62 protein-coding genes (1 of these 62 cut by a window edge) are annotated in these 54,791 nt (G+C 59.6%); 43 read left to right on the top strand and 19 right to left on the bottom strand.

The features are described 5' to 3' along the window. The 33 genes from rpsG to bfr form a co-directional block, all read left to right on the top strand. A protein-coding gene (gene rpsG / locus M5G18_RS20650) for a 30S ribosomal protein S7 (protein ID WP_007957592.1) crosses the window boundary here: on the top strand, positions 1-321 show its 3' portion. 153 nt of this gene lie to the left of the window's left edge; 321 of the gene's 474 nt are visible here — the last part of the coding sequence; its start codon lies off the left edge, out of view; its stop codon occupies positions 319-321. A gap of 30 nt (positions 322-351) precedes the next feature. Next, entirely contained in the window at positions 352-2,457 is a 2,106-nt protein-coding gene (gene fusA, locus M5G18_RS20645; protein WP_273897627.1) for an elongation factor G, read from the top strand. A gap of 31 nt (positions 2,458-2,488) precedes the next feature. Next, positions 2,489-3,682, top strand: a complete 1,194-nt coding sequence (gene tuf / locus M5G18_RS20640) for an elongation factor Tu (RefSeq protein WP_262161732.1) — start codon at positions 2,489-2,491, stop codon at positions 3,680-3,682. A 157-nt stretch (positions 3,683-3,839) separates the two neighbouring features. After that, the gene (gene rpsJ / locus M5G18_RS20635) at positions 3,840-4,151 is read left to right on the top strand and encodes a 30S ribosomal protein S10 (protein ID WP_003186070.1); all 312 of its coding nucleotides are present in this window, start codon (positions 3,840-3,842) and stop codon (positions 4,149-4,151) included. Positions 4,152-4,231: 80 nt separating this feature from the next. After that, positions 4,232-4,867 carry a 50S ribosomal protein L3 gene (gene rplC / locus M5G18_RS20630; protein ID WP_007955641.1) on the top strand — a complete coding sequence of 212 codons (636 nt, stop codon included), beginning with the start codon at positions 4,232-4,234 and terminating at the stop codon, positions 4,865-4,867. Between the two features lie 12 nt (positions 4,868-4,879). Next, entirely contained in the window at positions 4,880-5,482 is a 603-nt protein-coding gene (rplD, locus tag M5G18_RS20625) for a 50S ribosomal protein L4 (RefSeq protein ID WP_003228735.1), read from the top strand. Continuing rightward, entirely contained in the window at positions 5,479-5,778 is a 300-nt protein-coding gene (rplW, locus tag M5G18_RS20620) for a 50S ribosomal protein L23 (RefSeq protein ID WP_002555488.1), read from the top strand. Before rplD ends, rplW begins: the two co-directional genes overlap by 4 nt. A 14-nt stretch (positions 5,779-5,792) precedes the next feature. After that, positions 5,793-6,617 carry a 50S ribosomal protein L2 gene (gene rplB, locus M5G18_RS20615; protein ID WP_007955640.1) on the top strand — a complete coding sequence of 275 codons (825 nt, stop codon included), beginning with the start codon at positions 5,793-5,795 and terminating at the stop codon, positions 6,615-6,617. 16 nt (positions 6,618-6,633) lie between these two features. Continuing rightward, positions 6,634-6,909 carry a 30S ribosomal protein S19 gene (gene rpsS, locus M5G18_RS20610; protein ID WP_003228731.1) on the top strand — a complete coding sequence of 92 codons (276 nt, stop codon included), beginning with the start codon at positions 6,634-6,636 and terminating at the stop codon, positions 6,907-6,909. A gap of 11 nt (positions 6,910-6,920) precedes the next feature. Next, positions 6,921-7,253, top strand: coding sequence for a 50S ribosomal protein L22 (rplV, locus tag M5G18_RS20605; RefSeq protein ID WP_003103908.1), 333 nt, complete (start codon positions 6,921-6,923; stop codon positions 7,251-7,253). Between the two features lie 13 nt (positions 7,254-7,266). After that, the gene (gene rpsC, locus M5G18_RS20600) at positions 7,267-7,953 is read left to right on the top strand and encodes a 30S ribosomal protein S3 (RefSeq protein WP_003176422.1); all 687 of its coding nucleotides are present in this window, start codon (positions 7,267-7,269) and stop codon (positions 7,951-7,953) included. A gap of 12 nt (positions 7,954-7,965) precedes the next feature. Further along, the gene (gene rplP / locus M5G18_RS20595; protein ID WP_003228729.1) at positions 7,966-8,379 is read left to right on the top strand and encodes a 50S ribosomal protein L16; all 414 of its coding nucleotides are present in this window, start codon (positions 7,966-7,968) and stop codon (positions 8,377-8,379) included. Continuing rightward, entirely contained in the window at positions 8,379-8,570 is a 192-nt protein-coding gene (rpmC, locus tag M5G18_RS20590) for a 50S ribosomal protein L29 (protein ID WP_002555481.1), read from the top strand. The genes rplP and rpmC overlap by 1 nt, the downstream gene beginning before the upstream one ends. A 2-nt stretch (positions 8,571-8,572) precedes the next feature. Continuing rightward, a complete protein-coding gene (rpsQ, locus tag M5G18_RS20585) occupies positions 8,573-8,839 on the top strand; it encodes a 30S ribosomal protein S17 (protein WP_003194644.1) in 267 nt (88 codons plus the stop codon). Between the two features lie 23 nt (positions 8,840-8,862). Next, a complete protein-coding gene (gene rplN, locus M5G18_RS20580; RefSeq protein ID WP_002555479.1) occupies positions 8,863-9,231 on the top strand; it encodes a 50S ribosomal protein L14 in 369 nt (122 codons plus the stop codon). 11 nt (positions 9,232-9,242) lie between these two features. Then, complete coding sequence (gene rplX / locus M5G18_RS20575) at positions 9,243-9,557, top strand: 50S ribosomal protein L24 (RefSeq protein ID WP_003186046.1); 315 nt, start codon at positions 9,243-9,245, stop codon at positions 9,555-9,557. 20 nt (positions 9,558-9,577) lie between these two features. Further along, positions 9,578-10,117: a 50S ribosomal protein L5 gene (rplE, locus tag M5G18_RS20570; RefSeq protein WP_003210069.1), complete on the top strand. Its 540-nt coding sequence runs from the start codon at positions 9,578-9,580 to the stop codon at positions 10,115-10,117. 13 nt (positions 10,118-10,130) lie between these two features. Next, complete coding sequence (gene rpsN, locus M5G18_RS20565) at positions 10,131-10,436, top strand: 30S ribosomal protein S14 (protein ID WP_007955639.1); 306 nt, start codon at positions 10,131-10,133, stop codon at positions 10,434-10,436. A gap of 209 nt (positions 10,437-10,645) precedes the next feature. Further along, on the top strand, positions 10,646-11,038 hold the full coding sequence (gene rpsH, locus M5G18_RS20560; RefSeq protein ID WP_007918458.1) for a 30S ribosomal protein S8: 393 nt from the start codon (positions 10,646-10,648) through the stop codon (positions 11,036-11,038). Positions 11,039-11,050: 12 nt separating this feature from the next. Beyond that, complete coding sequence (gene rplF / locus M5G18_RS20555) at positions 11,051-11,584, top strand: 50S ribosomal protein L6 (protein WP_003176412.1); 534 nt, start codon at positions 11,051-11,053, stop codon at positions 11,582-11,584. A 10-nt stretch (positions 11,585-11,594) separates the two neighbouring features. Beyond that, complete coding sequence (rplR, locus tag M5G18_RS20550; protein ID WP_003186037.1) at positions 11,595-11,945, top strand: 50S ribosomal protein L18; 351 nt, start codon at positions 11,595-11,597, stop codon at positions 11,943-11,945. 3 nt (positions 11,946-11,948) lie between these two features. Next, the gene (rpsE, locus tag M5G18_RS20545; RefSeq protein WP_007955637.1) at positions 11,949-12,449 is read left to right on the top strand and encodes a 30S ribosomal protein S5; all 501 of its coding nucleotides are present in this window, start codon (positions 11,949-11,951) and stop codon (positions 12,447-12,449) included. 2 nt (positions 12,450-12,451) lie between these two features. Next, a complete protein-coding gene (gene rpmD / locus M5G18_RS20540; RefSeq protein WP_003176408.1) occupies positions 12,452-12,628 on the top strand; it encodes a 50S ribosomal protein L30 in 177 nt (58 codons plus the stop codon). A gap of 3 nt (positions 12,629-12,631) precedes the next feature. Then, entirely contained in the window at positions 12,632-13,069 is a 438-nt protein-coding gene (gene rplO, locus M5G18_RS20535; protein ID WP_003228720.1) for a 50S ribosomal protein L15, read from the top strand. Beyond that, a complete protein-coding gene (gene secY / locus M5G18_RS20530; protein WP_003228718.1) occupies positions 13,070-14,398 on the top strand; it encodes a preprotein translocase subunit SecY in 1,329 nt (442 codons plus the stop codon). A 27-nt stretch (positions 14,399-14,425) separates the two neighbouring features. Next, positions 14,426-14,542, top strand: coding sequence for a 50S ribosomal protein L36 (gene rpmJ, locus M5G18_RS20525; RefSeq protein ID WP_002555468.1), 117 nt, complete (start codon positions 14,426-14,428; stop codon positions 14,540-14,542). Positions 14,543-14,672: 130 nt separating this feature from the next. After that, a complete protein-coding gene (gene rpsM / locus M5G18_RS20520; protein ID WP_009045849.1) occupies positions 14,673-15,029 on the top strand; it encodes a 30S ribosomal protein S13 in 357 nt (118 codons plus the stop codon). 30 nt (positions 15,030-15,059) lie between these two features. Continuing rightward, positions 15,060-15,449, top strand: a complete 390-nt coding sequence (gene rpsK, locus M5G18_RS20515; RefSeq protein ID WP_002555466.1) for a 30S ribosomal protein S11 — start codon at positions 15,060-15,062, stop codon at positions 15,447-15,449. An 18-nt stretch (positions 15,450-15,467) separates the two neighbouring features. Further along, on the top strand, positions 15,468-16,088 hold the full coding sequence (gene rpsD / locus M5G18_RS20510; protein ID WP_003176404.1) for a 30S ribosomal protein S4: 621 nt from the start codon (positions 15,468-15,470) through the stop codon (positions 16,086-16,088). Positions 16,089-16,110: 22 nt separating this feature from the next. Then, the gene (locus M5G18_RS20505) at positions 16,111-17,112 is read left to right on the top strand and encodes a DNA-directed RNA polymerase subunit alpha (RefSeq protein ID WP_003186012.1); all 1,002 of its coding nucleotides are present in this window, start codon (positions 16,111-16,113) and stop codon (positions 17,110-17,112) included. A 42-nt stretch (positions 17,113-17,154) separates the two neighbouring features. Beyond that, positions 17,155-17,541, top strand: a complete 387-nt coding sequence (gene rplQ / locus M5G18_RS20500) for a 50S ribosomal protein L17 (protein WP_007955635.1) — start codon at positions 17,155-17,157, stop codon at positions 17,539-17,541. Between the two features lie 238 nt (positions 17,542-17,779). Then, on the top strand, positions 17,780-19,234 hold the full coding sequence (locus M5G18_RS20495; protein ID WP_273897637.1) for a catalase: 1,455 nt from the start codon (positions 17,780-17,782) through the stop codon (positions 19,232-19,234). A gap of 149 nt (positions 19,235-19,383) precedes the next feature. Then, on the top strand, positions 19,384-19,851 hold the full coding sequence (bfr, locus tag M5G18_RS20490; protein ID WP_007955633.1) for a bacterioferritin: 468 nt from the start codon (positions 19,384-19,386) through the stop codon (positions 19,849-19,851). 65 nt (positions 19,852-19,916) lie between these two features. Here the strand turns inward: bfr and uvrA are convergent, their stop codons facing one another. Further along, positions 19,917-22,751, bottom strand: a complete 2,835-nt coding sequence (gene uvrA, locus M5G18_RS20485; RefSeq protein WP_273897638.1) for an excinuclease ABC subunit UvrA — start codon at positions 22,749-22,751, stop codon at positions 19,917-19,919. Positions 22,752-22,942: 191 nt separating this feature from the next. Here uvrA and M5G18_RS20480 point away from each other — a divergent pair, with 191 nt between their 5' ends. The 3 genes from M5G18_RS20480 to M5G18_RS20470 all read left to right on the top strand — a co-directional run bounded on the left by M5G18_RS20480 (position 22,943) and on the right by M5G18_RS20470 (position 26,339). Further along, positions 22,943-24,340 (top strand): MFS transporter, encoded by a 1,398-nt coding sequence (locus M5G18_RS20480; protein WP_007955631.1) that lies wholly within the window; start codon positions 22,943-22,945, stop codon positions 24,338-24,340. 9 nt (positions 24,341-24,349) lie between these two features. After that, a complete protein-coding gene (locus tag M5G18_RS20475; protein WP_007966163.1) occupies positions 24,350-24,868 on the top strand; it encodes a single-stranded DNA-binding protein in 519 nt (172 codons plus the stop codon). Positions 24,869-25,133: 265 nt separating this feature from the next. Continuing rightward, on the top strand, positions 25,134-26,339 hold the full coding sequence (locus M5G18_RS20470; RefSeq protein WP_273897640.1) for an acyltransferase family protein: 1,206 nt from the start codon (positions 25,134-25,136) through the stop codon (positions 26,337-26,339). 69 nt (positions 26,340-26,408) lie between these two features. Here the strand turns inward: M5G18_RS20470 and M5G18_RS20465 are convergent, their stop codons facing one another. The 7 genes from M5G18_RS20465 to M5G18_RS20435 all read right to left on the bottom strand — a co-directional run bounded on the left by M5G18_RS20465 (position 26,409) and on the right by M5G18_RS20435 (position 31,583). Further along, entirely contained in the window at positions 26,409-27,566 is a 1,158-nt protein-coding gene (locus tag M5G18_RS20465) for a glutathionylspermidine synthase family protein (RefSeq protein WP_273897641.1), read from the bottom strand. A gap of 2 nt (positions 27,567-27,568) precedes the next feature. Then, positions 27,569-28,261: a DUF1190 domain-containing protein gene (locus M5G18_RS20460; RefSeq protein ID WP_273897642.1), complete on the bottom strand. Its 693-nt coding sequence runs from the start codon at positions 28,259-28,261 to the stop codon at positions 27,569-27,571. A 17-nt stretch (positions 28,262-28,278) separates the two neighbouring features. Then, complete coding sequence (locus M5G18_RS20455) at positions 28,279-28,704, bottom strand: DUF350 domain-containing protein (RefSeq protein WP_007955627.1); 426 nt, start codon at positions 28,702-28,704, stop codon at positions 28,279-28,281. A 13-nt stretch (positions 28,705-28,717) separates the two neighbouring features. Then, positions 28,718-29,368 carry a DUF2491 family protein gene (locus M5G18_RS20450; protein ID WP_011336162.1) on the bottom strand — a complete coding sequence of 217 codons (651 nt, stop codon included), beginning with the start codon at positions 29,366-29,368 and terminating at the stop codon, positions 28,718-28,720. Positions 29,369-29,491: 123 nt separating this feature from the next. Further along, complete coding sequence (locus M5G18_RS20445) at positions 29,492-30,190, bottom strand: PspA/IM30 family protein (protein ID WP_103385518.1); 699 nt, start codon at positions 30,188-30,190, stop codon at positions 29,492-29,494. Between the two features lie 17 nt (positions 30,191-30,207). After that, on the bottom strand, positions 30,208-30,876 hold the full coding sequence (locus M5G18_RS20440; RefSeq protein ID WP_273897644.1) for a YjfI family protein: 669 nt from the start codon (positions 30,874-30,876) through the stop codon (positions 30,208-30,210). A 152-nt stretch (positions 30,877-31,028) separates the two neighbouring features. Beyond that, positions 31,029-31,583 carry a cysteine hydrolase family protein gene (locus M5G18_RS20435; RefSeq protein WP_273897645.1) on the bottom strand — a complete coding sequence of 185 codons (555 nt, stop codon included), beginning with the start codon at positions 31,581-31,583 and terminating at the stop codon, positions 31,029-31,031. Between the two features lie 101 nt (positions 31,584-31,684). Between M5G18_RS20435 and M5G18_RS20430 the strand changes: the two genes are divergently transcribed. The 4 genes from M5G18_RS20430 (at position 31,685) to M5G18_RS20415 (ending at position 36,377) form a co-directional block, all read left to right on the top strand. Beyond that, positions 31,685-32,680 (top strand): GlxA family transcriptional regulator, encoded by a 996-nt coding sequence (locus M5G18_RS20430; RefSeq protein ID WP_273897646.1) that lies wholly within the window; start codon positions 31,685-31,687, stop codon positions 32,678-32,680. A gap of 114 nt (positions 32,681-32,794) precedes the next feature. Next, positions 32,795-34,348, top strand: a complete 1,554-nt coding sequence (locus tag M5G18_RS20425; protein WP_273897649.1) for a hypothetical protein — start codon at positions 32,795-32,797, stop codon at positions 34,346-34,348. Between the two features lie 174 nt (positions 34,349-34,522). Then, positions 34,523-35,629 carry a DUF3182 family protein gene (locus M5G18_RS20420; protein WP_273897651.1) on the top strand — a complete coding sequence of 369 codons (1,107 nt, stop codon included), beginning with the start codon at positions 34,523-34,525 and terminating at the stop codon, positions 35,627-35,629. Then, positions 35,619-36,377 (top strand): alpha/beta hydrolase family protein, encoded by a 759-nt coding sequence (locus M5G18_RS20415; RefSeq protein WP_007955615.1) that lies wholly within the window; start codon positions 35,619-35,621, stop codon positions 36,375-36,377. Before M5G18_RS20420 ends, M5G18_RS20415 begins: the two co-directional genes overlap by 11 nt. Here M5G18_RS20415 and M5G18_RS20410 read toward each other — a convergent pair whose 3' ends face one another. From M5G18_RS20410 to M5G18_RS20390, 5 genes are all read right to left on the bottom strand, one after another. Then, positions 36,378-37,367: a lysylphosphatidylglycerol synthase domain-containing protein gene (locus tag M5G18_RS20410; protein WP_273897652.1), complete on the bottom strand. Its 990-nt coding sequence runs from the start codon at positions 37,365-37,367 to the stop codon at positions 36,378-36,380. After that, positions 37,364-38,650 carry a cardiolipin synthase ClsB gene (gene clsB / locus M5G18_RS20405; RefSeq protein WP_273926175.1) on the bottom strand — a complete coding sequence of 429 codons (1,287 nt, stop codon included), beginning with the start codon at positions 38,648-38,650 and terminating at the stop codon, positions 37,364-37,366. The genes M5G18_RS20410 and clsB overlap by 4 nt, the downstream gene beginning before the upstream one ends. Continuing rightward, positions 38,647-39,444, bottom strand: coding sequence for an endonuclease/exonuclease/phosphatase family protein (locus M5G18_RS20400; protein WP_127800171.1), 798 nt, complete (start codon positions 39,442-39,444; stop codon positions 38,647-38,649). The genes clsB and M5G18_RS20400 overlap by 4 nt, the downstream gene beginning before the upstream one ends. After that, complete coding sequence (locus tag M5G18_RS20395; protein ID WP_273897654.1) at positions 39,441-40,367, bottom strand: DUF72 domain-containing protein; 927 nt, start codon at positions 40,365-40,367, stop codon at positions 39,441-39,443. Before M5G18_RS20395 ends, M5G18_RS20400 begins: the two co-directional genes overlap by 4 nt. A gap of 103 nt (positions 40,368-40,470) precedes the next feature. After that, complete coding sequence (locus tag M5G18_RS20390; protein WP_273897655.1) at positions 40,471-41,682, bottom strand: MFS transporter; 1,212 nt, start codon at positions 41,680-41,682, stop codon at positions 40,471-40,473. Positions 41,683-42,040: 358 nt separating this feature from the next. Between M5G18_RS20390 and M5G18_RS20385 the strand changes: the two genes are divergently transcribed. Continuing rightward, positions 42,041-44,146, top strand: a complete 2,106-nt coding sequence (locus M5G18_RS20385) for a mechanosensitive ion channel family protein (RefSeq protein WP_273897656.1) — start codon at positions 42,041-42,043, stop codon at positions 44,144-44,146. Here M5G18_RS20385 and M5G18_RS20380 read toward each other — a convergent pair. Further along, on the bottom strand, positions 44,140-48,435 hold the full coding sequence (locus M5G18_RS20380; protein WP_273897657.1) for a DEAD/DEAH box helicase: 4,296 nt from the start codon (positions 48,433-48,435) through the stop codon (positions 44,140-44,142). The genes M5G18_RS20385 and M5G18_RS20380 overlap by 7 nt on opposite strands. Before the next feature lie 178 nt (positions 48,436-48,613). On the opposite strand from M5G18_RS20380, the gene M5G18_RS20375 reads away from it, so the two are divergent. After that, positions 48,614-49,498: a sugar nucleotide-binding protein gene (locus M5G18_RS20375; protein WP_045121788.1), complete on the top strand. Its 885-nt coding sequence runs from the start codon at positions 48,614-48,616 to the stop codon at positions 49,496-49,498. Further along, positions 49,491-50,420 (top strand): NAD-dependent epimerase/dehydratase family protein, encoded by a 930-nt coding sequence (locus tag M5G18_RS20370; RefSeq protein WP_273897658.1) that lies wholly within the window; start codon positions 49,491-49,493, stop codon positions 50,418-50,420. Before M5G18_RS20375 ends, M5G18_RS20370 begins: the two co-directional genes overlap by 8 nt. Positions 50,421-50,609: 189 nt before the next feature. Here the strand turns inward: M5G18_RS20370 and M5G18_RS20365 are convergent, their stop codons facing one another. The 5 genes from M5G18_RS20365 to M5G18_RS20345 all read right to left on the bottom strand — a co-directional run bounded on the left by M5G18_RS20365 (position 50,610) and on the right by M5G18_RS20345 (position 54,674). Continuing rightward, entirely contained in the window at positions 50,610-51,308 is a 699-nt protein-coding gene (locus M5G18_RS20365; RefSeq protein WP_007955593.1) for an OmpW/AlkL family protein, read from the bottom strand. Positions 51,309-51,555: 247 nt separating this feature from the next. Further along, positions 51,556-52,074, bottom strand: a complete 519-nt coding sequence (locus M5G18_RS20360) for a DUF3299 domain-containing protein (protein ID WP_085688098.1) — start codon at positions 52,072-52,074, stop codon at positions 51,556-51,558. Positions 52,075-52,085: 11 nt separating this feature from the next. Next, positions 52,086-53,351 carry an ABC transporter permease gene (locus tag M5G18_RS20355; protein WP_074691637.1) on the bottom strand — a complete coding sequence of 422 codons (1,266 nt, stop codon included), beginning with the start codon at positions 53,349-53,351 and terminating at the stop codon, positions 52,086-52,088. Between the two features lies 1 nt (position 53,352). Next, a complete protein-coding gene (locus M5G18_RS20350; protein WP_273897662.1) occupies positions 53,353-54,063 on the bottom strand; it encodes an ABC transporter ATP-binding protein in 711 nt (236 codons plus the stop codon). Positions 54,064-54,077: 14 nt separating this feature from the next. Then, positions 54,078-54,674: a DUF2796 domain-containing protein gene (locus tag M5G18_RS20345; RefSeq protein ID WP_273897663.1), complete on the bottom strand. Its 597-nt coding sequence runs from the start codon at positions 54,672-54,674 to the stop codon at positions 54,078-54,080. Positions 54,675-54,791: the final 117 nt, after the last annotated feature.

The following is a 54,791-nucleotide window of genomic DNA, read 5'->3' as shown; positions in this document are numbered from 1 at the left end:
GCTCGCAAGACCGGCACCGATCCCCTGGAACTCTTCGAAAAAGCACTCGACGCCATCGCTCCGCTGGTCGAAGTGAAGTCGCGCCGCGTTGGTGGTGCTACTTACCAGGTTCCGGTCGAGGTTCGTCCGTCCCGTCGTAACGCTCTGGCAATGCGCTGGTTGGTAGACTTCGCCCGCAAGCGCGGCGAGAAGTCTATGGCTCTGCGCTTGGCTGGCGAGCTGCTGGATGCTGCTGAAGGTAAAGGTGCTGCTGTTAAGAAGCGTGAAGACGTGCACCGTATGGCCGAAGCTAACAAAGCTTTCTCGCACTACCGCTTCTAATTTTAGCTTCACTAATTTTGCGAGGGCTTTATGGCTCGTACTACTCCGATTAGTCGCTACCGTAACATCGGTATCGTCGCTCACGTGGATGCTGGCAAAACCACCACCACCGAGCGCGTCCTTTTTTACACTGGCAAAAGTCACAAAATGGGCGAGGTGCATGACGGCGCCGCGACCACAGACTGGATGGTTCAGGAGCAGGAGCGTGGTATTACCATTACTTCTGCTGCCATTACCGCCTTCTGGAAAGGTTCCGAGAAGCAGTACCCGCACGAGCATCGCTTCAACGTAATCGATACCCCGGGCCACGTAGACTTCACCATTGAAGTAGAACGTTCCCTGCGCGTACTCGACGGCGCTGTCGTTGTGTTCTGCGGTACTTCGGGTGTTGAGCCTCAGTCGGAAACCGTATGGCGTCAGGCCAACAAATACGGCGTTCCACGTCTTGTTTACGTAAACAAGATGGACCGTGCTGGTGCCAACTTCCTGCGCGTGATCGGTCAGATCAAGCAGCGTCTGGGTCACACTCCGGTGCCGATCCAGCTGGCTATCGGTTCGGAAGACAACTTCCAGGGCCAGATCGACCTGATCAACATGCAAGCTGTCTACTGGAATGACTCTGACAAGGGTATGGTTCCAGTTCGCAAGGAAATCCCTGCGGACATGCTCGAGCTGGCTGAAGAGTGGCGCAACAACATGGTTGAAGCCGCCGCCGAAGCCAACGAAGATCTGATGAACAAGTACCTGGAAGGCGAAGAGCTGTCGATCGAAGAGATCAAGGCTGCTCTGCGTGCACGTACTATCGCCGGCGAAATCGTTCTGGCTGTTTGCGGTTCTTCGTTCAAGAACAAGGGCGTTCCCCTGGTTCTCGACGCCGTTATCGACTTCCTGCCTGCTCCGACCGACATTCCTGCTATCAAGGGTTCCAACCCTGATAACGAGGAAGAAGAGATGGAGCGTCATGCAAGCGACGACGAGCCGTTCGCCGCTCTGGCGTTCAAGATCGCTACCGACCCATTCGTGGGTACCTTGACCTTCGTCCGCGTTTACTCGGGCGTGTTGAACTCCGGCGACGGCGTGATCAACTCGGTTAAAGGCAAGAAAGAGCGCGTGGGTCGTATGGTGCAAATGCACGCAAACGCCCGTGAAGAGATCAAGGAAGTGCGCGCTGGCGACATCGCGGCCCTGATCGGCATGAAGGACGTCACCACTGGTGAAACCCTCTGCAACGCTGACAAGCCAATCATCCTGGTTCGCATGGACTTCCCGGAGCCGGTTATTTCGGTTGCCGTAGAGCCTAAGACCAAGGATGACCAGGAAAAAATGGGTATCGCTCTGGGCAAACTTGCTCAGGAAGACCCGTCTTTCCGCGTTAAAACTGATGAAGAGACTGGTCAAACGATCATCTCCGGCATGGGCGAGCTGCACCTGGACATCCTGGTTGACCGGATGCGCCGTGAGTTCAACGTCGAAGCCAACATCGGCAAGCCACAGGTTTCGTACCGTGAGCGCATCACGAAGAACTGCGAAATCGAAGGCAAGTTCGTTCGTCAGTCCGGCGGTCGTGGCCAGTTCGGTCACTGCTGGATTCGCTTTGCTCCTGCTGACGAAGGTCAGGAAGGTCTGCAATTCGTGAACGAAGTAGTGGGTGGTGTGGTTCCTAAGGAATACATCCCGGCTATCCAGAAGGGTATCGAAGAGCAGATGAAGAACGGCGTTGTTGCCGGCTATCCGCTGATCGGCCTGAAGGCTACCGTGTTCGATGGTTCTTACCACGACGTCGACTCCAACGAGATGGCGTTTAAAGTGGCTGCTTCCATGGCGACCAAGCAACTGGCCCAGAAGGGCGGTGGTGAGTTGCTCGAGCCGATCATGGCGGTAGAGGTTGTTACGCCTGAAGACTATATGGGTGATGTGATGGGCGACCTTAACCGTCGTCGCGGCATGATCCAGGGTATGGAAGACACAGTGTCCGGCAAGGTTATCCGTGCCGAAGTTCCACTGGGTGAGATGTTCGGTTATGCGACCGACGTTCGTTCCATGTCCCAGGGTCGCGCAAGCTACTCTATGGAATTCAAAAAATACGATACGGCTCCGTCGCACATCGTCGAATCCGTTACCAAAAAACAAGGCTGATTCAGCCCCTTTAGGCTAGGAGTTAATTGTCGTGGCTAAAGAAAAATTTGATCGTTCCCTACCGCACGTCAACGTTGGCACCATCGGTCACGTTGACCACGGTAAAACCACTCTGACTGCTGCTCTGACTCGCGTTTGCTCCGAAGTTTTCGGTTCGGCAATCGTTGACTTCGACAAGATCGACAGCGCACCAGAAGAAAAAGCTCGTGGTATCACCATCAACACCGCGCACGTTGAGTACAACTCGACTATTCGTCACTACGCTCACGTTGACTGCCCAGGTCACGCTGACTACGTGAAGAACATGATCACCGGTGCTGCCCAGATGGACGGCGCGATCCTGGTTTGCTCGGCCGCTGATGGTCCGATGCCACAAACCCGTGAGCACATCCTGCTGTCCCGTCAGGTAGGCGTTCCGTACATCGTGGTTTTCCTGAACAAGGCTGACCTGGTAGACGACGCTGAGCTGTTGGAACTGGTTGAGATGGAAGTTCGCGACCTGCTGTCCACCTACGACTTCCCAGGCGACGACACTCCGATCATCATCGGTTCGGCTCGTATGGCGCTGGAAGGCAAAGACGACAACGAAATGGGCACCACTGCCGTTCGTAAACTGGTTGAAACTCTGGACAGCTACATCCCAGAGCCAGTTCGTATGATCGACAAGCCATTCCTGATGCCAATCGAAGACGTATTCTCGATCTCGGGTCGCGGTACTGTTGTGACCGGTCGTATCGAGCGCGGTATCGTTCGCGTTCAAGACGCCCTGGAAATCGTTGGTCTGCGTGACACCACCACCACCACCTGCACCGGTGTTGAGATGTTCCGCAAGCTGCTGGACGAAGGTCGTGCTGGCGAGAACTGCGGCGTTCTGCTGCGTGGCACCAAGCGTGACGACGTTGAGCGTGGTCAGGTTCTGGTTAAGCCGGGTTCGGTTAAGCCGCACACCAAGTTCACCGCAGAAGTTTACGTTCTGAGCAAGGAAGAAGGCGGTCGTCACACTCCGTTCTTCAAAGGCTATCGTCCACAGTTCTACTTCCGTACTACTGACGTGACTGGTAACTGCGAGCTGCCAGAAGGCGTTGAAATGGTAATGCCAGGTGACAACATTCAGATGACTGTTACCCTGATCAAAACCATCGCGATGGAAGACGGTCTGCGTTTCGCAATCCGTGAAGGCGGCCGTACCGTTGGTGCTGGCGTCGTAGCTAAAATCATCGAGTGATCTCTTTATTGAGTCAGCTTCGATGAGTTGAAAAAGCCCCCGCTTAGCGGGGGCTTTTTTATTGGGTTGACACCTATCTGGGGCGTCTATAGAATTGCGCCTCCTTTTAACGGGCGTATTGCGCCCGGTGGGAATAGCAGCCGGAGTCTGAAATCCAATGCAAAATCAGCAAATCCGTATCAGGTTGAAGGCTTTTGACCATCGCCTGATCGACCAATCAACCCAGGAAATCGTGGAAACCGCGAAACGTACTGGTGCTCAAGTGCGTGGTCCAATTCCACTGCCTACCCGTAAAGAGCGGTTCACCGTTCTGGTTTCCCCGCACGTCAACAAAGACGCGCGCGACCAGTACGAGATCCGCACTCATAAGCGCGTTCTGGACATCGTCCAGCCAACGGATAAAACCGTTGATGCACTTATGAAGCTTGATCTTGCGGCCGGTGTGGAAGTGCAGATCAGCCTCGGCTAAGACTCGGTCTTGGTCGTGTAACGCTCTGAAATGGGCGGCCATAGCGGGTGAAAGCCCCGTACACTCATGAGGTTTACAACATGACTATTGGTGTAGTCGGTCGTAAAGCGGGTATGACCCGTATTTTCACCGAAGAAGGTGTCTCCATTCCGGTCACGGTCATTGAGATCGAGCCGAATCGCGTCACCCAGTTCAAAACTGAAGAAACCGATGGCTATCGTGCAGTGCAAGTCACTGTCGGCGAGCGTCGTGCTTCCCGTGTAACAGCTGCTCAGGCTGGCCACTTCGCCAAGGCGAACGTTGCCGCTGGTCGTACCGTAATGGAATTCCGCCTTGAAGAAGGCGAGTACCAGGCCGGCGATCTGATCAACGCTGAAATCTTCGCTGCTGGTCAACTGGTTGATGTAACCGGTCAGTCCAAAGGTAAAGGCTTCCAGGGTACGATCAAGCGTTGGAATTTCCGCGGGCAAGATAACACCCACGGTAACTCCGTATCCCACCGCGTCCCAGGCTCTATCGGCCAGTGCCAGACTCCTGGTCGTGTATTCAAGGGCAAAAAAATGTCCGGTCATATGGGCGCTGAGCGCGTGACCGTGCAGTCCCTGGAAGTAGTGCGCGTGGACGCTGAACGCAATCTGTTGCTGGTCAAGGGTGCTGTTCCTGGCGCTACTGGCGGCAACCTGGTTGTACGTCCAGCAGCCAAGGCTCGCGGTTAAGGGGAAGCTGACATGCAATTAAATGTAAATGACGCTCAAGCGATCGAAGTTTCCGAACTGACATTTGGCGGCGAATTCAACGAGACGCTGGTTCACCAAGCAGTCGTGGCCTACATGGCCGGCGGCCGTCAAGGTAGCAAGCAGCAAAAGACCCGTTCCGACGTTCGTGGTGGCGGTAAGCGCCCATGGCGTCAGAAAGGTACTGGCCGTGCTCGTGCTGGTACCATCCGTAGCCCAATCTGGCGCGGCGGCGGCACCACTTTCGCAGCTCGTCCACAGGATCACTCCCAGAAGCTGAACAAGAAGATGTATCGCGCAGCAATGCGTTCCATCCTTGCTGAGCTGGTGCGTACTGATCGTCTGGTCGTGGTTCAGGATTTCGCAGTTGAAACTCCGAAAACCAAAGACCTGCTGGGCAAACTGAACAACATGAGCCTGACCGACGTTCTGATCGTGTCGGACGCTGTTGATCAGAACCTGTACCTGGCTGCTCGCAACCTGCCACACGTAGATGTACGTGACGTGCAAGGTTCCGATCCAGTTAGTCTGATCGCATACGACAAGGTGTTGATCACCGTGTCGGCCGTGAAGAAATTCGAGGAGCTGCTGGGATGAACCAGGAACGCGTATTTAAAGTTCTGCTTGGCCCGCACGTTTCCGAGAAGGCTACGGTTCTGGCAGACAAGAAAGGCCAGTTCGTTTTCAAGGTTGCTACTGACGCAACCAAGCTGGAAATCAAGAAGGCCGTCGAAAGCCTGTTCAGCGTGAAAGTTGAGCGTGTTACTACCCTGAACGTTCTGGGTAAGAGCAAGCGCACCGCTCGCGGTCTGGGCAAGCGTAATGACTGGAAGAAGGCAGTTATCTCCCTTCAGCCAGGCCAAGATCTCGATTTCAGCAGCAGTGCTGAGTAAGGAAGGGGTGCATCATGGCAATCGTTAAATGCAAACCGACTTCCCCTGGCCGCCGTTTTGTGGTCAAGGTGGTCAACCAGGAGCTGCATAAAGGCGCTCCTCACGCACCGCTGCTCGAGAAAAAATCGAAGTCTGGTGGTCGTAACAACAATGGCCGTATTACCACTCGTCACATCGGTGGTGGTCATAAGCAGCATTACCGTATGGTCGATTTCCGTCGCAACGACAAAGATGGCATCGTCGCCACTGTCGAGCGTATCGAATACGATCCAAACCGTACTGCTCACATCGCACTGCTCTGCTACGCAGACGGCGAACGCCGCTACATCATCGCCCCTAAAGGCGTGAGTGCTGGCGACACGCTGATCGCAGGTGCCCTGGCTCCAATCAAGCCAGGTAACGCTCTGCAACTGCGCAACATTCCAGTCGGTTCTACCGTGCACGGCATCGAACTGAAGCCAGGTAAAGGCGCACAGATCGCTCGTTCCGCTGGTGCTTCGGCTCAGCTGATCGCTCGTGAAGGCGTTTACGTGACCCTGCGTCTGCGTTCCGGTGAAATGCGTAAAGTACTGGCTGAGTGCCGTGCGACCCTGGGCGAAGTCTCGAACTCCGAGCACAGCCTGCGTTCGCTGGGTAAAGCTGGTGCCAAGCGCTGGCGTGGCGTTCGCCCAACCGTTCGTGGTGTTGCCATGAACCCGGTTGACCACCCACATGGTGGTGGTGAAGGTCGTACCTCTGGTGGTCGTCATCCGGTATCGCCATGGGGCTTCCCGACTAAGGGCGCGAAGACTCGTGGTAATAAGCGTACCGACAAAATGATCGTCCGTCGTCGCAAGTAAATAGAGGGATACGACAGTGCCACGTTCTCTGAAAAAAGGTCCTTTTATTGATCTTCACCTACTGAAGAAGATCGAAGTGGCGGCGGAAAAGAACGATCGCAAACCAATTAAGACTTGGTCGCGTCGTTCGATGATCCTGCCACAAATGGTCGGTCTGACCATCGCTGTACACAACGGTCGTCAGCACGTCCCAGTTCTCGTAAACGAAGACATGGTCGGCCACAAACTGGGCGAGTTCGCCGGTACCCGCACTTATCGCGGGCACGTGGCAGACAAGAAAGCCAAGCGTTAAGGGGTAAGGAAATGGAAGTAGCCGCTAAGTTGTCGGGCGCTCGAATCTCCGCCCAGAAAGCCCGCTTGGTCGCCGACCAGATCCGCGGGAAGAAGGTGGGCGAAGCGCTCAACCTGTTGGCTTTCAGCAGTAAGAAAGCCGCCGAGATCATGAAAAAAGTGCTGGAGTCGGCCGTAGCCAACGCCGAGCATAACGAAGGCGCAGACGTTGATGACCTGAAGGTCAGCACCGTTTTCGTCAACGAAGGGCGTTCGCTGAAGCGCATCATGCCACGTGCCAAAGGCCGTGCTGATCGCATCGTCAAGCGGTCTTGCCATATCACTGTCAAGGTTGCTGACAAGTAACGGAGTCGAAGAGATGGGTCAGAAAGTACATCCCATTGGCATTCGCCTGGGAATCGTCAAGGAGCACACCTCCGTCTGGTACGCAGACGGTCGGACTTATGCGGACTACTTGTTCGCTGATCTGAAGGTGCGTGAATACCTCCAAGACAAACTAAAAAGCGCGTCCGTAAGCCGTATCGATATCCATCGTCCGGCCCAAACTGCACGCATCACCATCCACACCGCTCGTCCAGGTATTGTTATCGGGAAGAAAGGTGAAGATGTTGAAAAACTGCGTCAGGACCTGACCAAGCAAATGGGTGTGCCTGTGCACATCAATATCGAAGAGATCCGCAAGCCGGAACTCGACGGTATGCTGGTTGCGCAGAGCGTAGCTCAGCAGCTGGAGCGTCGTGTAATGTTCCGTCGCGCCATGAAGCGCGCTGTACAGAACGCCATGCGCATTGGTGCCAAAGGCATCAAAATCCAAGTGAGCGGTCGTCTCGGCGGTGCTGAAATCGCACGTACTGAATGGTATCGCGAAGGTCGTGTGCCACTGCACACCCTGCGTGCCGACATCGACTATGCCAACTACGAAGCTCACACCACTTACGGTGTGATCGGTGTAAAGGTTTGGATCTTCAAAGGCGAAGTAATTGGTGGTCGCCAAGAAGAGCTGAAGCCACAAGCACCAGCGCCTCGTAAAAAAGCTGCTAAGTAAGGGGTACGCCAAATGTTGCAACCTAAGCGTACGAAGTTCCGCAAGCAGATGACCGGCCACAACCGTGGTCTGGCACTGCGCGGTAGCAAAGTCAGCTTCGGCGAGTTCGCGCTGAAGTCTGTAGCTCGTGGTCGTCTCACCGCTCGTCAGATCGAGTCAGCGCGTCGTGCTCTGACCCGTCACGTAAAACGTGGCGGCAAGATCTGGATCCGTGTATTCCCGGACAAGCCGATCTCCAAAAAACCTCTCGAGGTTCGTATGGGTAAAGGTAAGGGTAACGTGGAGTACTGGGTTGCCCAGATTCAGCCAGGCAAAGTCCTGTATGAAATCGAGGGTGTTTCTGAAGAGCTGGCGCGTGAGGCTTTCGCCCTGGCTGCTGCAAAGCTGCCGCTCGCCACCTCCTTTGTTAAACGGACGGTGATGTGATGAAAGCGAATGAACTTCGTGAAAAATCCGCACAGCAGCTGAACGAGCAACTGCTCGGCTTGCTGCGCGACCAGTTCAATCTGCGCATGCAGAAAGCAACTGGCCAGTTGGGGCAGTCTCATCTGCTCTCGCAAGTTAAGCGTGACATCGCTCGCGTGAAGACTGTGCTCAACCAGCAGGCAGGTAAGTGATCATGGCTGAAGCCGAAAAAACTGTCCGTACGCTGACTGGCCGTGTTGTCAGCGACAAGATGGACAAAACCATCACCGTTCTGATCGAGCGTCGCGTTAAGCACCCGATCTACGGTAAATACGTTAAGCGTTCGACTAAGCTGCACGCGCACGACGAAACCAATCAGTGCCACATCGGCGACAAAGTCACTATTCGTGAAACTCGTCCGATGGCCAAGACCAAGTCTTGGGCGCTGGTTGATGTTCTCGAACGCGCTGTGGAAGTCTAAGGGCTAGGGGTCGGAGAAATTATATGATTCAGACTCAATCCATGCTCGATGTGGCCGATAACAGCGGCGCTCGCCGCGTTATGTGCATCAAGGTGCTGGGTGGCTCCCATCGTCGTTACGCTGGTATCGGTGACATCATCAAAGTTACCGTGAAGGAAGCAATTCCTCGCGGTAAGGTGAAAAAAGGCCAAGTGATGACTGCTGTTGTAGTCCGCACTCGTCACGGCGTACGTCGTGCTGATGGCTCCATTATCCGCTTTGATGGCAACGCTGCTGTTCTTCTGAACAACAAGCAAGAGCCGATCGGCACCCGTATCTTTGGGCCAGTGACCCGTGAACTTCGTACTGAGAAGTTCATGAAGATCGTCTCGCTCGCCCCAGAAGTGCTGTAAGGAGATCCGACATGCAAAAGATTCGTCGTGACGACGAGATCATCGTGATCGCCGGCAAAGACAAAGGTAAGCGCGGTAAGGTGCTGAAGGTTCTTGCTGACAACCGTCTGGTTGTTGGTGGTCTGAACCTGGTCAAGCGTCATACCAAGCCTAACCCGATGTCGGGCGTACAGGGCGGTATCGTCGAGAAAGAAGCGCCACTGCACGCTTCCAACGTCGCCATCTTCAACGGCGAAACCAACAAGGCTGACCGCGTTGGTTTCAAAGTAGAAGACGGTAAGAAAATTCGTGTCTTCAAGTCGACCCAAAAAGCGGTTGATGCTTGAACACTGCTAGGTAGAAGACCATGGCACGACTAAAAGAGATTTACCGGAAGGAAATCGCTCCGAAACTTAAGGAAGAACTTAAGCTTTCGAACGTGATGGAAGTTCCGCGCGTTACCAAAATCACCCTGAACATGGGTCTGGGCGAAGCGATCGGCGACAAAAAAGTCATCGAGCACGCTGTTGCTGACCTGGAAAAGATCACCGGCCAGAAAGTCGTTGTGACCTACGCTCGCAAATCCATCGCTGGCTTTAAAGTCCGTGAAGGTTGGCCGATCGGCGTCAAAGTGACCCTGCGCCGTGAGCGTATGTACGAGTTCCTGGATCGTCTGCTGTCGATCTCCCTGCCTCGGGTTCGCGACTTCCGCGGCCTGAATGCCAAGTCCTTCGATGGTCGTGGCAACTACAGCATGGGCGTGAAAGAGCAGATCATTTTCCCGGAAATCGACTACGACAAGATCGATGCTCTCCGCGGTCTGGACATTACCCTGACCACCACTGCCAAGAACGATGATGAAGGCCGCGCTCTGCTGCGTGCTTTCAAATTCCCGTTCCGCAACTGATTGGAGTAGGAAAATGGCCAAGAAGAGCATGAAAAACCGTGAGCTGAAGCGTCAGCTCACCGTTGCCAAGTACGCCGTCAAGCGTGCAGCGCTGAAAGCTATCATCGTTGATCTGAACGCAAGTCCAGAAGCGCGTTGGGAAGCTACCGTAGCTCTGCAGAAGCAACCACGTGACGCAAGCGCTTCGCGCATGCGTAACCGTTGCCGCCTGACTGGTCGTCCGCACGGCGTTTACCGCAAGTTCGGCCTTGGCCGTAACAAACTGCGTGAAGCGGCAATGCGTGGTGACGTACCAGGTCTGGTTAAAGCCAGCTGGTAATTGCTGTCAAAGCCTTGATGGTCGGTTTCGCAAGAACCTGACCATCGGTGGCCTTGAACTTGAATCAAGCCCCTTTTGGGGCTTGATTCATTTCTGGGGTATGTCTAGAATGACCGGCTCGCCTGAGCCCGTGTTTTTTATGCCCGGAATTTCTCGGCGACAAGTAGTAGCCGCAAGGCTAATTTTTCTGTATTAGGAGCGTCTAGCCCATGAGTATGCAGGACCCGTTAGCGGACATGCTAACTCGAATCCGTAATGCCCAGATGGCTGAAAAGTCTGTCGTAAGCATGCCGTCTTCCACGTTGAAGGTGGCTGTAGCTAAAGTCCTGAAGGACGAAGGTTACATCGCGGATTTTCAGATCACCACCGACGCTAAGCCGTCGCTGTCCATCGAGCTGAAGTACTTCGAAGGCCGTCCGGTCATCGAGGAAGTGAAGCGCGTTAGTCGTCCAGGCCTGCGTCAGTACAAGTCCGTTGAAGATCTGCCGAAAGTTCGTGGCGGTCTTGGCGTGTCTATCGTCTCCACCAACAAAGGTGTGATGACGGATCGTGCTGCGCGCGCTGCCGGTGTCGGCGGCGAAGTTCTTTGCACTGTGTTCTAAGGGGGGATAAGCATGTCTCGCGTCGCTAAGAACCCCGTTAAGCTGCCAGCCGGTGTCGAAGTAAAATTCGCAGGCCAACAGCTTTCGGTGAAGGGTGCCAAGGGTACTCTTGAACTGAACATCCATTCGTCCGTTGAGATCGTTGAAGAAGCTGGTGAGCTGCGTTTCGCTGCTCGCAATGGCGATCAACAAACTCGCGCAATGGCCGGTACCACGCGTGCGTTGGTAAACAACATGGTCCAAGGCGTAAGCCAAGGCTTCGAGCGTAAGCTCCAGCTGGTCGGTGTTGGTTACAAGGCGCAAGCAAAAGGCACGGTTTTGAACCTGGCCCTTGGCTTCTCGCACCCAGTGGATTACGAACTGCCGGAAGGCATCACCGCTGAGACCCCTAGCCAGACCGATATCCTGATCAAGGGCATCGACAAGCAGCTGGTAGGTCAAGTGGCCGCTGAGATCCGCGACTTCCGTCCACCAGAGCCGTACAAAGGCAAAGGTGTGCGCTACGCGGACGAAGTCGTCCGTCGTAAAGAAGCCAAGAAGAAGTAGGGCATAGCAAATGACCGACAAAAAAGTTACTCGACTGCGTCGCGCTCGCAAAGCACGCCTGAAAATGCACGAACTCGAAGTCGTGCGTCTCTGCGTGTTCCGCTCGTCGCAGCACATCTACGCCCAGGTCATCTCGGCCGACGGCAACAAAGTCCTGGCAAGCGCCTCGACTTTGGATAAAGAACTGCGTGATGGTGCCACTGGCAACATTGACGCGGCCACTAAGGTTGGCCAGCTGGTCGCTACGCGTGCTAAGGCCGCTGGCGTCTCGCAAGTGGCTTTCGACCGCTCTGGCTTCAAGTACCACGGCCGCGTGAAAGCGCTGGCTGATGCTGCTCGTGAAGCTGGGCTGGAGTTCTAAGTTATGTCAAATAACGACCAAAAGCGCGACGAAGGCTACATTGAGAAGCTGGTTCAAGTTAACCGCGTAGCCAAAACCGTTAAAGGCGGCCGTATCTTCACTTTCACCGCGTTGACCGTGGTTGGTGATGGTAAAGGGCGTGTTGGCTTCGGCCGTGGCAAGTCGCGTGAAGTGCCTGCTGCGATCCAGAAGGCAATGGAAGCTGCTCGCCGCAACATGATCCAGGTTGATCTGAACGGCACCACTCTGCAGTACGCAATGAAGTCCGCCCATGGCGCTTCGAAGGTGTACATGCAGCCTGCTTCTGAAGGTACCGGTATCATCGCTGGCGGCGCTATGCGTGCTGTCCTCGAAGTTGCTGGCGTTCAGAACGTTCTGGCCAAGTGCTACGGCTCGACTAACCCTGTAAACGTGGTTCACGCCACTTTCAAGGGTCTGAAGGCTATGCAGTCTCCTGAATCCATTGCAGCCAAACGTGGCCTGCGTGTTGAGGAGATCAAGTAATCATGGCTACCGTTAAAGTTACGCTGATCAAAAGCATGACCGGCCGCATCCCTAACCACAAACTGTGCGTTAAGGGTCTGGGTCTGCGTCGCATCGGTCACACTGTAGAAGTCCAGGATACTCCCGAGAATCGCGGGATGATCAACAAGGCTTACTACATGCTGCGTGTCGAGGGTTAATCGATGAAACTCAATGATCTGAGTCCAGCGCCGGGTTCCCGTCGCGAAAAGCATCGTCCGGGCCGTGGTATCGGTAGTGGTTTGGGTAAGACTGGTGGCCGTGGTCACAAAGGTCAGACTTCCCGCTCCGGTGGCACCATTGCTCCAGGCTTTGAAGGCGGTCAACAGCCGCTGCATCGTCGCCTGCCGAAGTTCGGTTTCGTTTCCCTGAAAGCCATGGACCGCGCAGAAGTGCGTCTGTCCGAGCTGGCTAAAGTGGAAGGCGACATCGTCACCGTGCAGTCCCTGAAAGATGCCAACGTGATCAACGTCAACGTACAGCGTGTGAAAATCATGCTGTCCGGTGAAGTGACTCGCGCTGTCACTATCGGCAAGGGAATCGGCGCCACCAAAGGTGCGCGTGCGGCTATCGAAGCAGCTGGCGGCAAGTTCGAGGAATAAATGGCTAAGCAAGGTGCTCTCTCTGCGCTCGGCAAAGGCGGTATGTCTGAACTTTGGGCTCGTCTGCGTTTTCTGTTCCTGGCGATTATCGTCTACCGAATAGGCGCACACATCCCGGTTCCAGGTATCAACCCGGACCGACTCGCAGACCTGTTTCGACAGAATGAGGGGACCATTCTTAGCTTGTTCAACATGTTTTCCGGCGGCGCGCTGGAGCGGATGAGCATCTTTGCGTTGGGGATCATGCCGTACATTTCGGCATCGATCATCATGCAGCTGATGACCGCCGTCAGCCCGCAGCTGGAGCAGTTGAAGAAGGAAGGTGAAGCTGGCCGTCGCAAGATCAGCCAGTACACCCGCTACGGCACCGTCGTTCTCGCTCTCGTTCAGGCCATTGGCATGTCCATTGGTCTGGCGGGGCAGGGCGTTGCGTTCACTGGTGACTTTGGCTTCCATTTCGTCGCGGTCTCCACGTTTGTGGCTGGCGCGATGTTCATGATGTGGCTGGGTGAGCAGATTACTGAGCGTGGTGTAGGCAACGGTATCTCGATGTTGATTTTTTCGGGTATCGTCGCCGGTCTTCCGAGAGCAATCGGGCAGTCTTTCGAGTCTGCGCGTCAGGGCGATATCAACATCTTCGCTTTGGTTGCCATCGGTTTGCTGGCAGTAGCGATTATCGGTTTCGTGGTGTTCATTGAGCGTGGTCAGCGTCGTATCGCTGTTCACTACGCCAAGCGTCAGCAGGGCCGCAAGGTTTTTGCTGCGCAGACAAGCCACTTGCCGCTGAAGGTGAACATGGCCGGTGTTATTCCGGCTATTTTCGCGAGCAGCATTTTGCTGTTCCCGGCTTCGTTGGGTGCCTGGTTCGGTCAGTCTGAAGGTATGGGCTGGTTGCAGGACATCTCGCAGTCGATCGCTCCTGGTCAGCCGTTGAATATTCTGCTGTTTAGTGCAGGGATTATTTTCTTCTGCTTCTTCTATACGGCGTTGATGTTCAATCCGAAAGACGTAGCGGAAAACCTGAAGAAGTCCGGTGCCTTTATTCCGGGCATCCGTCCAGGTGAGCAGTCCGCACGCTATATTGATGGCGTTTTGACTCGCTTGACCATGTTCGGTGCTCTTTACATGACGGCCGTGTGCTTGTTGCCCCAGTTCCTGGTGGTTGCAGCAAACGTTCCGTTCTACCTTGGCGGGACCTCGTTGCTGATCGTGGTCGTGGTTGTGATGGACTTCATGTCCCAAGTACAATCGCACCTCGTTTCGCACCAGTACGAATCCCTGATGAAGAAAGCCAACCTGAAGGGTTACGGCAGCGGCATGTTGCGCTGAGTACCCATAAGGTTCGAGGAGTTGGTGATGAAAGTTCGTGCATCGGTGAAAAAGCTGTGCCGTAACTGCAAGATTATTCGCCGCGAAGGTGTTGTTCGAGTAATTTGCAGCGCGGAACCGCGTCACAAACAGCGCCAAGGCTGAGTGTGATTGTGCTTCAAGCCCGGTAGCTAGTGCGCTACCGGGTTGATTATTTGTTATTACAGCGATATTATCTCGCGCCCTATTTCTTGGCTTCCGGGGCGTAGGTAGCTGTCAATTGGAGTCCCACTGAATGGCCCGTATTGCAGGCGTTAACATTCCAGATAACAAGCATACTGTTATCTCGCTGACCTACATCTATGGTGTTGGTCGCACTACTGCACAGAAGATCTGTGCAGAGACTGGGGTAAACCCAGCCGCAAAGATCAAGGATCTGAGCGACGAGCAGATTGAACAGCTGCGTGGCGAAGTGGCGAAGTTCACCACTGAAGGTGACCTGCGTCGCGAAATCAACATGAAAATCAAGCGCTTGATGGACCTCGGTTGCTATCGCGGTCTGCGTCATCGTCGTGGTCTGCCAGTACGCGGTCAGCGTACCAAGACCAACGCGCGTACCCGTAAAGGTCCGCGTAAGCCGATCCGCAAGTAATCGCCCCAGCGAATCGACAGGAATTTAATCATGGCAAAACCTGCTGCTCGTCCTCGTAAAAAAGTTAAAAAGACAGTGGTTGATGGCATCGCCCACATCCATGCTTCTTTTAACAACACCATCGTGACCATCACCGACCGTCAAGGTAACGCTCTTTCCTGGGCTACCTCCGGTGGTTCGGGTTTCCGCGGTTCCCGCAAGTCCACCCCGTTCGCTGCTCAAGTAGCTGCTGAGCGTGCTGGTCAAGCTGCGCTGGAATACGGCCTGAAAAACCTCGACGTGAACGTCAAGGGTCCAGGTCCAGGTCGTGAATCCGCAGTCCGCGCTTTGAACGGCTGTGGCTACAAGATCGCCAGCATCACCGACGTGACGCCAATCCCGCACAACGGGTGCCGTCCGCCGAAGAAGCGCCGCGTGTAATCCAGGAGATTGTAAAGAATGGCTCGTTACATTGGTCCAAAATGCAAACTCGCTCGTCGCGAAGGCACCGATCTCTTCCTGAAGAGCGGCGTGCGCGCGATCGAATCGAAGTGCAACATTGAAGCAGCACCTGGTATCCACGGCCAACGCCGCGGTCGCCAGTCCGACTACGGCACCCAACTGCGTGAAAAGCAGAAGGTCCGTCGTATCTACGGCGTTCTCGAGCGTCAGTTCAGCGGCTACTACAAAGAAGCTGCTGGCAAGAAAGGTGCAACCGGTGAAAACCTGCTGCAACTGCTCGAATGCCGTCTGGACAACGTTGTATACCGTATGGGCTTTGGTTCGACTCGTGCCGAATCCCGCCAGCTGGTATCGCACAAGTCGATCAGCGTTAACGGTCAGACCGTAAACGTTCCGTCCTACCAGGTTCGTGCTGGTGACGTGGTTGCTGTTCGCGAGAAAGCAAAAAACCAACTTCGCATTGTCCAAGCTCTCGATCTGTGTGCCCAACGTGGCCGCGTAGAATGGGTAGAAGTAGACACTGAGAAGAAGTCGGGCGTTTTCAAGAACGTTCCTGCTCGCAGTGATCTGTCCGCCGACATCAACGAAAGCCTGATTGTCGAGCTCTACTCCAAGTAAGGGCTAGAAAATAGGTGCATCCATGCAGATTTCGGTAAATGAGTTCCTGACACCCCGCCACATTGATGTGCAGGTTGTCAGTCCAACCCGCGCCAAGATCACTCTCGAGCCTCTCGAGCGTGGTTTTGGCCACACCCTGGGCAACGCGCTGCGCCGCATCCTGTTGTCCTCAATGCCCGGCTGCGCAGTAGTCGAGGCCGAGATTGACGGTGTGCTCCACGAGTACAGCGCCATCGAAGGTGTACAGGAAGACGTAATTGAAATCCTGTTGAACCTTAAAGGTCTGGCCATCAAGCTGCACGGTCGTGACGAAGTTACGCTGACCTTGTCGAAGAAGGGTTCGGGGGTGGTTACCGCTGCCGATATTCAGCTGGATCATGATGTCGAGATCGTTAATCCCGATCACGTAATCGCTAACCTGGCGTCTAACGGCGCCCTGAACATGAAGCTCACCGTAGCTCGTGGTCGTGGTTATGAACCAGCAGACTCGCGTCAGAGCGATGAAGACGAAAGCCGCAGCATCGGTCGCTTGCAGCTTGACTCTTCGTTCAGCCCGGTTCGCCGTATCGCATACGTGGTGGAAAACGCCCGTGTCGAGCAGCGTACCAACCTGGACAAGCTGGTTATTGATCTGGAAACCAACGGTACTCTGGATCCTGAAGAGGCTATCCGCCGCGCTGCAACCATTCTGCAACAGCAGTTGGCTGCGTTCGTCGACCTCAAAGGTGACAGTGAGCCAGTGGTTGTCGAGCAGGAAGACGAGATCGATCCGATCCTGCTTCGCCCGGTTGACGATCTGGAACTGACTGTACGTTCGGCTAACTGCCTTAAGGCGGAAAACATCTACTACATCGGCGACCTGATTCAGCGTACCGAAGTAGAGCTGTTGAAGACTCCGAACCTGGGCAAGAAATCCTTGACTGAAATCAAGGACGTTCTGGCCTCCCGCGGTCTGTCCCTCGGCATGCGCCTCGACAACTGGCCGCCTGCAAGTCTTAAGAAGGACGACAAGGCGACTGCCTGATCGTCGTAATCACCGAACGTAGTGTTTGGTAAGGAATGAACCATGCGTCATCGTAAAAGTGGGCGTCACCTGAGCCGCACCAGCTCGCACCGCAAGGCCATGTTCCAGAACATGGCGGTGTCGCTGTTCGAGCACGAGCTGATCAAAACTACTCTGCCAAAAGCCAAAGAACTGCGCCGCGTTGCCGAGCCGCTGATCACTCTGGCCAAGACAGACAGCGTTGCTAACCGTCGTCTGGCTTTCGACCGTACTCGTTCGAAAGCTATCGTTGGTAAGCTCTTCAACGACCTGGGCAAGCGTTACGCTACCCGTGAGGGTGGCTACCTGCGCATCCTCAAGTGCGGTTTCCGCGCTGGCGACAACGCGCCTATGGCGTACGTCGAACTGGTTGATCGTGCTGTCGGCGGTGAAGCTGTATCCGCTGAGTAAGACATCAGTCTGAAACAAGGAACCGGGCCTAGTGCCCGGTTTTTTGTGCCTGTAGGAAATGCGCGGTTCGTACAAGCTTCTACCCTGTTTGGGTCTGCACTATGTGCGGGGATTCAATGTTAGTTTTTCTCTATTGATGACCACAAGTTAATGAATTTGTGGCTGTCATATTGATGATCGATACTCCCCAACAAGCCGATTAGCCGGCAGTTCAAGACCGATAGAGGATGAAGATCGCATGAGCCAGAACAAGACGCTTACGACCGCCAGTGGCGCACCTGTCGCTGATAACCAGAACTCTCGCTCCGCCGGCCCTCGTGGCCCGTTGCTGCTCGATGATTTCCACCTGATCGAGAAGCTTGCTCACTTCAACCGGGAAAACATTCCTGAGCGTCGTGTACACGCCAAAGGTTCGGGCGCATACGGCACTTTCACGGTCACTCGCGACATCACGCAGTACACCAGCGCCAAGCTGTTCTCTGCTGTCGGCAAACAGACGCCGACCTTCCTGCGTTTCTCCACGGTCGGTGGCGAGCGGGGCTCGGCCGACACCGAGCGCGATCCGCGTGGCTTCGCCCTCAAGTTCTACACCGAAGAAGGCAACTGGGACATCGTCGGCAACAACACGCCGGTGTTCTTCATTCGCGATCCGCTGAAGTTTCCTGACTTTATCCACACCCAGAAACGCCTGCCGCAAAGCAACCTGAAAAGCGCGCAGATGATGTGGGACTTCTGGTCGCATTCGCCTGAAGCGGCGCACCAGGTGACGATCCTGTTCTCCGATCGCGGCATTCCGGACGGCTATCGCCACATGCACGGCTTCGGCAGCCACACCTACAGCCTGATCAGCGCTCAAGGCGAGCGTCACTGGGTGAAGTGGCACTACAAGACCAAGCAAGGGATCAAGAACCTTGCGCCGGCAGACGCGGCACGTCTGGCGGGCACAGATCCCGATTACGCCCAGCGCGATCTGTTCGAAGCCATCGAGCGTGGTGACTTCCCGAAATGGAGTGTGTGCATCCAGATCATGACCGAGGGCCAGGCTGCTGCTCACTACGAGAACCCGTTCGACGTGACCAAAACCTGGTCGCAGAAGGAGTTTCCACTGATCGAAGTGGGTGAACTGGAACTGAATCGTAATCCGCTCAACTATTTTGCCGAAGTCGAGCAAGCTGCGTTCGGTCCAAGCAACATGGTGCCTGGCGTAGGTCTGTCACCGGATCGCATGCTGCAAGGTCGTGTCTTCGCATACGCTGATGCCCACCGCTACCGTGTAGGCACCAACCACCAGCAACTGCCAGTGAACGCCCCGCGCAGCCAGGTGAATACTTACCAGCGTGATGGTTCGATGGCTTTTGGCAGCAATGGTGGTGCAGCGCCTAACTATGAGCCGAACAGCTATGTAGAGTCGCCGAAACAAGCGCCGCACTATGCCGAGCCTGCGCTGGCGTTGAGTGGCGCGGCTGATCGCTACGATCACCGCGAAGACACCGACTACTACAGTCACGCTGGTGCGCTGTTCCGCTTGATGAGCGACGAACAGAAAGCGTTGCTGGTCAGCAACATCGCCGGCGCGATGGCGGGTGTGTCGAGTGATGTCGTCGACCGTCAGTTGCAGCATTTCCACAAGGCCGACCCGGCGTACGGAGAAGCAATCGCAAAGCTGCTCAACGTACAGCTTAACGAAGTCTAAACGAGAAGCAGAACCGCCCTCATTCGGGCGGTTTTTGCGTTATTTAGGCTGCTTTTCTCAGAATATCTTCGCTTTTATTGCGCGAAGTGAGTGACCTTCCAGTCAGGTTGGTTCAAACTACAGACTTTCAAGCAGGGAGATGTAGGGCGATGCAAGGCCACCCAGACGTTATCGATTACCTCAACACGTTGCTGACCGGCGAACTGGCCGCGCGTGACCAATATTTCGTTCACTCGCGGATGTATGAGGACTGGGGATTCACCAAGCTCTACGAACGAATCAACCACGAGATGGAAGAAGAGGCCGGTCACGCCGATGCGTTGATGCGCCGGATTCTGATGCTCGAAGGCACTCCGCGCATGCGCCCGGATGACCTGGATGTCGGTACCACGGTTGAGACCATGCTCGAAGCGGATCTGCGCCTTGAGTACAAGGTTCGTGCTGCACTGTGCAAAGGCATCGAGCTGTGTGAAAAGAATGGCGACTATGTAAGCCGCGATATCCTCAAGCTTCAACTGCACGACACCGAAGAAGATCACACCTACTGGCTCGAAAAGCAGTTGGGCCTGATCAAGCTGATCGGTATCCAGAACTACCTGCAGTCCCACGCGTCCTGATTGCAGCCGATACAAAAAAGCCCCTGTCACTGACGAAGTGACAGGGGCTTTTTCATGCCCGGCGATCAGGCCCGATCGCGGATCAGCAGCGGCTTGAGGTAATGACCGGTGTGAGATTGCTTCATCTCGGCCACCTCCTCCGGCGTACCGGTGGCGATGATCTGGCCACCTTTCGAACCACCCTCGGGGCCGAGATCCACCAGCCAGTCGGCGGTCTTGATCACGTCGAGGTTGTGCTCGATCACCACCACGGTGTTGCCGTGGTCGCGCAGGCGATGCAGTACGTCGAGCAGTTGCTGAATGTCCGCGAAGTGCAGACCGGTGGTCGGCTCGTCGAGGATGTAAAGGGTCTTGCCGGTATCACGCTTGGACAGCTCGCGGGACAGTTTGACCCGCTGTGCTTCACCACCGGACAGCGTGGTCGCCGATTGCCCGAGCTTGATGTAGGACAGGCCCACATCCATCAGCGTTTGCAGCTTGCGCGCCAGCGCCGGCACCGCGTCGAAGAACACTCGCGCTTCCTCGATGGTCATTTCGAGGGTTTCGTGGATGCTCTTGCCCTTGTATTTGATCTCCAGGGTTTCGCGGTTGTAGCGCTTGCTCTTGCACACGTCGCACGGGACGTAGATGTCCGGCAGGAAGTGCATTTCCACCTTGATCAGACCGTCGCCCTGGCAGGCTTCGCAACGACCGCCCTTGACGTTGAACGAGAAACGCCCCGGGCCGTAACCACGGGAGCGGGACTCGGGCACGCCGGCGAACAGTTCGCGGATCGGCGTGAACAGCCCGGTATAGGTCGCCGGGTTGGAGCGCGGCGTACGGCCGATCGGGCTCTGGTCGATGTCGACGACCTTGTCCAGATGCTCCAGGCCCTTGATGCTGTCGTGGGCTGCCGCTTCCAGGGTGGTCGCGCCATTGAGTGCCGTGGCGCTCAGCGGGAACAGCGTGTTGTTGATCAGCGTCGATTTGCCGGAGCCGGAAACGCCGGTCACGCAGGTCAGCAGGCCGATCGGGATTTCCAGGTCGACGTTGCGCAGGTTGTTGCCCCGCGCGCCCTTGAGCGACAGCACCTGCTTCTTGTTGCGCGGTGTGCGTTTGGCCGGCACTTCGATCTTCACCCGGCCCGACAGGTATTTACCGGTCAGCGAGTCCGGGTGCGCCATGACTTCGTCCGGCGTTCCTTCGGCGACGATCTGCCCGCCGTGAACCCCGGCGCCCGGGCCGATATCCACTACGTAGTCGGCCAGGCGGATCGCGTCTTCGTCATGCTCTACCACGATGACCGTGTTGCCGATGTCGCGCAGGTGCTTGAGGGTGCCAAGCAGGCGATCGTTGTCGCGCTGGTGCAGACCAATGGACGGTTCATCAAGGATATAGAGAACACCCACAAGGCCCGCGCCGATCTGGCTGGCCAGACGAATCCGCTGTGCCTCGCCGCCAGATAGCGTGTCGGCACTGCGATCCAGCGACAGATAGTCGAGACCGACATTGACCAGGAATTGCAGGCGCTCGCGGATTTCCTTGAGAATCTTGTCGGCGATTTCGCCACGGCGGCCGGTCATCTTCAGCGCGCCGAAGTAATCGCAGGCGTCGCCGATCGGCAGGTTGGTCACCGCCGGCAGGGTTTTCTCGCCAACCCACACGTGCCGCGCTTCGCGACGCAGGCGGGTACCACGGCAATCCGGGCACGACTGAGTGCTGAGGAACTTCGCCAGTTCTTCGCGCACGCTCGCCGATTCGGTTTCGCGGTAGCGACGCTCGAGGTTCGGTACGATGCCTTCGAACGGGTGCGAGCGCTTGACGATGTCGCCCCGGTCGTTGAGGTATTTGAAGTCGACGTTCTGCGAGCCGCTGCCGTGCAGGATGTACTTCTGTTGATCGGACGGCAATTCGTTGAACGGCTGCTCCAGACTGAAACCGTAATGCGCGGCCAGTGAGCCGAGCATCTGGAAGTAATAGACGTTGCGCCGGTCCCAGCCGCGTATCGCACCTTCGGCCAGCGTGAGTTCACCGTTGACCAGTCGCTTGATGTCGAAGAACTGCTTCACGCCCAGACCGTCGCAGGTCGGGCAGGCGCCGGCCGGGTTGTTGAAGGAAAACAGCTTGGGTTCCAGCTCGCTGATCGCGTGGCCGCAGATCGGGCAGGCGAAGCGCGCGGAGAAGATCATCTCGTCGCCCGGCTCGTCGTCCATCGGCGCCACCAGCGCGATGCCGTCGGCCAGCTTCAGCGCGGTTTCGAAGGATTCGGCCAGACGCTGCTGCAGGTCCGCACGAACCTTGAAGCGGTCGACCACGACTTCAATCGTGTGCTTCTTCTGTTTATCCAGTTTCGGCAACTCGTCCAGCTCGCAGAGTCGGCCGTTGACCCGGGCCCGGACGAAGCCTTGGGCGCGCAGTTCTTCGAACACCGACAGGTGCTCTCCCTTGCGCTCGCGAATCACTGGCGCCAGCAGCATCAGCTTGCTGCCTTCCGGCTGGGCCAGCACCAGGTCGACCATCTGGCTGACGGTCTGCGCTTCCAGCGGGATGTCGTGATCCGGGCAACGCGGCGTACCGACGCGTGCATACAGCAGACGCAGGTAGTCGTAGATTTCGGTGATGGTGCCGACCGTGGAGCGCGGGTTGTGCGAGGTCGACTTCTGTTCGATGGAGATCGCCGGCGACAGGCCTTCGATGGTGTCGACGTCGGGTTTTTCCATCATCGACAGGAACTGCCGGGCATAGGCCGACAGGGATTCGACATAGCGGCGCTGACCTTCGGCGTACAGCGTGTCGAAGGCCAGGGACGACTTGCCGGATCCGGACAGGCCGGTGATGACGATCAGTTTGTCCCGTGGCAGGGTCAGGTCGATGTTCTTCAGGTTGTGGGTGCGGGCCCCACGAATCAGGATCTTGTCCAAAATGGCCTCGCTCGGCGGGCGTCGAAAACACAGGAGTATACGGCCAAATACTGGATGGATGCACACTATCAAGTGAAGGGTTTTTTGCCTTACATGAAGAGAGTTTCATCTGTACGCGTCAAAGCGTCGCGATATACCCCGTCTCTCGATGGGACTGGTAGAATCGCCGCCGGTTCACACGAGGTTTTTCCATGCACGATCCCCACAGCGAACGCATGAGTGGCAGCGAGACCCGCGCGGCGAGCGGTCTGGCCCTGGTGTTCGCCTTCCGTATGCTTGGCATGTTCATGGTGTTGCCGGTACTGGCGACCTACGGCATGGATCTGGCGGGAGCGACCCCGGCCCTGATCGGGCTGGCGATCGGCGCTTACGGCCTGACCCAAGCGATTTTCCAGATTCCGTTCGGGATCATTTCCGACCGCATCGGCCGGCGCCCGGTGATTTACCTGGGGCTGATCGTCTTCGCCCTCGGCAGCGTGCTGGCGGCCCAGGCCGATTCGATCTGGGGCGTGATTGCCGGGCGGATCCTGCAGGGCGCCGGCGCTATTTCTGCGGCGGTCATGGCCTTGCTCTCCGACCTGACCCGCGAACAGCACCGCACCAAGGCAATGGCCATGATCGGCATGACCATCGGCCTGTCGTTCGCCGTGGCCATGGTGGTCGGCCCGCTGCTGACCCGTGCATTCGGCTTGTCCGGCCTGTTCCTCGCCACCGGTGGCATGGCACTGGTCGGGATCGTGATCGTGATGTTCATGGTGCCGAAATCCACCGGGCCGCTGAGTCATCGCGAGTCCGGCGTTGCGCGTCAGGCGTTGATGCCGACGCTCAAGCACCCGGACCTGTTGCGGCTGGACCTGGGCATTTTTGTGTTACATGCGATGTTGATGTCGAGCTTCGTTGCACTGCCCTTGGCGCTGGTCGAAAAAGCCGGTCTGCCCAAGGAGCAGCACTGGTGGGTCTACCTCACCGCGCTGCTGATTTCTTTCTTCGCCATGATCCCGTTCATTATCTACGGCGAGAAGAAACGCAAAATGAAACGAGTTTTGCTCGGCGCCGTGATGACGCTGATGCTCACTGAGCTATTCTTCTGGCAGTTCGGCGACAGCCTGCGGGCTCTGGTGATCGGGACAGTGGTGTTCTTCACCGCGTTCAATCTGCTGGAAGCATCGCTGCCGTCGCTGATCAGCAAGGTTTCACCGGCAGGTGGCAAGGGCACGGCCATGGGCGTGTACTCCACCAGTCAGTTCCTCGGTTCGGCACTCGGCGGGATTCTCGGCGGCTGGATGTTCCAGCATGGCGGTCTGTCGGTTGTGTTCCTCGGATGTGCCGGGCTGGCTGCACTTTGGCTGGCCTTTGCTGTTACCATGCGCGAACCTCCCTACGTGACGAGCCTGCGCCTGCCGCTGTCGCCCGAAGCGATCCGCGAAGCGGGTCTGGTCGAGCGTCTCAAGGCCCTCGTAGGGGTAACTGATGCAGTGATAGTCGCTGATGAAGCGGCGATCTACATCAAACTGGACACCGAATTAATGGATCGCACCACTCTCGAACGCCTGGTGAACAACCCGGCGCAGACTGCGTGCGAAGCCTAGGAGAACGTTATGGCCCGTGGGGTTAACAAAGTCATTCTGGTCGGTACTTGCGGCCAGGATCCCGAAGTACGCTACCTGCCCAACGGTAACGCCGTGACCAACCTGAGTCTGGCGACCAGCGAGCAGTGGACCGACAAGCAGACCGGTCAAAAGGTCGAGAAGACCGAGTGGCACCGTGTATCGATGTTCGGCAAGGTTGCCGAAATCGCCGGCGAATACCTGCGCAAGGGTTCGCAGGTTTACATCGAAGGCAAGCTGCAGACCCGTGAGTGGGAAAAAGACGGTATCAAGCGTTACACCACCGAAATCGTGGTCGACATGCAAGGCACCATGCAACTGCTCGGCGGCCGTCCACAACAGGGCGACCAACAAGGCGGTGGCAACAACTATCAGCAGCAGGCGCCACGCCAGCAGGCTCCGCGTCCGCAGCAGTCGGCACCTCAGCAGCGTCCGGCCCCGGCTCCACAGCAGGCCGCACCGCAACCGGCTCCGGATTTCGACAGCTTCGATGACGATATCCCGTTCTGATTGTTGCGCTGAACCGCGACCGGTTTAGATCCGAAGCCTCCGCATTGCGGGGGCTTCGTCGTTTCTGAGGGGTAGTACTTGTCTTTGCTGCTCATCAACTGACTGCTCGGTCTCCATCATCAGGGCCGTAAAGTTTCGTCCCAAGGCTTGAAGGCCGCGCCCGGTCACTCCATGATCGGCGTCGGCGCCTGACGTTGCGCCGCTCTTTTGCAAGCAGGCTTCCCGGCGTTGGCAGCCTGTTCACCCACAAGAACAAGAGAAACCGATGAGCAGTAGCAAGAACAAGGAAATCGAGTATCTGCGCGGTGTGGCCATCCTGATGACGGTCCTTGCCCATAGCGCGCTGTTATTGCCGTTCCACGGCGCCTTCATGGAGAAACTGTTCAACGTCTATTCCCCCTGGTCGGGTGTGGATCTGTTCTTCTGCATTTCGGGCTATGTCGTCAGCAAGGCCTATCTCGATTACTTCGACAAAAACCGCGAGCAGAACCGTTACGGCCTCGCCGCCACTTCATTCTGGATCCGTCGGGCGTACCGCCTGCTGCCCACCGCGTGGCTGTGGGTGCTGATTCCGCTGGCGTTCTCGATCTTTTTCAACCAGTCGAATGCCTTCCAGTCGTGGTACGACAATCTGCGCAGTTTCACCGCCGTTGCGACGTTCACCGGTAACCTGGCGAACCAGTACGGGGTGATTCTGGGGCCGAATTCGGTGTACTGGAGCCTGGCGCTGGAGGAGCAGTTCTACTTCATCTTCCCGCTGTTCCTGCTGCTGATCACCTCGACCCGCTGGCGGGTGATTACGCTGCTCGCGCTGATCGCCGTGCAGTTTCCGCTCGATCGCAATGCCTTTGGCGCGCCGCCGGCGAGCATGCTCTTCTCTTTCCGCCTCGACGCCATGATGTGGGGCATTCTGCTCTGCCTGTTCACCCGCACGTCCTTGTACAAGGAGATTGAACCGGTCGCACTCGGTGGCAGTTTGCTCAAGCGACTGGGCATCACGTTGTTCCTGCTTTACCTGCTGGGGGCGATTGCCGGCCAGATGATCGCAACGCCCATCGCTGTCGGATTGCTGGCGCTGAATGCGCTGATTCTGGTCTGGCTCTCCAGCTACCAGAAGGGCTACATCTACTGCCCGGCGATCTTGAGTGGGCTCGCTCAATGGCTGGGGTCGCGTTCCTATGCGCTGTACGTGATCCACATGTTCGCCTACCACCTGAGCACCGAGATCTGGAGCCGGGTCGCCCACGAGCGCGGCGTCGAGCTGGGCGCAGCGTTCACCGTGGAGCTGTTGCTCACCTCGTTTGCGATCATGATCGTGTGCAGTGAGTTGAACTACCGGTTCGTCGAAACGCCATTGCGGCGCCGGGGTGCTGAAATCTCCCGTCGGCGAATGGCCGGAATTGTCACCGCCGAGCCCGCCAAGGAAACACCTGCGAAAGACGTACCGGTGCGCTCGACCGAACTGTCCTGATCAGCACCCGCCCATAAAAAAACCGTAGTGCCACAACGCTACGGTTTTTTTGCCGCCGGTTCTGGTGGCTCAGTCAAGAATCAGATGCGGCAAAAACCGGCTCGAATCCTTGGTGATAAGACTGTTGTCCTCCCGCACACCAATCCCCGCTGCCTGATCGGCAATTACCCACGAGCCGATCAACGTGTAGCTGTCGTCAAACTTCGGCAACGGGGCAAATTCCTGCAGGATGAAGGGCGCATCGGTGTAGGGCCCATCCTCTTTGACGATCAGACCTTCGGCGGTCTGCAACTCGATGTTGGCGCCTTCCCGGGAGAAGTACGGTTTGCGTACCCAGCCCTTGGGCACCGCACTGCCCGGGTTCGGGTCGAGGTGCGCGGCCAGCAGATTCGGGTGGCCCTTGTGCAACTCCCATAGCAGGGGCAGGGCGCCCTTGTTGGAGAGAATGGATTTCCACGCCGGTTCGAAAAACTGCGTGTCGCACTCGGCAATCGCCGCGCCGAACGGCTCGTGGAAGATGAATTCCCAGGCGTGCAGTTTGAAGAGGTGCGGGATCCAGCGATCTTCGAGATCCACGAAACGACCGTCAGCGCTCAGGCCGATGTCTTCGATGTCGATGTGCCGCGATTCGATGCCGACCTTCTCCGCGATCAACCGCAGGTAATCCGTGGTGCCCTTGTCTTCGACCGAGTCTTTCATCGAAGCGAAGTAAAACGGCCGCTTCAGTTTCAGTTGGGCAAAGGCTTCGTGCAGCCGGGTGTCGATGCTGTTGAACTGGTCGGCATGGCGCGGCAGCATCCCGCGCTCGATGCATTGCTCCAGCCAGCCCCACTGAAACGCCGCCGCTTCATAAAGACTGGTGGGCGTGTCGTAGTTGAGTTCGAGCAGCTTCGCCGGGCCGTTGCCGCTGTAGGAGAAGTCCATGCGTCCGTACAGATGCGGATGACCTTCCAGCCAGGACGTTCGGATCATGTCGTAGTACGGCGCCGGAATGCTCAGACGATCCAGCAGTTCTTCACTGTGCACGACGCGGTCGACCAGGTCCATGCACATCTCGTGCAGCTCGGTGGTCGGATCCTCCAGATCGTTTTCGATCTGCGCGAGCGTGAACTGGTAATAGGCGTGCTCGTCCCAGTACGGCTCGTCGTCGATGGTGTGAAACAGAAAACCGAGGCTTTCGGCGGTCTGTTTCCAGTCGTGGCGTTCGGCGCAGTGGATCTTCTTCATGGTCAGCTGCTCGAACGGCCCCAGCCGCCCCAACCGCTGCGTGCGCTGGACTGGCTGCCGAAACCGCCACGGGAAGTGGACGACGCCACGTTGACCGGTTTGCGGTAATCGCTGTCGTAGTCCCGCTGGCTGCGGCTTGGTGCAGACTCGATCCGCCGGTTCAGCGTCGAGGTGTCGTAGGTCTGGCGGGTATTGCGCTCGCGATAAACCGACCGCGAGTCGTTCGCGCGGTTGTTGCTCATGGCATTGCCGATCAGCCATCCGGTGAGCCAGCCGTTGCCTGCACCGCTGGACGAGTGCGAAGTGCTGGTCTGATTGCTTTGCACGGCAGCCGCATCACCGGCCGGCATCTGCGCATTGGCGATCGCATCGAGGTTCTGCGCCGGCTCACCGTCCTGCGGCACCTTGAAGCCACCGAGTTTCGGCACGAAACGGCCGGCGGAATTTTTCTGACACCAGTCAGCGGCAAAGTCCGCGTCGCAGGCAGCCTTGTCGTCGTAGGCCGGGGAGATCCGTCGGTGTTCGGCCAGGGCGGCGACGTAGGCGTTCGAGCAGACATCCGGCGCCACTTCGGCGTCGACGCATTGTTCGACGCTCTGGAAGTTACGTTGCTGTTCCTGGGCGGCCACTTCACCGGAAATCGCCAGGGCCACCGAGGCGGCCAGCGACAGTTGAACGTACTTGCTTCGTTTCATCTCAGGCTTCCTGCCGATCAGTAGGACGGGGTCATGCACGCGGCGTTGAGCATGCCGACGCTGATCGCCACCGCCGCCACATAGATGCCCGCGGCGATTTCACCGTTGGCGATGCGCTGGGACGTGCCCTTGAGCACCAGCCCGGTCGCCAGGAAGGCCAGCAATTGCACCACGGCCGCGATCACCGCCCAGAGGACGAAGTCGAGAACGTTGATTGAGTGAGCGATCACGTTGCTGGCTGGAATCGCGAAGCCGATGATCGCGCCAGACAGGGCAATGGCGGCAGCGACGTTGCCGGAACGGATCAGCTCGAATTCCTTGTGCGGCGTGACGCGGGTGTAGACGAACTGAAACAGCATGAACAGCAGCACGGCGCCGATCAGGTAGGCAACGAAACCGACCAGCGCGGCTTTGTTCAGGGAAATGGACAACGCTTCCAGCATGGAAAACTTCCTTTTAAATGGTGCTCAAATCGGTGGTGTACAGCGAGATGCCCAGCGAGGTGCTCAGGCTGACGGTGCCTTCTTCGTCCTGTTCGACGGAGAACAGCAAGAGCTCGCGGCGATCGGTCAGGCCGGTCTCCCGGGCGTAAAGCATCGAGTGATGATTGATGGTGTAGGACTCGTCCGGGTTGATCACCTGTTCGGTGAGCGGCACCAGTTCGGTCTGGCCGCGTTCGGTGCCCCATTCACGGGTGTATTCGACACCTTCGTGGCGATAGGTCGGCAGGCCGATCTGACTGTTCGGGCCGGCCAGGCGCTGCAGTTCGGCGTCACTGTTGACCGTCACATAGCTCACGTAATTGAACAGCGTCACCGACTCGATCTGGTCGTCGCCCGTGACATGGATCTGTACCCAGAACTCTTCGTCGTTCAGATAGTAGCGATGCAGTTTGTTCGACTGACCGAGGTCGATCCAGCCGGCGCTCCAGATGGCCTGGGCATCGGGAACCCGCACCGAAGTGCTGCCGTCGAGCAACAGGCCGAGGGTCGTATCGAAGCGGATCGCCTTGCCCTGCGCCAGTCCGAGCGGGCCGCCGGCAGACTCTGACGCCGGCGCGGCCGACTGCCAGTTGCTGGTGCCGAGCAAATCTTTGAACCATCCCATGGGTACATTCCTTGAAGCGGGTGGAGATATTCGTTGGCAAAACGCCGCTAGTGTACCGGCCTCGTGGCGAACGAGCAGGCAAAAAAGAAGGGCACCCGGTGCCCTTCTTTTTTCTCGCCGCCGTTACTGGGCGGACTTCTGCTTCAGGCGCTCGAGGATGGCGTTGGCGCTGCCTTCGTTCGGCGTGATGCCGGCTTCGCGCAGCTTGCGATCCAGGTCGTTGCCGGTCGACGCATCGGCCAGCTCGTCGGCAGCGCTCAGCTCGGCAGCGCGTTGCTGTTGCTTGGCTTGCAGACGGTTCAGAGTACCGACAGCGGTTTCCAGCTTGCCGTTGGCGCCGCCGCTGGCGATCGAAGCACTGACCTGAGCCTTCTGCACGCTTTCACGGGCCTTGGCCATGTCCACTTGCTGGCGCAGGCTCTTGATCCGCGCTTCGGCCTTGTTGATGTCCTTGCGCATGTTGTCGGCGTAGGTGCCGAACTCGTCGCTCTGCTTCTTCTCGACGCCCAGGTCGTTGGTCAGGGTCGAGATCGCTTCGGCCACTTCCAGCGCCAGGTCTTCACGGCCGGCGTTCAGGGCGGAAACGGCCTTGGCTTCCAGGTCCCTGATCTTGGCTTCGTACTCGCTCACGCGGTCGGCGGAGAGTTTGTGCTTGGCCATGATGGTGACCAGTTCGCGACGGGCGTTGGACAGCGCGCTGTCGGCGTCACGGATTTCCTGATCGAGGATGCGCAGGGCCTGTTGGTCGGCGATCGCTTCGCCGACTTCGTTGGCGCCGCCGCGCAGCGCGGTGAACAACTTGCTCCAGATGGACTGAGTCATTGGATATTCCCTGTTGATTACTTGAAGAAGTGTTCGAAGGCTTCGCTGGCGCGCTGCACGTTATCGACCAGGGTTTTCACCTCGGTGACCACGTTGGTCAGGCTCGAATCGGCACTCAGTGCACCGAACATGTTGTAGACGGTCTGGCCATTGGGCATGGTCTCGATGCCGATCGACGACAGCGGGAACATTTCCCGGCTACGCAGTACGGCGTCGTTGAAGGCGCGCACGTCGGTGATCGAATCGATGTCCACCAGCACGGTGTCGACGATGATCTGCTGACCGGCGAGGGCGATGTGAATCGGCAGACCACCGAATTCGTTCATCTCCAGCTTGAGGCTGGGTTCGGAGCTCTGGATCAGAGACAGCGTGATCTCTTGCGAAGCCACCTCGTCCAGCGCCTTGATGGCGTTGTAGAGGCTATCGATGTTCCAGTTGTTGCCTGCGCTCATGTAATTCTCCGACATGAAAGAGCCAGCCAGAATCGGTTGGCGTAGCTGTTGCTCCATTTGCTTGAGCAAGCTTCGGTTTTCCGGAAGTACCCAAGTTTCGTGTTTCACATAACCGGCGGCAGCCAGGCCCGCGCGCATCTGCTTCATATAAAAGCTCGACGGTTTTTTCGCGGACGGTGTCGAGCGCACTCCCTTTGGGCTCTCTGACTTTGTGGCGGGGGAGCGGCTTTTCATGGCGATGACTCCGTTATGAACATCTCACGCGTGAGCCACACTACAACCAATTCAAAGTGCCATCAATGGCTCACGCGTGAGATTTTCATGACACGCGAAAAAACGCCCGCAACGAGGCGGGCGCAGGTTTTCCAGGTGTGCCCGAGCAGGGCTCAGTGGCTGGCGGCGAGGAACTCGTCGGTGGACACCACGCTGGCGTAGGCAAACCCCAGCGCCGACATGAACGCCGCATGCACGTGGGCGGCCGGCACGGTCAGGCCGTTGAATTCCAGATCGCGGCTGGCGCAGGCATCGTGAATCACCGTGACTGTGTAGCCCAGATCTGCCGCCGCACGGGTGATGCCGTCGACGCACATGTGGCTCATGCTGCCGACCACCACCAGCTCCTTGATGCCCTGTTCGTCGAGGATCGATTGCAGCTCGGTTTCGCGGAACGAGTTGACGAAGTGCTTGAGCACCACCGGCTCGTCGGCGCGGTTGAGCACTTTCGGATGCAGCTTCGCGCCCTCGGAGCCCGGAGTGAAAAACGGTGCCTCGGGCGAGGTGAATTCGTGGCGGATGTGTACCACCGAATCACCGGTCTCGCGGAACGCCGCGATCAGCCGGGCGGCGTTGTCGGCGGCAGCGTCGGCACCGGCCAGCGGCCACTTGCCTTGGGGGAAGTAGTCGTTCTGGATATCGACTACGATGAGCGCTTGCTTGGCCATGGGTGTGTCCTCGAAGTGAACGTTGGGTGTGGGCTCAGTATTGGCGCTGGCCACGTTTTCGAGGATTGGCCGCACCGACAATACACAGGGGAAAACTGACAATGGACGCGAAACCTGCAGTCGTCGAACTGGGTGTGCTGATCTATCCCGGCGCGCAGCTGGCGGCGGTGCATGGGTTGACCGACCTGTTCGCGGTGGCCAACCGGGTCGCTGCCGAGCACCAGAGTGCGCAGCTGCCGCGCTTGCGCGTCAGCCATTGGCAGGTCGAGGGTGATCAGCCACCGGTGCGGGACCACGACAGCGATCCCGGCACCGACGCCGGTCTGGTCGCGGTCGTGATTCCGCCGTCCATTGGTGGTTTTTCGGCAGCCCAGGTGCCCGCCGGGCTGATTCACTGGCTGCGCGAGCAACACGCCCGTGGCGCCACCCTCGGCGGTGTATGCGTGGGTTCTATGCTGCTGGCTGAAAGCGGTCTGCTCGACGGTCGCAGCGCCACCACGCACTGGACGTCGGCCAAGGCGTTCGCCGAACGGTATCCCCACATCAAACTCAAGGCCGACACGCCGATTGTCGATGACGGCGACCTGATCACCACGGCCGGTTTGATGGCCTGGTCGGAGCTGGGATTGCGGCTGGTCGATCGTCTGCTCGGGCCGAGTATTGCCAGCGCAACCGCGCGGTTCCTGGTGGTGGAACACAGCGACAGCGCCAGTGCCTGCGGAAGCAATTTCGCCCCGATCCTCAATCACGGCGACGCGGCAATTCTCAAGGTTCAGCACTGGCTGCAAGGCAATGGCGCGACCGATGTCTCGCTGACGGCGATGGCCGAACGCGCGGGCCTCGAAGAACGTACTTTCCTGCGTCGTTTCCGTGCAGCGACCGGTCTGAAACCCACCGAATACTGCCAGCACCTGCGGGTCGGCAAGGCCCGGGAAATGCTCGAGTTCACCAACGGCACCATCGACCATATTGCGTGGACGGTGGGCTATCAGGACCCCGGGGCCTTTCGCGCGACGTTCAGGAAAATCACCGGGCTGGCGCCGAGTGAATACCGGACGCGATTCGGCAATCTGACCCCGCCCCACATCTCCCGTTGATTCCTGTGGAAGCTGTTCCTGGCTTTGTTGACGGCTGGCGACCATGAACTAGGCTGATACTGGCCAATTGATCTTACGGTCAATGCCCCCCAGTCGCACTCAAGGACGAAAATCATGCCGGTCTTCAAATATGCCAAGGCGTACAGGTCGGCAGCGCTGTTTGCTGCATGCATTGCAACTATCGCCGGATGCGCGGTGCCGACCGGTACGGCTCACCTTTATAGAGCGCAGACGGTAACGGGTGCCGACCGCTCGGCGGCCCGGCAACTGGTCAATGTCTACGACCCCAATTCGCAAGAGACGGCAATCAAAAAAGCGGCCAAGGGCAGTCTTGCGTCCCAGGATGTGTTTTCCATTTATCTCACCGACGGCTATTTCAAATACCTGCGCGATTTCGACGGTGTCAATGAAGTGGTGATCGTCGCCGAGTTCACGGAAGTGAGCTCCGGAACCAAGACCGATACGGTCAGCAAGGTCCTCGGACCTTACCTGGGCGTGGCGGACCGGTCAGGTACGCCATTTCTCAACAAGCTCCTGTACGGGCCTAAGAAGCTCGAGTCCGACCACATCAATGTACGCCTGACTGTTCTGGAATATGACCAGGGTGAAAACGAGAACTCGGCGGCGTTTCTCGATTTCATCACCTCGGCCAGCCAGACCCTTTCATTGGCTGATCCCGTGACCGCGGCGGAAATCAAGTTCGCCAAGGAGGTAGCCAAGAGCTTGTTGAGCCTGAACAAGGATGATGTGGTCATGCAGATCGAATTCGATCTGGTCGGTGATACAGGTCAGGTCGGTCAGCAAGGCAGTTTCATCCCGCTGTCGCCTGGCAATTACGTGCTGATCAATCGCGAACGTTGTTCTCTGGGCAACTGCTTCGGCTATCTGACTCATGATGGCAGGTCGTTCAATCCTGTCGCCTGGCTTGGGGATGCCGCGTTGCTCGTGCCAGTGGCCTTGCGTCGGGGCCTGACCGACACTCCGGATCAAAAAGCCTTGAGCCCTATTGAGCTGGACAAGATCAAGCAACGCAATCAACAAGTGGTCGATGCTTCGGGCAACGTCTTTACCGATAAGACCTGGCTGAGCTTCTCCGTGGTCAAGGGGGGCGATGCGTCCCTATGGGAGACACGTCGTCTGCTGGCCACTGCCGAAGATGCCATCCAGAGCCTGAGTAAGAAAGGTGCGATAAGCGGACTGGAAAGCCCTGATTTCAAATTGGCCCAGGATGCGCTCAATGCTGCACGTGCCAAAGAGTTGCAAAGTCAGGCGACATTGTCATTTGTATCACCCGTCAATGCCGAAGGCGAATTCGCGCCCACCATCACAACCACCGAGTATTGCCTGAGCCATCCGGCCACGGTGAAAACCATCGACGCCAAGTTTTATCAACTCGCCAATAAAGGCGTTCCGCAGGCACTCGCAGTTGCGGATATCGACCGGAACAAGGCGAAGTCCACGCCGAACAATACCTGCTACACCGTCGGTGGCAAGGCACTGGTTGCGGGCAATTACGAGATGGTTGCAGTGTACGGATCCGACCTTGGCAATCAGGTTCAGCGCATCCGCTATAAGGTGGAGGATCCGGCGGCCACCAAGGCGGCCGCCGATGCCGCTGCCGCCGCGAAGGCCGCTGCGGCCAAGGCAGCAGCGAAACCGACACCGTGAGCAATCATGCAAAATGCCGTGCGCGATGAACACGTCGTGCAGAATGAGACAGGCGAGATGCCACTACTGCAAAGGTAACGAGCTGATTTGGCGCGAATTTGTCTGAGGCACTGGCTGGCCTGATCTCTGCAATCTTTCTCCCTACATCCATCAGGCCGTTGGAAGGGGGAACGCATGACCCCGACATCCCGCAGGAAAGTGGTCGTCGCCCATTCGGTTCGACCCGGCGCGCCACAGCATGAAGTGCAGACCAATAAAGCCCTCGCGCGATGGCTGGCGCAGATCCTCGGCCTCAAGTTCGGCGGCAGTTACGACGCTGAGAAACATCGCGGTCGGGATATTTATCTGCTGCCGACCCAGACCCTTGTCGGCGCGGCGGCCCGCGAGCTGGGCGTGAGCGGCCCGGACGATCTGTGGGGCGGGTTCGTCGAGCACGACTTCATCTGCACCAAAGCCATCAGCCACGGTCTGCGCAGCCATCAGGCCCACGCGCCGCAAGGCTGGTCGCCGCTGTTTTCCGAGCGGGTGCGCACTGTGGTGCTGGACGGGCTCAGCGTCTTTGCGCTGGAGGATGCGCGGCCCGCCGCCGAACATCTGTTGTACAGCGGACCGATCCGGATCAAGCCGATCCACGCCTGTGCCGGGCGTGGGCAGGAAGTGATCAAGAGCCTGGATGCGTTCGACGAAATCCTCGCCCGACCCGAGGCTGAAGCATTGTTTAGCGATGGCGTGGTGCTGGAGCAGGACTTGAGTCAGGTGATCACCCACAGCGTCGGGCAGTCGTTCATCGGCGACCGGGTGCTGAGTTACTGCGGTGATCAATACTTGACCAAGGACGCCCACGGCGAAGAGGTGTACGGCGGCTCGAACCTGTTGGTGGTGCAGGGCGGTTACGAGGATCTGCTGGCGCTGGATCTGCCCGACGACGTGCGTCTGGCCATTCAGCAGGCGCAGGTGTTCGACCGGGCGGCGGACGAAGCCTATCCGCGTTTCTATGCCTCGCGGCGCAATTACGATATCGCCCAGGGCCTGGACAGCGAAGGCCGGCCGCGCAGTGGCGTACTCGAACAATCGTGGCGCATGGGCGGCGCCAGCAGCGCGGAAGTGGCGGCGCTGCAAAGTTTCGTCAACGATCCCTCGATGCGTGCGATCCGCGTGTCGTCCGTGGAAACCTATACCGATCAGGCCCTGCCGGCGGATGCCATCGAGGTGTATCGCGGGCCGGCCGAGAACAGCGACTTTCTCCTCAAATACGTAACGGTCAAATCCTATGACGGCTAGAAGCGAAAGCATTCAGATCGACATTGATGATGAACAGATGAGCGGGACGTTCCTCAGTCCCAAATCGAAAGTCCCCGGCGTGCTGTTCGTGCACGGCTGGGGTGGTAGCCAGGAGCGGGATCTGGAACGGGCCAAAGGCATCGCCGGCCTGGGTTGTGTGTGCCTGACGTTCGACCTGCGCGGGCACACCGGCGGCACCGGCATTCCGCTGAGCCGGGTCACCCGCGAAGACAATCTGCGTGATTTGCTGGCGGCCTACGATCGGCTGCTCGCCCACCCGGCGCTGGACACTTCGGCCATTGCGGTTGTGGGCACCAGCTATGGCGGTTATCTCGCCTCGATCCTCACCTCATTGCGTCCGGTGCGCTGGCTGGCGCTGCGGGTGCCGGCGCTGTACCGCGACGAGCAATGGCACACGCCGAAACGCGATCTGGACAAGGCCGACCTGCGCGATTATCGCGGCACCCTGGTGCGCGCTGACAGCAACCGCGCCTTGCATGCCTGTTCGCAGTTCACCGGGGACGTGCTGCTGGTGCAGTCGGAAACCGATGACTACGTGCCCCACGCGACGATCATGAGTTATCGCGCCGCGTGCCAGCAGACTCACTCGCTGACCCACCGCATCATCGACGGCGCCGACCACGCCCTGAGCGATCCGACCTCGCAGCAGGCCTACACCTCGATCCTCGTCGACTGGATCACCGAGATGGTGGTGGGCGAGCGGTTGAGCATCATTCAGTCGCGCTGATCAGGATTTGGGTTTCTTCTCGATGCGCAACGCCTTGGCCTTGGCTTCCACCACCAGGTACATCAGCACGGTGATCAGCAGCGGCAGCAGGAAATAGATCGCCCGGTACGCCAGCAACCCCGCCACCAGACTGCCGCGCGAAGCCTCGTGTTGCAGCAGCGCCACGAACACCGCTTCCAGCACGCCGAGCCCGGCGGGGATGTGGGTGATGACCCCGGCAATCGCGCTGATCAACAGCACCCCGAGCACCAGCGGATAGTCGAGCTTGCTCGGCAGCAAAGTGAAAATCACCGCCGCCATCAGCGACCAGTTCAGCGCCCCGAGCAGCAATTGCAGGACCGCCATGCGCAGCGACGGCAGGTTGATTTCCACCCCGCGAATCGACCACTCGCGCCGCCGGGAAAACTGGCAGGCGACCAGATAACCGGCGCTCACCAACAGCAGCAATACACCAATGCCCTGCAACGCATCGCTGCTGACTTTCCAGCCCGGCGGCATGCGCACCAGCCCGCTGCTGAACACCACGCCGGCGATGGTCATGTAGCCGAACCAGTTGGTCGCCAGGCTCAGGCCGAGGATCTTGGCGATGTTGCTTTTGCTCACCCCGAGCCGCGAATACAACCGATAGCGCATGGCGATCCCGCCGACCCACGCGCTCAGATTTAGGTTGAACGCATAGCTGATGACGCCCACCGGCAGGATCTGTTTCCACGTCAGGTCCTGACGAATATAGGTGCGGCCGATCAGGTCGAAACTGGCGTACACCAGAAAGCTCAGCAGGGTCAGGCTGGAGGCGATGATCAGCGTGCGCACCTTGAAGTCGGCGAGGGTTTGCAGCACCTCGGCCCATTCGATGCGACTGGCGAACATTGTCAGCAAAACGATCAGCGCCAGAAAAAACAGCAGGGTCAGCGGACGTTTCCAACGGGTCCAGCGGGACTTGCCCGCCGGTGCCGGATGCACCGCCGCGTGGGCTTCGGAATGGCTCATGACGGATCGCTCCCGGCGGCATGAGTGAAGGGTTTGAGCCGTGGCTTGTGCGCCGGCAGCCAGCCGGCCATCGCCGGGAAATGCCGCAGGAAGTGAAACACCAGAAAGCCCACGGTCATGTGCCAGATCCGTCCGCGCGGCGACTTCGCGGCGTCCATCGCTTTGCAGTGGTTGTGGCTGAGATCTTCGAGGCGTTCGAACAGGTGGCGATTGAAGGCACGGTCGCGAATCAACACGTTGGCTTCCAGGTTCAGCGACAGGCTCAGCGGATCAAGATTGCTTGAGCCGACGGTGCTCCATTCCTCGTCCACCAGCGCCACTTTGCCGTGCAGCGGCCGCTCGCAATACTCATGAATCTGCACCCCGGCCTTGAGCAAATAATCGTAGGTCATGCGCGCGGCGAGTTTGGCCACCAGCATGTCCGGCTGCCCCTGCAGAATCAGCCGCACTTCGACCCCACGCCGGGCCGCATTGCGGATTTCGCGCAGCAGGCGATAGCCGGGAAAGAAGTAGGCGTTGGCGATCACCACCCGCCGTTGGGCGCGACGCAGTACCTGCAAATAAACGTCTTCGATATCGGTGTTGTGACGGTCGTTGTCGCGGAACACCAGGCGCACCTGACCGTCGTGATCATCGAACGCCATCTCGGCGCGACGCTGCCGGCGCCGTTGCCACCAGAACCTTGCGCGTCCCGGCCGGCCGCTTTGCAGCAGGGCGAAATGATGGATGTCGGCCACCGCCGGGCCCTGAACTTCCACCGAATAATCCTGCTTCGCTTCGGGGCCGAAGTCGGCCAGGTGATCGCCGAAAAAATTGATCCCGCCGATGAACGCAATCAGCCCGTCGACCACCACGATCTTGCGGTGCAAACGACGGAACCAGTTGGTGCGAATGCCCAGGCGTTTCGGGGCCGGGTCGAAGATTTGCAAATGCACGCCGGCATCGCTCAACGCGGTGAGGTAACCGGTGCTCAGTTCGCCACAACCGAAGCCGTCGAGGCTGACGGTGGTGCGCACGCCACGCCGGGCGGCATCGATCAGGATCTCCTGCAATTCCTTGCCGACCTTGTCTTCGAAGACGATGAAGGTCTCCAGCAGGATCTCGCTTTTCGCCGCGCGCATCGCTTCGAACACCCGGGGAAAATATTCCTCGCCGTTTTCCAGCAGCTCCAGCCGATTGTTGCCCTGCCAGCGGTACTCGACATCGACGGTGCCCGGCTCGCGCACGGGCGGGGTAATGCTGACCGGCTCTACGGCGGATTTTTCCAACGGTGCACTGCTCATAGTTCAATCTCCACCGACAGCGGCGCGTGGTCGGAAAGGTGTGACCAGGGACGGTTCGCCAGCACTTTGGGCTGACTGGCCTTGAGGTTGCGTACGTAGATCCGGTCCAGGCGCAGCAGCGGCATGCGCGCAGGAAAGCTGCGCGCCGGTTTGCCGTGATGCGCCGCAAACACTTCGCGCAGGCCACAGGGTTCAAGCAAGGCATCGGCGCGCTGGCGCCAGTCGTTGAAATCGCCCGCGACGATTACCGGCGCGTCATCAGGCAGCTCGGCCAGGCGTTCTCGCAGCAGGCGCAGCTGATCGTTGCGATGGCTTTCGCGCAGGCCCAGATGGACGCAGATCGCATGCACTTCACGGTCGTCTCCCGGCAGGCGCAGCACGCAGTGCAACAGGCCGCGGTTTTCGTGGCCGCTGATCGAAACGTCAAGGTTGTCGTGGCGCACGATCTGGAATTTCGACAGCACCGCATTGCCGTGATCGCCGTCCGGATACACCGCATTGCGCCCGTAGGCGAACTGCGGCCAGAGGCTGTCGGCGAGAAATTCGTACTGGGGCATCGTCGGCCAGTTTTCGTAGCGTTTTGGATGGTGCTCGTGGGTGCCGTGGACTTCCTGAAGAAACACCACATCGGCGGACACGCTGCGCACCGCTTCGCGCAATTCCGGCAGGATGAAACGCCGGTTCAGCGCGGTGAAACCCTTGTGGGTGTTGACCGTCAGCACGGTGAAACGGCGCACCGTGGTAATGACCGTGGTCTGCTCGTCGGTGAAGCCGACCGGCTCGGGAATGCTCATGCGAGTACCCCTTCGGCGGCCGGTTCGCCGGGCGCGGTTTCGAGGGTTTTATCCAGTTCGAAACGCTGCAACAGGCTGCGGGCATCGAACGGCGCGCGGACCTTGATGTCGTTGTCGAAGTAGCAGAAAACCTCGCGGGATTTGCGCGCACGAGGCTTCAGGCGCGGCGCGATCAAATGGGCGTCGCCCGGTTGCCGGCCATGGTGCCAGGCGTCGATCCGTTCGGCCCAGCGTTGCAGCGCGACACGTGTGTAGCCGCTGGCGTAGAGCTCTTCGGCACCGTGCAGGCGCAGGTAGACGAAATCGCTGGTCAGGTCTTCGCGGTACGGCCATTTCCCGGCGGTGTCGGCAATAACCAGCGCGGTGTTGTAGCGTTTGAGCAGGCGCACGAAGTCGGGGTCGATGAAACTGTCGTTGCGGATTTCCACGGCATGGCGCAGCGGTTTTTTGCCGTAGGCCTTCATGCTCGCGTGGCCGTGCAGGTGGGAATCGTGCTGGCGGGCGAGGTCGGCGGCAGCCTGGGTGTCGTGGGGCAACTGATCGAGAAAGGCTTCGAAACGCTCGGGGTCGAACGTGAAGTTGGGCGGGAATTGCCAGAGGACCGGACCGAATTTTTCCTTCAGTTCCAGCACCCCGGAGGCGAAGAAGTTGGCCAGGGGTTTTTCGATATCGCGCAGGCGGCGGATGTGGGTGATGAAGCGCGGCGCCTTGATGCTGAACACGAAGTCATCCGGCGTTTCGGCGTACCACTGGGCATAGCGTTCGGGCCGTTGCAGGGCGTAGAACGATCCGTTGATTTCGATGCTGTTGACCGCCCGCGAGGCGAACTGCAATTCGCGTTTTTGCGCCAGCCCCTTCGGGTAAAAATCCCCGCGCCACGGGGCGTAACGCCAGCCTGAAATACCGATATGAATCGTTGCCATGCCGCCCTCCCGTCGAAAGTCCCCGTACGGCCTCTGTCTGTGGATGACTGCGGACGGTTCGGGAAAGTTTCGACGGGATTACGGACGGTCGGGCTGCGCCGGATCAGTGCCCGGTGACGATCCGGGTGGAGCCTTCGGCGGGTTCGGCATACACCGGGCCCAGGCGATCGAGGCGACCGCTCCAGGCGGTCAGGGCCAATGCCACCAGCACCACCAGTCCGCCAATCCATGCGGTATGGATCAGGCCGATGTGCTCGACGATCAAACCGCCACCCCACGCGCCACCGGCAATCCCGAGGTTGAACGCAGCAATGTTCAGCCCCGATGCGACGTCCACGGCTTGCGGTGTGTGATGTTCAGCCTGACGCACCACATACACCTGCAAGCCCGGCACGTTGCCGAAGGCGACTGCGCCCCAGACCAGCACGGTGGCCAGCGCCAGCCATGGGTTGCCGGCGGTGAAGGTGAGCACGAACAGCACGGCGGCGAGCAGGGCGAAGATGATTTTCAGTGCGCTGATCGGCCCGCGTTTGTCGGCCAGTTTGCCGCCCCAGATGTTGCCGACCGCCACCGACACGCCGTACACCAGCAACACCAGGCTTACGGTGCCGGCGCTGAAGCCGGAGATGTCCTGAAGAATCGGCGCCAGAAATGTGAAGGCGATGAACGAGCCGCCGTAACCGATGGCCGTCATGGCGTACACCAACAGCAGGCGCGGTTGCTTGAGCACCTGCAATTGCTGCAACAGCGACGCCGGTTTGCTGTGGGCAATGTTGTTTGGGACGTACAGCAGGCTGCCGATGAACGCGATCACTCCGAGTGCCGACACCGCGAGGAAGGTTTCACGCCAGCCGAAATGCTGACCGATGAACGTGCCCAGCGGCACGCCGGTGACCAGCGCCACGGTCAGGCCGGTGAACATGATCGCAATCGCGCTGGCGGCTTTTTCCTTGGGCACCAGGCTGGTGGCGATGGTCGAGCCGATTGAGAAGAACACGCCATGGGCCAGGCCCGTGACGATCCGCGCCAGCACCAGTGATTCATAACTCGGTGCCAGCCAGGCCAGCAGGTTGCCGAGGGTGAACAGTACCATCAGCGACAGCAGCAACAGTTTGCGCGGGACTTTGCCAGTGAGGGCGGTCAGCACCGGCGCACCGATGGCTACGCCGAGGGCATAAAGACTGACCAACAGACCGGCGGAAGGCAGGCTGACGCCGAGATCGGCGCCGATGGTAGGAAGCAGGCCAACGATGACGAACTCGGTCGTCCCGATGGCGAAAGCGCTGAGGGTCAGCGCGAGCAGGGCAATGGGCATGACGGCACTCCGGTGGGGGATTGAATGGAGCGCAGTGTCGGGGTTTGGTGGGGGTGGAAAAATACGGGGATGGGCATTTGATATTTGACCTGAGAGCAAAGATCAAAAGCTTACCCCCTCACCCCAGCCCTCCCGAAACGTCGGACCGCCCCCAAGGGGGCGAGGGGGAAAGGGAGCCGATCTACGCGCTATTCAATTCCTGAGTTCGACCGAGATTTCTCAGGTCGATGTAACTGAAAAGGGCACCTCGGTCGGCTCCCTCTCCCTCCGGGAGAGGGCTGGGGTGAGGGTGCTCTTGAACTTTGCCGGTCAAATGTCGATCAGTTCCTTACAGGTTCAACCAAGGGAGCTCTGCGTTTTGACCAGGTTCAGGATCGCGATTCTATTGGGGGCATTGCTGTTGTTGGGCGGCAATGCAGTGCAAGCCGCCAGCCTGCCGGGCGTCCCGGCGGCCAGTGAAGAGCCGGCCAAACCGGAGCCGATCGTGCAGGGCGGACTGCTCGGCGCCATCAGTTCCAGCATCGACGACGTGCAGGACAAACTCGATCTCAACGAGCATCTGGTCGACGCCTGGCGCCTGCGCGCCGACCGGGCGGCGGATGAAGTCGACAGGCTGGTCAACCAACCCTCGAACCGCTCCGGCTGGAGCGTGGCGGGGGATTTCCTGATGCTCTCCGGCGTGTGGCTGGGCACGTTTGCCGTGTTGACCGTGCTCGGCAGCGTGCTGGGCAAACGTCTGCGCGAAGGGCGCTGGCTGCGCACCCGCCAGCGCAGTCAGGACCTGCTCGGTTACCTGTTGCCTTACACGCTGCCCGCGCTGATCTGCCTGCCGCTGACCCTATATGTCAGCCACTTCCTATCGGCCTCGGTCGGTCGCGCGCTGGCGCTGTGTTTTGCCTACGCCACCAGCAGCGGGATATTTTCCACGTCGATGCTGTTGTGCGTGGTGGTGATGTTCAACGTCGGCCACAAGCGCCGCGCCGTGCAGATCATCCGCGACTACTGCCCGAAACCGCTGTTCCTGATCGGCTTTCTCGCTGCGTTGAGTGACGCCCTGACCAGCCCGCAGATCGCCCGGCAACTGGGCGGCAACATCACCAGCAGCATCGCGGTGTTCACCGGTCTGCTGGCGTCGATCATCTTCGGCCTGCTGGTGATTCGCCTGCGTCGGCCGGTGGCGCACCTGATCCGCAATCGCTCACTGGCCCAACGTCTGAAACAGCCGTCGCTGCAGGAGTCGCTGCGGATTTTTTCCGGGCTCTGGTACTGGCCGATCGTGCTGATGGTGCTGGTCTCGGCAGTCAATCTGATCGGCATCGGCGAGGACAATCAAAAGGCCCTGCGTTGTGCGCTGTTCACCACCGTGCTGCTGATCGGCACGGTGTTTCTCAGCACCGTGCTGCAACACCTGTTCAAGTCGCGCAAGGCCGAGGCGATCCAGCGCAGCAGTGCCTACAAGGAACGTTTCCTCAGCCTGTTGCATGCCTTGCTGCGGATCGTCATCGCGATTGCGTTCATCGACATTCTCGGGCGGATCTGGGGCGTGTCGCTGCTCGACTTCGCGCAAAGCAGCACGGTCGGACGGGCGATCAGCAATGCCCTGAGCAGCATCGGCCTGATCTTCCTCGTGACATGGCTGTTGTGGGTGGTGCTCGACACGGCGATTCAGGAAGCGCTGAAACCGCCGGTCAGCAAACGCTCGGCGCGCCAGCCCAGCACCCGGGTGAAAACCATCCTGCCGCTGCTGCGCAACGCGATCAAAATCATCCTGGTGGTGATCTGCGCGATCACCACCATGGCCAATCTCGGTATCAACGTCGCACCGCTGCTGGCCGGTGCCGGGGTGGTCGGCCTGGCCATCGGTTTCGGCTCGCAGCAATTGGTGCAGGACGTGATCACCGGGCTGTTCATCATCATCGAAGACACCCTGTCGATCGGCGACTGGGTGGTGCTCGATTCCGGGCACGCCGGCACGGTCGAAGGCCTGACCATTCGCACCCTGCGCCTGCGTGACGGCAAGGGCTTCGTGCACTCGGTGCCGTTCGGTCAGATCAAGGCCGTGACCAATCAATCACGGCAGTTTGCGTTCGCGTTTTTCTCGGTGCAGTTCACCTACGACACCGATGTCGACAAGGCCATCGAGCTGATCCGCGAGGCGGGGGATTCGATTCGCGAAGATCCATTCCTCAAGTACAACCTGCAAGGGCCGCTGGATGTCTTTGGCGTAGACAAGATGGACCTCAACGGCGTGGTACTGACCGCGCAATTTCGCACGGTTTCCGGCGGGCAATATGCGGTGAGCCGCGCATTCAACCAGCGTCTGAAAAAGCTTGTGGATAACAGCCCATGGGTGCATTTCGCGCAAACTTATCCACAGCAGGTTTTGCTGCCCAAGCGCCAGGAAGAGGAGGTGGCGCCGGCGCATTCGTCGGTGGTGTTGCCGGAGCAAGTGCGCACTCAGTGACGGGTCAGCCTGTTGCGGATTTCGCTCATGGCGGCGGAGTCCAGTTCCACCCAGAATTGCGGCTTGCCCGCGACCTCGGCAGCGACTGGCAAGCCGTCGCAATACACCAGCCGATTGCTCGCCAGCGCCGGCACCTTCGCCCCCGGTAACAAGGTGCCGGCGAGGTTCAGCGGATCGACGCCGCACACCGCGATCAGGCTGCCATCATGGGGGCGACGGCGGACTTCGCGCAACAGCGGAATCGCCTCGGGCAGGGCGAATTGTTCACCGGCGAGGCCACTGACAAACCGCCCGCCACGAATCTCGCCCCGTGCTTCCAGTCGATGGAAGGTGCGCAGCAGTTCGCGCCAACTCGGCAACCAGTCGGCCTCGCGTTCCAGCAGGCGCCAGAACACCACGCCATAGCGGCGCAACAAAGTCATGGCGACGTGTTCGAGGGTTTCGGGCGACGCCGTTTGACGGTTTTCCACAACCGGCCCGCGACGCAATAACGCCCAGCGCCCGGCATCGTCCATGCCGCCGACAAACGCCCCGCGCCCGCGTCGACTGCTGCGTTGCTGGCGCTTGCTCGCCGGAGTGATCAACGCCCGCAATCCGGCAAAGCTGTCGGCATTCACCAGACCGGCGCCGACCAGTTCCTGCAAGGCGATTTCCAGCTCGGTGCGCAGCAGGTGCGCTTCATGCGTCAGCTCATCAAAAAACAGCGCGCCGTGCTGGCTCAGTGCGTCGAAAACCTTGCGGGTCTTGGGCGACAGTTCGCTGACCGGCGTCTGCTCGGCCAGTGCACTCCACAATCCGACCTGACTGCGCGGCAGCAACACGATCGGTGTGCTGCGCAACGCCGTGCCGCTGATGTTTTGCCGGGCGCTGAGGCGCGTCCACACTAGTTTTCCGCTGCGGCACAGATCGTCCAGCCAGCTCGGTGAGTAGTCCTTGAGCCGCGCGGGAAGGAGGTCGCTGTCCCAGGCCGAAGCGGCAGCCGGATAGCCTTCGAACTGGCCAACAATCGCTGGCAACACCACGCTGCCCTGACCACGGGTAGACGGAGACAAGTGCTGCCAGTCGAACAGAAACCGCATGAAATCCTGCAACGCCACCGGCTCGATTTCCCGGCGCAGACGCTTGACCGTGTAGCGGTGAATGCGCGCCAGCAGATGACGCTCGCACCATTCCTCAACAGTCGACCCCGGCGTGAACTGGCCGCGCAGTACGTAACCCTCGCGCTCCAGATGAGCGAGGGCTTGATGAACAGAGGCCGGCATCAGGGCCAGCGGTTCGGCAATCGCCGCCAGCGGTAGCGGGCCGAATGCGCCGAGCCGCGCGCGGATCACTTCGATCAGTGCGTCATCGGCTGCCCATGGTTCGTCGAAACCGGGCAACGCGGGGAGTGCCGACTGTGCCTGTGGATAAAGCGCTTGCAGACAGGTCAGGCGTTCTCTCGCCAGCCATATCGAATGCTCGGGATCGATCTTCAACTGGCAGGCTCGCCCGGTCTCGGCCAGAGCATTCAGCCAATCGCGCCACTGCGGATTGGCCTCGACTTCGCAGTCGCTGATGCAGGCCAGGCTCATCAGCGCTTCGTGCATTTCATCGGCACTGTTCGGCGTCGGCGAGGCTTCTTCGCGCACGGCGTTGATCGCATCGGCGTCCAGCGCGCCGAGGTCATCAGTGGACTGCGGATCGCTCCAGCGGCGGTTGAGCACGGCCTGGGTGCGCCGCTCTTCCAGCGGCGCATCGTCGAGAAAGGTGTAGGGCCGGGCGCTGAGGATTTCCGCCGCCAACGGTGAGGGCGCCGGAAGGTCACGGGCGATCAGGCGCACTTCGCCGCGCTCCATGCGCCGCAGGAGTTCGAGCCAGCCTTCGCTGTCCATTGCCTCGTGCAGGCAATCGTCGAGGGTCTGCTCCACCAGCGGATGCTCGGGGATTTCCCGTTCGCCGGCGAGGTTTTCCAGGCACGCGATCTGATCGGGAAACACATTGGCGATCAGGTCTTCGCTTTTCATCCGCTGCAATTGCGGCGCGACTTTGCGCCCGCCCGTGTAGCGCGGCAGGGCCAGCGCCACACCGGCATTCCAGCGCCAGCGCACACCGAACAGCGGTGCATCCAGGACGGCTTGAATCAGAATGTGCTCGGCGCTGTTGCTGTGCAGGTAACGCCAGACCTCGTCGAGTTCGAAACTGTGGCTGGTGGACAGCGACAGCACGATCGCGTCTTCGCTGGCGGCGGCCTGCAATTCGAAGTTGAAGGTGCGGCAGAAACGCTTGCGCAGGGCCAGTCCCCACGCACGGTTGATGCGACTGCCGAACGGCGAATGAATGATCAGTTGGGTGCCGCCGGACTCGTCGAAAAACCGCTCCATCAGCAGCGTGTCCCGCGACGGCAAGGCGCCGAGGGCGAGGCGGGCGCGGGCCAGGTAATCCACCAGTTGTTCGGCGCTGGCCAGGTTCAGGCCGAGGGTGTCGGTCAGCCAGTCGAGGGCCGGTTGCAGGTTGCCGGGGCTGTCGCTGAGCAATTGATCGAGTTGCGCGTGCAGGCGCGCCACGGCCGCCGACAATTCATCGCTGCGTCCCGGTGCTTCGCCGAGCCAGAACGGGATGGTCGGCGGCTGACCCTGGGCATCCTCGACCCGCACCTTGCCGGTTTCCACCCGCAGAATGCGATAGGAGGCGTTGCCGAGCTGGAACACGTCGCCGGCAATGCTTTCCACGGCGAAGTCTTCGTTGACGCTGCCGATGTTCAGGCCCTGGGGTTCGAGCAATACGCTGTAGTCGGCGTTGTCGGGGATGGTGCCGCCGCTGGTGACGGCGGTCAGCCGAGCGCCGCGTCGTCCGCGCAGGGTTCGGCTCACGGCGTCGCGGTGCAGGTAGGCGCTGCGGATGCCCTGACGGCCGTTGTAACCCTCGGCGAGCATACCCAGCAGCGCCTGATAATGTTTTTCGTCGAGGCGGGCGTAAGGCTCGGCCCGGCGGAACAGCGCGAGCAAATCGTCCTCGGCCCATTCCTGGCAACTGACCTCGGCGATGATCTGCTGCGCCAGCACATCCAGCGGCGCTTCGGGGATGTGCAGCGTATCGAGTTCACCCCGGCGCACGCAGTCGAGCAGGGCGGCGCATTCGATCAAGTCATCGCGGGTGGTGGCGAACAGGCGCCCCTTGGGCGTGCCGCCGACCTGGTGCCCGGAACGACCGACCCGTTGCAGAAAACCGGCGATCGAACGTGGCGAGGCGATCTGGCACACCAGGTCGACTTCGCCGATATCGATCCCTAGCTCCAGCGACGCGGTGGCGATCAGCACTTGCAGCTCGCCGCGTTTAAGCCTTTGCTCGGCGTCGAGGCGAAACTCCTTGGCCAGACTGCCGTGGTGCGCCGCCACCGCGTGTTTGCCGAGGCGTTCGCTCAGGTGCCGGCTCAGGCGTTCGGCCAGACGTCGGGTGTTGACGAAAATCAGCGTGGTGCGGTGTTCCCGGGCCAGCGTGGCGAGGCGGTCGTAAACCAGTTCCCAGACGTCATTGGCCATCACCGCCGACAACGGCACCGGCGGCACTTCGATGCCCAGATCCCGTGGGCGGGCGTGGCCGATGTCGATGATTTCGCAGGGGCGTTCATGGCCGACCAGAAAACGCGCCACCGCATCGATCGGTTTTTGCGTGGCCGACAGACCGATGCGGGTCAGCGGGTCAGGACACAGCGCCTGCAAGCGTTCGAGGCTCAAGGCCAGGTGGCTGCCGCGTTTGCCGGCGGCGATGGCGTGGATTTCATCGACGATCACCGTGCGCGTGGTACCGAGCATTTTTCGGCCGGACTCGGAGCCCAGCAGCACATAGAGCGATTCCGGGGTGGTCACCAGAATGTGCGGCGCGCTCTTGCGCATGGCGGCGCGGTCTTTCTGCGGGGTGTCGCCGGTGCGCACGGCGGTGGTGATTTCCAGCGCCGGCAGATCCATCTGGCGTAACTGGTTGGTAATCCCGGCCAGCGGGTTCTGCAGGTTGATGCGGATGTCGTTGGACAGCGCCTTGAGCGGCGAAACGTAGACCACCAGGGTTTCGTCCGGCAGACCGTCCGGGGTTTCCAGGCCACGGTGGACCAGATCGTCGAGCACCGCGAGGAACGCGGTGAGGGTCTTGCCGGAGCCGGTGGGCGCAGCGATCAGCGTCGAGCGGCGCTGGCGGATCAACGGCCATGCGCGGGCTTGGGCGGCGGTCACCGTCGGGAATGTGCTGCTGAACCAGGCGCTGACGGCGGGGTGGAAGCCTGCCAGGGCCGCGTCCTTGGGGAGGGGCAGATTCATGGCTTCAGTTATGCGGGTGGGCGGGCGAAGTTGCAAGTACCGCTCGGGATCTGCACTTTACGGGTGACGGTTGCGCACTAAACCCGCAAAATGCAACGATTCCGGCAATTATCGACGACGCTGTACCAAACATCGTCGCCAAAGCCATCGTTCCAATCAGACTGGGCCTGCTGACTCTATGCGAATGCGCCTTATGTTACTGGGCGGCGGAAATGCCCTTGGGCAGGCGCTGATTCGCCTCGGTGCAGAGGAAGACATCGGTTTCCTCGCCCCCCGCCCGCCCGAAGACGGCTGGGATGCCGCGAGCCTGACCCAATTGCTCGACGACACCCGTCCCGATGCATTGATCAACCTTGCCTATTATTTCGACTGGTTCCAGGCCGAGGCCGTCAGCGAAAGCCGTCTGGCCGGGCAAGAACGAGCCATCGAGCGCCTGGCCGAACTGTGCCAGCACCACAACATCGTGCTGGTGCAACCGTCCAGTTATCGGGTTTTTGACGGTTCCCGCGCCACCGCCTACAGCGAAAAGGACGAACCGGTGCCGTTGGGCCTGCGCGGTCAGGCCCTGTGGCGGATCGAGCAGAGCGTACGCGCCACCTGCCCGCAACACGTGCTGTTGCGTTTCGGCTGGCTGCTCGACGACAGCCCGGAAGGCACCCTCGGGCGCTTCCTGGCCCGTGCCGAACAGCCGGAAGAATTGCTGCTGGCCGATGACCGCCGTGGCAATCCGACCCCGGTCGACGATGCGGCGCGGGTGATCATCTCGGTGCTCAAGCAACTCGATTGCGCCGCGCCGCTGTGGGGCACTTACCACTACGCCGGCCACGAGGCGACCACACCGCTGGCGCTGGGCCAGGCGATTCTCACCGAAGCGCGCGGCCTGCACCCGCTGGCCATCGAAGCGCCGACCGCCCAGGCCCACGCCGCGCGGCCGGATGCCGCCGAAGAACCGCAACACGCGGTGCTCGCCTGCAAGAAAATTCTGCACACCTTCGGGATCAAGCCGCGCGCCTGGCGTGCCGCGCTCCCGGGCTTACTGGATAGGTTTTATCGTCATGGCTGAAGGCCCTGTTCTCATCACCGGCGGCGCCGGTTTCATCGGCTCGCACCTGACTGACGCGCTGCTTGCCAAGGGCCATTCGGTGCGGATCCTCGATGATCTGTCGACCGGCAAGCGCAGCAATCTGCCGCTGGATAATCCCAAGGTCGAGTTGATCGTTGGCGATGTGGCCGACGCCGCTTTGGTCGCGCAGGCTATGCAGGGTTGCAGCGCTGTCGCGCACTTGGCCGCCGTGGCGTCGGTGCAGGCGTCGGTGGACGATCCGGTGAAAACCCACCAGAGCAATTTCATCGGCACGCTGAACGTCTGCGAAGCCATGCGCGAGGCCGGCGTCAAACGTGTGCTGTACGCCTCCAGCGCAGCCGTCTACGGCAACAATGGCGAAGGCGAGTCGATTGACGAAGACACGCCCAAGGCGCCGTTGACGCCTTATGCGTCGGACAAACTGGCCGGCGAGCAGTACTTCGATTTCTACCGCCGCCAGCACGGTCTGGAACCGGCGATCTTCCGCTTCTTCAACATCTTCGGCCCGCGTCAGGATCCGTCCTCGCCGTACTCCGGGGTGATCAGCATCTTCAGCGAACGCGCGCAGAAAGGCCTGCCGATCACCGTGTTCGGCGATGGCGAGCAGACCCGGGATTTCATGTACGTCGAAGACCTGGTCGATGTGCTGGTGCAGGCGATCGAAAAGCCGCAAGTGGACGTCGGTGCGGTGAACGTCGGCTGGAATCAGGCGACCAACCTCAAGCAGATGCTGGCCGCGCTCGAAGCGGTGGTCGGCGAGTTGCCGCCCGTCAGCTACGGCCCGGCGCGCTCCGGTGACATCCGTCATTCGCGGGCGAACAACCGCCGGTTGCTTGAGCGATTCAAATGCCCGACGCCAACGCCGATGAACGTCGGCCTGGCCCGTTTGCTCGGCCGCTGAGCTTCTCGCAGACATGAAAAAGGCGCCTTTTGACAGGCGCCTTTTTCACGGCCGGAATTCGGGTTTCAAACCGGTTTCCTGTAGCGAGGGAGCTTGCTCCCCGGTCGATGGCGTAACATCGCCGTCAGTTCTGAGCCTGCCCGCCACCAAGCCTCATTCACCACCACGTGAACGTTCTTTGATTGCTGCTTAGAACTTGTAGCCCAGACCGACCATGTACACAAATGGATCGACGTCGACATTCACTTTTGCGCGAGTGCCCGGAGCCACGGCGTTGTTCTCGACGGTGGCGCGGGTGTCGATGTCGATGTAGCGCACCTGGGCGTTGAGCATGATGTTGTCGGTCAGCATGTAGTCGGCGCCGACCTGCCAGGCCAGGCCCCAGGAGTTTTTCGCCTTGAAGTTGCTGAAGCCGTTGGATTGGGCTTCGCTGCCGACGTGCTCGTCGTAGATCCAGGTGTAGTTGATGCCACCGCCGATGTACGGCTGGAAGGCCGACTTCGCGTCCAGCGGGTAGTAGACGACGCTCAGGGTCGGCGGCAGGTGTTTCAGGGTGCCGAGTTTGCCGTTGGCGGCTGGCAGGGCAGTGCCCTTGAGCTTCACGTCATGTTCGAACGGAGATGCGGCCAACAGCTCGATACCGATGTTGTTGGTCAGCATGTAGGCGAAGTTCAGACCCAGTTGGGTGTCGCTGCTCATGGTCGCCTTGCCGCCCAGGTTGGTGCCGCTCAGCGGACCCTGATCGACCTTGACGCTGGAGCTGTCGGCCTTCGGGTTGACGGTGATCGCACCGGCACGAACGATGATGTCGCCGGCTTCGTGGGCGTGGGCGAGCGGGGCTGCGAGCGCGAGGGCAAACAGCGAGGCGCTGAGCAAGGACTTGTTCATGGAAGCTCCCAAAGGACGTTAAAAATGTTTGATGTCCTATGGTACGAATCCGTCTGATACGGTCTTTTGACTCAGCTCAATGAAACAGTGATGCCCCGGGTTTTTGTGGAACTTTCATGGCCTCATCGCTGGCAAGCCAGCTCCCACAGTGATCGAGTCGTTCACAAACTTTGTGATCACCAACAAAACCTGTGGGAGCTGGCTTGCCAGCGATAGGGCCCTGACAAGCCATAAAGAACCAGCAGATTTACTCCGGCAGTTCGTAGACGTAAATCTTGTCCGCATCCATCTGATACCCGGCGTCGGCCAGTTCGCTGGTGGACTGCTTGACCTGCAACGGCCCCTCCACCCAGTACGGCTGATACAGCTCGTCGAGCTTCACGCCGAGTTCGCTTTTCACGTGCACGATCTGGTTCGACGGCGGTGGCGGCACGTGGATGCAGGCGCCGAAGTACGGCACCAGCAGGAAGTCCGTGGTGCGGCCTTCTTCGCTGACTTCCAGCGGCACGATGTAACCCGGCAGACGAATGTTCTGGCCGTCGAGGCTTTGCACTACCGGTGCGTTGGGCATGTCTTGTTTGGCTGCCGGCGCTGATTCCGCCGACAGTGCATCGCTCATCTTCGACAGGTCGTGCAGCGGCGTCATGTTCGGCACTTCCGGCGCCGCGTCCGGCGGGATCATCTCCGACCAGGTCAGGTCTTTCGGCGCCGCCGCCCACACGGGCAGGGCGACCAGCAACAGTAGCGCAAGCACGGCGCGGGGCATGGTGAACATCCTCATAAACGGATCGACAGGCCATCGGCCAGGGATTGGCGATACGCGCGCCAGGCCGGCACGCTGCCCATCAGCAGCGCGGCAGCCAGAATGCCACCTAGCAGCGTCCATTCATACTCGCTTGGCCAGGCCAGCGGCAGATACAGCCCGTAATTGGCCTGCACATAACCCTGTGCCGCAGCGATGCCGAGGTACAGCAACGCCAGTCCGGCGATCACCCCGGTCAGCGCCAAGGCAAACGCTTCCAGCACCAGCAGGCTCGCGATATGCCACGGCCGCGCGCCCACCGAACGCAGGATCGCCATCTCGCGGCGGCGTTCGTTGAGGCTGGTGAGAATCGCCGTGAGCATGCCGATCAATCCGGTCAGCACCACGAACAGCGAGACCACGAACAGCGCTTTTTCAGCGGTGCTCATCAGGCTCCACAACTCCTGCAAGGCCACGCCCGGCAGGATCGCCAGCATCGGCTCACCACGGAATTCATTGATCTCCCGTTGCAACGCGAAGGTCGAAATCTTGCTGTTGAGGCCGAGCATGAACGCGGTGATCGCTTGCGGCGTCAGGTCCATGTTGCGCGCCTGATCGGCGCTGATCCGTCCGTTGCCACGGGCCGGCACACCGTTGTGCCAGTCGATGTGGATCGCCTCCATGCCGCCGAGGCTGATGTGCAACGTGCGATCTACCGGGGTGCCGGTGCGCTTGAGAATCCCGACCACGGTGAACGGTTTGTCATCGTGCTTGACCAGACTGATCGCCGCCACGCCGTGGGCCAGCACCAGCTTGTCGCCGAGCTTGTAATGCAGCGCCTCAGCCACTTCGGCACCGAGCACCACTTCGAACGGATCGGTGGCGAACGCGCGGCCGTCGGCCAGTTCCAGATGCTGCTGGCGACCGTACTGGTAATGCTCGAAATAGGCTTCGGTGGTGCCCATCACCCGGTAGCCGCGATGGGAGTCGCCGAGGGACATCGGAATCGCCCACTTCACCTTCGGGTTGCTGGCGAAATGTTCGAAGCTGTCCCAGCGGATGTTGTTGGTGGCGTTGCCGATGCGAAATACCGAGTACAGCAACAGGTTCACCGAGCCCGAACGGGCGCCGACGATCAGGTCGGTGCCGCTGATGGTGCTGGCGAAACTGGCCTTGGCTTCGGTGCGCACCCGCTCAACCGCCAGCAGCAGGCAGACGGAAAGCGCGATGGCGAAAGCGGTGAGCAGGGCGGTGAAACGCCGGTTGGCGAGGCTGGCCATGGCCAGGCGGAACAGATACATCTCAGACCTCGGCAGACGTGGCGGCGCGATTGAGTTCGGCCAGGGACAGGTGACGGTCGAACAGCGGCGCCAGGCTCTGGTCGTGGCTGACGAACAACAGGCTCGAGCCGGCTTCGCGGCACTCGGCGAACAGCAGGCGAATGAAGTTTTCCCGGGCGTCGTAATCCAGTGCCGAGGTCGGTTCGTCGGCGATCACCAGTTCTGGCTGACCGATCAACGCACGGGCCGCGGCGACCCGCTGTTGCTGACCGATCGACAGCGAATCGGCGCGGCGACTCAGGATGCTTTCGTCCTTCAGACCCAGGTGGGCGAGCAGGGTGGCGGCGGCCTGATCGACGCTGCCGTGGCGTTGCTTCGCACGTTCTGCACGCAGCTTCGAAAGGTGGCACGGCAGCTCGACGTTCTCGCGCACCGAGAGAAACGGCAGCAGGTTGAACTGCTGGAAAATGTAGCCGGTGTGATCGACGCGAAAGCGATCACGGGCGCCGGCACCCAATTCGGTCAGTTCCTGGCCGAGCAGGCGAATGCTGCCGCGACCGGGTTTCTGCACCCCGCCGAGCAGACCGAGCAGAGTGGTCTTGCCGCTGCCGCTGGGGCCCTTGAGGAACAGGGTTTCGCCGGCTTCCAGGCGAAATGCCGGGATGTCCAGCAGCGGCGGGTGACCGGGCCAGTTGAAGCCCAGGTCGGACAGTTCGATGAGTGCTTGGGTCATGGCGCCGTTTCGTGTCAGAACTTCAGGGCGGCGGCCTTGGCCGTCACTTCCGTGCCTTGCTGGCCGCTCGGGCTGATCAGTTGTACCTGAATTTTCTGGGTGGCCGGGAAGGTATTGAACAGGTTCGCCAGATCCAGGGTTTTCAACGCGCCCGGCGCCGCGCAGCTGAACTGGTAGTGGGCGTGGATTTCGCTGTGGTCGTGATGATGCTCGTGACCGTCCTTGCCGGCTTCCTCTTCGTCGTGGTCGTCGTCGGCATCCGGCTTGTCGCCGAATAGCGGGCTTTCCAGCTCCTGGCTGGTGACTTTGCAACCGGCGGCGGCCGGCAGGCTGAACAGCGCCAGCGGTTTTTCCAGCTGCGCACGCGCGGCTGCGACCTTGGCCTTGTCGGCATCGCTGGTGGCGATGTGTTCGAAACCGACGAGGTTCATCGCCGGGCTTTCCAGCTCCAGTTCCAGGGTCTGGCCGTCGAGGGCAGCGTTCAGGCGACCCACGCCATGTTCGTGGGCACCGAGGCTGCCGTGCTCATGGTCGTGATCATGCTCATCGGCAGCATGGGCGATGGCCAGCGGCAACAGGGCAAACGGCAAAGCGAGCAGCAGACGACGCATGACGGTCTCCGGGAAGTAAAGTGAAGAGTTTGTTATGTAATCTTATAACGAAAGTGCGCAGAGTTTGCCCGCCCGCTTGGCGTTACACAAGTCCCATGGGAGCATGCAGGTCAGAAA

Origin of the sequence: Pseudomonas aphyarum, from assembly GCF_028657055.1 — a bacterium.
Lineage (GTDB): Bacteria > Pseudomonadota > Gammaproteobacteria > Pseudomonadales > Pseudomonadaceae > Aquipseudomonas > Aquipseudomonas aphyarum.
The sequence above is the reverse complement of the archived record's forward strand: the minus strand, read 5'-3'. Positions and strand labels throughout refer to the sequence as shown.

Excerpts from the sequence above, each read along its gene's own strand:
- M5G18_RS20410 (WP_273897652.1), bottom strand. The coding sequence starts at position 37,367 with ATGAGCCATTCCGAAGCCCACGCGGCGGTGCATCCGGCACCGGCGGGC.
- M5G18_RS20395 (WP_273897654.1), bottom strand. The coding sequence starts at position 40,367 with ATGGCAACGATTCATATCGGTATTTCAGGCTGGCGTTACGCCCCGTGG.
- clsB (WP_273926175.1), bottom strand. The coding sequence starts at position 38,650 with ATGAGCAGTGCACCGTTGGAAAAATCCGCCGTAGAGCCGGTCAGCATT.
- rplW (WP_002555488.1), top strand. The coding sequence starts at position 5,479 with ATGAACCAGGAACGCGTATTTAAAGTTCTGCTTGGCCCGCACGTTTCC.
- rpmD (WP_003176408.1), top strand. The coding sequence starts at position 12,452 with ATGGCTACCGTTAAAGTTACGCTGATCAAAAGCATGACCGGCCGCATC.
- rplP (WP_003228729.1), top strand. The coding sequence starts at position 7,966 with ATGTTGCAACCTAAGCGTACGAAGTTCCGCAAGCAGATGACCGGCCAC.
- M5G18_RS20460 (WP_273897642.1), bottom strand. The coding sequence starts at position 28,261 with ATGAAACGAAGCAAGTACGTTCAACTGTCGCTGGCCGCCTCGGTGGCC.
- M5G18_RS20470 (WP_273897640.1), top strand. The coding sequence starts at position 25,134 with ATGAGCAGTAGCAAGAACAAGGAAATCGAGTATCTGCGCGGTGTGGCC.
- M5G18_RS20365 (WP_007955593.1), bottom strand. The coding sequence starts at position 51,308 with ATGAACAAGTCCTTGCTCAGCGCCTCGCTGTTTGCCCTCGCGCTCGCA.
- rpsD (WP_003176404.1), top strand. The coding sequence starts at position 15,468 with ATGGCTCGTTACATTGGTCCAAAATGCAAACTCGCTCGTCGCGAAGGC.
- rplR (WP_003186037.1), top strand. The coding sequence starts at position 11,595 with ATGACCGACAAAAAAGTTACTCGACTGCGTCGCGCTCGCAAAGCACGC.
- M5G18_RS20435 (WP_273897645.1), bottom strand. The coding sequence starts at position 31,583 with ATGGCCAAGCAAGCGCTCATCGTAGTCGATATCCAGAACGACTACTTC.
- rpsC (WP_003176422.1), top strand. The coding sequence starts at position 7,267 with ATGGGTCAGAAAGTACATCCCATTGGCATTCGCCTGGGAATCGTCAAG.
- rpmJ (WP_002555468.1), top strand. The coding sequence starts at position 14,426 with ATGAAAGTTCGTGCATCGGTGAAAAAGCTGTGCCGTAACTGCAAGATT.
- bfr (WP_007955633.1), top strand. The coding sequence starts at position 19,384 with ATGCAAGGCCACCCAGACGTTATCGATTACCTCAACACGTTGCTGACC.
- M5G18_RS20360 (WP_085688098.1), bottom strand. The coding sequence starts at position 52,074 with ATGCCCCGCGCCGTGCTTGCGCTACTGTTGCTGGTCGCCCTGCCCGTG.
- rplC (WP_007955641.1), top strand. The coding sequence starts at position 4,232 with ATGACTATTGGTGTAGTCGGTCGTAAAGCGGGTATGACCCGTATTTTC.
- rplQ (WP_007955635.1), top strand. The coding sequence starts at position 17,155 with ATGCGTCATCGTAAAAGTGGGCGTCACCTGAGCCGCACCAGCTCGCAC.
- rplB (WP_007955640.1), top strand. The coding sequence starts at position 5,793 with ATGGCAATCGTTAAATGCAAACCGACTTCCCCTGGCCGCCGTTTTGTG.
- rpsN (WP_007955639.1), top strand. The coding sequence starts at position 10,131 with ATGGCCAAGAAGAGCATGAAAAACCGTGAGCTGAAGCGTCAGCTCACC.
- M5G18_RS20380 (WP_273897657.1), bottom strand. The coding sequence starts at position 48,435 with ATGAATCTGCCCCTCCCCAAGGACGCGGCCCTGGCAGGCTTCCACCCC.
- M5G18_RS20455 (WP_007955627.1), bottom strand. The coding sequence starts at position 28,704 with ATGCTGGAAGCGTTGTCCATTTCCCTGAACAAAGCCGCGCTGGTCGGT.
- rpsH (WP_007918458.1), top strand. The coding sequence starts at position 10,646 with ATGAGTATGCAGGACCCGTTAGCGGACATGCTAACTCGAATCCGTAAT.
- rpsM (WP_009045849.1), top strand. The coding sequence starts at position 14,673 with ATGGCCCGTATTGCAGGCGTTAACATTCCAGATAACAAGCATACTGTT.
- M5G18_RS20415 (WP_007955615.1), top strand. The coding sequence starts at position 35,619 with ATGACGGCTAGAAGCGAAAGCATTCAGATCGACATTGATGATGAACAG.
- M5G18_RS20430 (WP_273897646.1), top strand. The coding sequence starts at position 31,685 with ATGGACGCGAAACCTGCAGTCGTCGAACTGGGTGTGCTGATCTATCCC.
- rplE (WP_003210069.1), top strand. The coding sequence starts at position 9,578 with ATGGCACGACTAAAAGAGATTTACCGGAAGGAAATCGCTCCGAAACTT.
- M5G18_RS20370 (WP_273897658.1), top strand. The coding sequence starts at position 49,491 with ATGGCTGAAGGCCCTGTTCTCATCACCGGCGGCGCCGGTTTCATCGGC.
- M5G18_RS20355 (WP_074691637.1), bottom strand. The coding sequence starts at position 53,351 with ATGTATCTGTTCCGCCTGGCCATGGCCAGCCTCGCCAACCGGCGTTTC.
- M5G18_RS20495 (WP_273897637.1), top strand. The coding sequence starts at position 17,780 with ATGAGCCAGAACAAGACGCTTACGACCGCCAGTGGCGCACCTGTCGCT.
- rplD (WP_003228735.1), top strand. The coding sequence starts at position 4,880 with ATGCAATTAAATGTAAATGACGCTCAAGCGATCGAAGTTTCCGAACTG.
- rplF (WP_003176412.1), top strand. The coding sequence starts at position 11,051 with ATGTCTCGCGTCGCTAAGAACCCCGTTAAGCTGCCAGCCGGTGTCGAA.
- rplO (WP_003228720.1), top strand. The coding sequence starts at position 12,632 with ATGAAACTCAATGATCTGAGTCCAGCGCCGGGTTCCCGTCGCGAAAAG.
- rplV (WP_003103908.1), top strand. The coding sequence starts at position 6,921 with ATGGAAGTAGCCGCTAAGTTGTCGGGCGCTCGAATCTCCGCCCAGAAA.
- M5G18_RS20450 (WP_011336162.1), bottom strand. The coding sequence starts at position 29,368 with ATGGGATGGTTCAAAGATTTGCTCGGCACCAGCAACTGGCAGTCGGCC.
- M5G18_RS20505 (WP_003186012.1), top strand. The coding sequence starts at position 16,111 with ATGCAGATTTCGGTAAATGAGTTCCTGACACCCCGCCACATTGATGTG.
- rplX (WP_003186046.1), top strand. The coding sequence starts at position 9,243 with ATGCAAAAGATTCGTCGTGACGACGAGATCATCGTGATCGCCGGCAAA.
- M5G18_RS20440 (WP_273897644.1), bottom strand. The coding sequence starts at position 30,876 with ATGAAAAGCCGCTCCCCCGCCACAAAGTCAGAGAGCCCAAAGGGAGTG.
- M5G18_RS20350 (WP_273897662.1), bottom strand. The coding sequence starts at position 54,063 with ATGACCCAAGCACTCATCGAACTGTCCGACCTGGGCTTCAACTGGCCC.
- M5G18_RS20375 (WP_045121788.1), top strand. The coding sequence starts at position 48,614 with ATGCGAATGCGCCTTATGTTACTGGGCGGCGGAAATGCCCTTGGGCAG.
- M5G18_RS20345 (WP_273897663.1), bottom strand. The coding sequence starts at position 54,674 with ATGCGTCGTCTGCTGCTCGCTTTGCCGTTTGCCCTGTTGCCGCTGGCC.
- M5G18_RS20465 (WP_273897641.1), bottom strand. The coding sequence starts at position 27,566 with ATGAAGAAGATCCACTGCGCCGAACGCCACGACTGGAAACAGACCGCC.
- rpsK (WP_002555466.1), top strand. The coding sequence starts at position 15,060 with ATGGCAAAACCTGCTGCTCGTCCTCGTAAAAAAGTTAAAAAGACAGTG.
- fusA (WP_273897627.1), top strand. The coding sequence starts at position 352 with ATGGCTCGTACTACTCCGATTAGTCGCTACCGTAACATCGGTATCGTC.
- M5G18_RS20390 (WP_273897655.1), bottom strand. The coding sequence starts at position 41,682 with ATGCCCATTGCCCTGCTCGCGCTGACCCTCAGCGCTTTCGCCATCGGG.
- M5G18_RS20475 (WP_007966163.1), top strand. The coding sequence starts at position 24,350 with ATGGCCCGTGGGGTTAACAAAGTCATTCTGGTCGGTACTTGCGGCCAG.
- rpsJ (WP_003186070.1), top strand. The coding sequence starts at position 3,840 with ATGCAAAATCAGCAAATCCGTATCAGGTTGAAGGCTTTTGACCATCGC.
- M5G18_RS20400 (WP_127800171.1), bottom strand. The coding sequence starts at position 39,444 with ATGAGCATTCCCGAGCCGGTCGGCTTCACCGACGAGCAGACCACGGTC.
- M5G18_RS20445 (WP_103385518.1), bottom strand. The coding sequence starts at position 30,190 with ATGACTCAGTCCATCTGGAGCAAGTTGTTCACCGCGCTGCGCGGCGGC.
- secY (WP_003228718.1), top strand. The coding sequence starts at position 13,070 with ATGGCTAAGCAAGGTGCTCTCTCTGCGCTCGGCAAAGGCGGTATGTCT.
- M5G18_RS20420 (WP_273897651.1), top strand. The coding sequence starts at position 34,523 with ATGACCCCGACATCCCGCAGGAAAGTGGTCGTCGCCCATTCGGTTCGA.
- rpmC (WP_002555481.1), top strand. The coding sequence starts at position 8,379 with ATGAAAGCGAATGAACTTCGTGAAAAATCCGCACAGCAGCTGAACGAG.
- rplN (WP_002555479.1), top strand. The coding sequence starts at position 8,863 with ATGATTCAGACTCAATCCATGCTCGATGTGGCCGATAACAGCGGCGCT.
- rpsQ (WP_003194644.1), top strand. The coding sequence starts at position 8,573 with ATGGCTGAAGCCGAAAAAACTGTCCGTACGCTGACTGGCCGTGTTGTC.
- M5G18_RS20480 (WP_007955631.1), top strand. The coding sequence starts at position 22,943 with ATGCACGATCCCCACAGCGAACGCATGAGTGGCAGCGAGACCCGCGCG.
- rpsE (WP_007955637.1), top strand. The coding sequence starts at position 11,949 with ATGTCAAATAACGACCAAAAGCGCGACGAAGGCTACATTGAGAAGCTG.
- M5G18_RS20425 (WP_273897649.1), top strand. The coding sequence starts at position 32,795 with ATGCCGGTCTTCAAATATGCCAAGGCGTACAGGTCGGCAGCGCTGTTT.